Genomic DNA, 55,728 nt, shown 5'->3' on the forward strand with positions numbered 1-55,728 from the left:
CTACTTCGAGGATGGAGTCATTCAACACGCTGGCCACTTGCATCACATGGGCCAGTTCACGCACGCCTACCTCGGTGCGCCAAAGGGAACCTATGGGGATTTCTCGTCTCTGCTGATCAACCGAGAAGCATCCGGGTTGACGGCGGCATGTATCGCGATGCCAACATCCGTATTCGAGGATGTCGGAGGCTTCTCTGAGATCTTCCCAGGCAACTTCAACGACGTAGACCTGTCGAAGAAGGTGACTCAGGCCGGATACCGACTTGTCTGGCTTGCGGGAGTTGAATTGTTCCACTTCGAATCACGGTCACGCAACCCATTGGTGCATGCGTACGAAGAGAAGCAGATCATCGACCGTTGGGCGGGCCCACAGCGCGACCCGTATCTCGCGTAGATCTGCGATTATCTTCGTGTCGAGGGTGCCATTTCTATGAGTTCACCGTAGTCTCATCACGGGCTGTGTCTGGGATACATGGCAGTTATCGGAGACATAGAATGATCGCCAAAGCTTTTCGCGTGCTGGCCGCGGTCGTGGTTGCCAGCCTCATTAGTGTTCTGCTGGTAACGGCGCCCCAGCGCGCCGATGCCTTGAGCGGTTCGCAGTTCGATCCCGGTTACATCATTTCCGACTCGAACTTCTACACCAGAGACGCCATGTCGCAGGATCAGATCCAGGCGTTTTTGAATGCCCAGATCGGCACCTGCCGGAATTCGCTCTGCCTGAACGTCCTGAGGGTCGACACTCCCACGACAACGCTGAGCTTCGGTACCTGTGCCACCTATCCGGGTGAAGCGAACGAGTCGGCCGCGAGGATCATCTTCAAGGTGCAGCAAGCATGCGCCATCAGTGCCAAGGTGCTGCTGGTAACCCTTCAGAAGGAACAGGGGCTGGTTACCGACAGCGCGCCATTGGCTTCGGAACTCCGCAATGCTCTCGGGCAGGGTTGCCCGGACACCGCGCCCTGCGACTCGACCTATTACGGCTTCTTCAACCAGGTGTATTCGGCCGCTCGGCAATTTGCCTGGTACGGCAATCCACAGGGATCTCACACTTCCATCCGAGTCGGAAACTATAACAACGTCCTGTTCTCGCCGAATGCCTGTGGGTCATCGAGCGTTTTGATTAAGAATGGTGCGACGGCTGCCCTGTATTACTACACGCCCTACCAGCCCAACGCCGCAGCGCTGGCAAATCTCGGTGGCACTGGCGACGCTTGCTCGTCGTACGGAAACCGCAACTTCTGGGTCTACTACACCAATTGGTTCGGCTCACCGACAGGCACTGGCAATCCGTTCGGTGTTGTTGAAGGCCGTGCCGGAGGAATTGGTGGCGTACGAATCGGAGGATGGGCAATTGACCCAGACACGAGCGAGTCGATTGAAGTGCACGTCTACGTCGATGGCGTCGGAACTCGGACAGTGGCGAACGCGACGCGAACCGACGTCGGTCGCGCCTATCCAGGCGCCGGGGACGCCCACGGGTTCAACGCGACCATCCCCGTGTCCTCGAGCGGAAACCACACGGTATGCGTTTATGCGATCAACGCCGGTCGTGGCTCGAATGTCCTGCTTGACTGCATGAATATCGTTGCCCAAGGTGGCTCGCCGGCGGGTGTGCTTGAGGGGGTGTCCACGTCGGATGGCGCAGTTCAGGTCAGCGGATGGGCGATCGACCCGGACACCGCAAGTTCCATCCCAGTGCACGTCTACGTGGATTCGGTCGGGACTGCCGTAGTCGCGTCCGGTTCGCGACCCGATGTAGGCGTGTCAAACCCTGGATACGGCGATCTACACGGTTTCGCGGCAAACCTGCCGGCTGGGCCCGGGAAGCACTCGATCTGCGCCTACGCCATCAACACCGGGGGAGGAGTGAACGCTCTACTCGGGTGCTCCACCGTCACCGTATTTGGAGAACAGGGTCGTGCGCCGTTTGGGGTGTTGGAGGGTGTCCGTGGTGTGACGGGTGGTATCGAGATGTCGGGTTGGGCGATTGACCCTGATACGGCGTCGTCGATTGCCGTTCATCTTTATGTTGATGGTGCGAGTGCGGCCTATCGGGCGGACAAGTCTCGGACGGATGTCGGCGCTGCCTATCCCGGTTACGGTGACAACCACGGGTATGCGGAGACGGTCGTCGCAACTCCTGGTTCTCACCAGGTTTGTGCGTACGGGATCAACGCTGGACCCGGCGTGCATACACTTTTGGGCTGTTCCACGGTGACTGTGCCTGGGGCGTCAGGGATCGTCGAGAAGGGTCGTGCGCCGTTTGGGGTGTTGGAGGGTGCCCGTGGTGTGACCGGTGGTATCGAGATGTCGGGTTGGGCGATTGACCCTGACACGGCGGCGCCGGTTGCCGTTCATCTCTATGTCGATAGTGCGGGCGCGGCCTATCTTGCGGATAAGTCTCGGGTGGATGTCGGCGGCGCGTATCCTGGGTATGGAGACAACCACGGATTCGCCGAACTCGTCCCAGCGAGCCCCGGTGCACACAGAGTATGTGCGTACGGGATCAACTCCGGTCCGGGCGTGAATACCCTGTTGGGCTGCTCTACCGTTTCGGTCCCGTAACCGGAACCGCGAATCGAATTGCCGACCTGATGGGGTCGCGCGGCCGCGGCAGAAACCAAATGGACTCAATCGAATCGTTAGAGTGATACATGCAGTGACGGAGTGGAATAGCTTGGAGTGATGTGTGCCTGACCTGAATGATCGAGATGATCGGGTGGCACTGTCGATTGTGATTCCCAGTTACAATTCTGCGGCATGGCTGCCCTCGACCCTCCGCGAACTGGATCGATCGATCCAGCGCTCGAACTTGGATGTAGAAGTCATCGTCGTCGACGACGGATCGACCGACGACACTCTGAGTGTGCTAGAGGCGGCCAGGTCCGGCTTTCCGTACCCGCTCCGTGTCCTGAAGCAGGAAAACAAGGGGCGATTCTTGGCCCGATGGGCAGGCGTCGGCGCGGCCCGCTATGAGTGGGTATTCATCTTGGACTCGCGAGTCCTCGTGCATGAGGGGGCTCTCGAGTATCTCGGGTCTGCGCTCCCATCGGACACGGTAGTCGAGGCCTGGAACGGGCATGTCATCACCGATCCGACGGCACCGCTCGTGGGAAGATTCTGGGAGGTGCCCACATTCATGTTTTGGGCAAGTTACCTCGGCAATCCCCGCCCGATGCTGATCACACCGGAGAATTTCGATAGGATTCCAAAAGGGACGGGTTGCTTCGTCGTTCGAAAGAAGCTCTACGTTGATGCCTGTTTGGCGGCTTGGCCGACCGAGAACGCCCACCTTGTTTCTGACGACACCAAAATACTCCGCTATATCGTCGGGAAAGCGCCGATTCGAATAGACCCTGGTTTCTCCGCAACCTACCGCCCCAGATTGACCTACAAGGCCTTCCTCACCCACAGCCGGATGCGAGGCACGCTCTTTGTTGACAGTTACGCTGGCACAAGCGTTACCCGAGACATCGTTCTTATCCTTCTGGTGGCCCTCCCGCCGTTGTTGGCTAGTGCAATGCTCATGTTGGTCATCCTGAACCTTTGGGCGACCTTGATTTTGGTGGTTGGTGCTGCATCGGTCTGTCTGCTTGTCCCGCCGGCAATCGCATCTGTTCGCGGTTGTCCCAGAAGGGCCAGCCTTTCTTATCTGCTCTTCGTAGTCCCTTTCGGTGTCACGTTTTGGGCAGGTCTCCTGAGAGGCCTCGCTGTGCACCGAAAGTCTTTTCAGTTTCGCAAGCAATCCACAAATGGGGCACAACCTTGATCATCTTCATATATGGCACAACCGCGGAGGCAATCAAGATTGCTCCAATCGCTCGTCGGCTTGCAGAGCGAGGAATCGCCTATCAGCAGTGGCTCACCCTTCAACACACGACAGCGCTCCTGCAAGTCCTGCCGACACTCGGATTGGAGGAGCCCGATCTTCTCATCGCGAACGGGAACAACGGTGAGCCTCTGAGAAGTTCTAAGGACGTCATTCGCTGGCTATTCCAGATCTGGAAGTGGTTGCGCAAAAACGCCAAGTCGCTGCGGAGTACATTGCCGTCAGATACGGTCATTGTGGTCCATGGCGATACACTCACGACGGTCGTCGGGGCCTACATCGCCAAGCGTCTCAAAGTCGATTGCGCACACGTGGAGGCTGGGTTGAGATCGGGCAATTGGCGGCACCCGTTTCCGGAGGAGTTGGACCGCAGGATCGTCGGCACCATGGCCACGATCCATTACACGCCTTCGCTCGAATCGACGGAGAATCTCAGCTCAAAGCCCAACGTCGTGTTCACCCATGGGAACACAGTGATTGACGCGGTACTGGACCAGGGTGACTTCATTTCAGAGGAGTCGGAGAAATTCGGAGTCGTTTTGTTGCATCGATTCGAATTGATATCCAATCAGCAATTGCTTGAGCAAACGATCTCGACTCTCGCAACTGAGAGTCCGTACCCCATCAAACTCATGGTGGACGCGTACTCTGAGCACGCACTCACCGGAGCAGTTGCCAAGTTCGGCCTAGGTACGTTGACCGCCCAGCCCAAACTGCGACACCAGGAGTTCATCGGTATGATCCGGAGAGCTCAGTTCATCGTCACCGACTCAGGCGGGATACAAGCCGAGGCTGCCTTGATCGGAGTCCCGACTCTCATCCATCGAAAGACCACCGAGCAGGCCGAAGGCTTGGGAAGAAACATCGTGCTTTCCGAGTGGAAGACGGAGAGACTCACCGAATTCCTAAAGAACTCCGAAGGCTTCCGGAAGCATCTTCAACGGCCTGCGCACTCCCCTTCTGACGTCATCGTGGACGATCTCATTGCACGTGGCTACGCGGAGAACGGAGCCGAGCGGAAACGGTGATCGGTACCCAAAGGTTCAACATGACGGGAAAGAAACTCGGCGGTCTCGCCTCACAGCATGGCAAGGCGATCCTTGAAATCGGCGTAGTCAGTGTCGCTGGCATCCTCGCGTCCGCGGGCTTTCAAGTGCTGGCAATCCGCGGCTTGGGGCCGCAAGGGTACGGGTTGCTTGCCTCGTTCTTGGCGCTCATCAACGTGGCAGCCATCGGGAGTTCAGCGCTGAGGAATTCGGTAGCTGTCATAACGGCCCAAAGTGGCTTGACGCAGGACCGTCCTGGTTCGCGTCGGCGTTGGCTGGACAGCTCTCTTGTAGAGGCGCTTGTACTCGGGACCGTCTGTACGGCGGGGATTCTGGTCGTTTCGCTCTTGCTCGCGAGCTCGCTGGACACGAACGTACCGGCGCTCATCGTGACAGCGAGTGTGATCATTCCGTACTTCCTGTTCTCCCGCGCACAGGGACTCCTGCAGGGCGCCGGAGATTCGCGCTCCGTGGTCTGGTGGTCGACCGGTGCGCAGATCATGCAGCTGTTGCTGAGCCTCGTAGCCCTCGCGCTTGGTTTCGGTGCGATAGGAATCTTGGCTGTCCTTCTGGCTACGGCCCTTCTGGGCACGGCTGGATCGACGTACCAGGCCCGACACCACTCTTTGCGTTCGCATAAGAAGCCCTTTTCGGTCGACAGTTCCGTTGTGTTGCTGCTCACGATCGCGCTGGCCTGGCTGACAAATGTCGATGTCATTCTCGTGCGGGCTGGGGCTTCTGGCGAAGTCGCGGGTGCTTATGCTGCTGCCGCTGTACTCGTCAAAACGATTCTGATCGTTCCTGCGACTCTCTCCCTGTACCTTCTGCCCCGGTTCGTCACGCGCCGAAAAGACTCCTCGATGACAAAGTTCGGAGTAAATGTGACGCTTGCGATCACAGGCGCGAGCGGACTCGCGATGTTTCTCATCGTCTGGCTGTTCGGTGGCGTGATTGTTCCCGTGCTCTTTGGTGCTGGATATGAAGTCAGCATCCAGGTCCTGCCATGGCTCGCACTCGCTTGGCTCCCATGGGCCATGGTGGGTGGAATCCTCATTCGTCTGACGGCGTCGAGTTCGAAGTTCGGGCTCTCCATCTTGCTTTGCGCAGCTCTCATCCAATGGGTCGGAGCAGTGGCACTTCTTCCGGATGTCATGGCAATGATCGCGATGAATGGCTGCCTCGGGCTTTTCGTCTTCATCGGTCTCTTCGCCATCCATCTCGTGTCTGCTCGATCGGGTGGCCCTGCCGAGTAGGCGGAGTTCCGTCTCGGAGTCCATTGTTAGAATGTCACCTATGAACTCCCGTATTGAACGAACGCTCATTGTCATGCCTGCGTTCAATGAAGCGGAATCCGTAGGAGACGTCATTCGTGAAGTGCATTCGAAGATCCCGGGCGCACAATGCCTTGTGGTCGACGATGGATCGGGCGATGACACGACTTCCGTAGCTCGAGCAGCCGGCGCTGAAGTGGCAGTGTTGCCCTTCAATCTCGGAGTCGGGGGAGCCATGCGCCTGGGGTTCAAATACGCCCTCGAGCGCGGCTTTGACAACGTGGTGCAGATCGATTCAGACGGTCAGCATGATCCGGGCAACGTTCCGAATCTGATCGCTCAGCTTGAGAAGGCGGACTTGGTGATTGGTGCGCGATTCGCGGGCGAAGGCGAGTACGCGGTCCACGGCCTCCGGAAAGCGGCAATGCGCCTACTTGCAACGATCTTGAGCCGCACGGCGGGAACGGCACTGACCGACACGACGTCCGGTTTCAAGGCCTGTGGCCCGCGGGCGGTCAAGCTGTTCGCAGAACACTACCCAGCCGAGTACCTGGGCGACACTATCGAGGCACTCGTCATTGCATCCCGCGCGGGATGTGTGATCGTACAAGTGCCCGTTTCCATGCGCCCCCGGGCCGGGGGCAAACCGTCCCACAATCCGTTTGAGGCGGCAACATATCTGGGTCGAGCCTTTCTTGCACTCGGCTTCGCGCTTGTGCGACCGGCATCGACTCTCGCAACGAAGGCCTGACGCAACATGAGTTTGACTTCCTACATATTTGGAATCCTTGCGGCGTTGTCCACGCTCGTCGTAGTCATCGAGATGCTCCGTCGACGACGGCTTCGTGAACGCCACGCGATTTGGTGGCTGATCGCGGGATCGCTCGCCCTCATCGTCGGGGTGTTTCCGGATGCGCTTGTTTGGAGCGCAAGAATTGTGGGGGTTGAAATCCCAACGAACCTCGTGTTCTTCGTGAGCATTGCCGTCCTGGTGCTGGTTTGCCTACAACACAGTGCCGAGCTCACGGACCTGGAAAACGAGACTCGGACGCTTGCAGAGATGTCGGCCCTCCAGGATCTTCGAATCCGACAACTGGAGGCGACTCTGCCGACACCGAGCGACACCAGCTCCTAGACGATCCGTGGCGCCGAGGCCACATGTGGAACGAGTCTGCGGCATGCATCTACGCCTTCCGACGACGAACTAGAGTGGGACGGGCCGCAAGTTGATGCGGCCTTCGTGCACATCGCTGCATCCTTGATGGGGAGATTTACAATGGCACGTCGAATACCCGCCAAGCTGATCGCAACGGCATTCGTGCCGATCATGCTGTTCGTGGCATTGGTGAGTTGGGCCCTTGCGTCCCCCATTGGGGCCAGTCCTGATGAGGACTATCACCTGGCGAGCATTTGGTGCGGAGGGGGAATCAAAGAAGGTCTCTGCGAAGCCGGCAAGTCTGCCGAATCGAGGCGAGTGCCTGCGATTCTCCTGGATTCGTCGAGGTGCTTTGCCTTCAAGCCCGAGCAGAGCGCCTCCTGCCCCCAGCAGCCGTCAAATGTGTTGGTGAACACTGTCCGCGGTAACTTCGATGGAGGGTATCCACCGCTTTTCTACGCGACCATGAGCGTCTTTGCGAGTGACAATGTCTCCGCGTCGATTGTCATGATGAGGGTATTCAATGCCTTCCTTTTCGTGTCGGTGACGACCGCCCTGTTTCTTCTACTTCCGCGTTCTCGCCGGGGACCACTTCTTTGGGGTGCGGCCGTGACACTTGTGCCATTGGGGATGTTTCTCATTCCTAGTGTCAATCCCAGCAGTTGGTCCGTCATTTCTGCCGTGACACTCTGGATTTCATTGGTTGCATTCTTCCGGGAAGGAGACGGTCAGCGAAAGACCGCGTTTGGCGTGATTGCCTTCCTGATGACCCTGGTGGGAGCTGGCTCGCGAGGGGACTCGGCGGTCTACAGCGTTCTTGCCATGGTTGTGGCACTCGTTCTGACCTTCACGCGATCTCGTCGTTACGCGGTTCATGCACTGCTACCCGTCGCGTTGGCAGCAATCTGTGTCTTCTTCTTCTTCATCGCCGGCCAGTCATCGGTCGTGAACCCGGACGCGTTCAGCGGCGCGTCGGAGGGGAGCCTATCCACCCTCATCCAGACGAACCTGGCGATGCTGCCGCAGCTGTGGGCTGGCGCCTTGGGATATGCAGGCTTGGGCTGGTTGGATACCGGACTCCCAGGAATCGTCTGGGTTTCTGTACTCGTCGTGTTCGCCGCATTCCTCTTCTGGGGACTTCAGAAACTGGAACCCAGAAAGGCCGTTGCTCTTTCGATCGTCTTCACGAGCGTTGTCGTTGTTCCGATGTACATACTCGTTCACGACAAAGTCCTCGTCGGGGCCGGCGTGCAGCCTCGCTACATCTACCCGCTGATCATCATGTTGGCCGGTATCGCGCTAATCCAGCTGCAGCGAGATGACTTGCTGCTGTCCAGAGCGCAACTGGGTATTTCCGCCGTCATGCTTACAATCGCAAACGCAGATGCACTTCATGTGAATATCCGCCGGTATGTCACCGGAACTGACGTCGTGGGCGCCAATCTCAGCACAGCGGTCGAATGGTGGTGGAACATTCCCGTTTCTCCGACTTGGGTGTGGCTCCTGGGCTCAGCGGCGTTCGGGGCCGCTCTCCTCGGTGCAGTTGCATATTCTACGTCTCAGAGGAATGACCGTGTCAAGGATGACGTGTGGAACACTTTGCCCACCCTTTCTGGCCGGAGCGCACTATTACCTTAAAGTGACGCGCCCGCCGAAGTAGCCGGCGGGCGCGACGAGAAGTGCACCTCAGTTCGCTTCCAGCGTGGTGAAGGCCCCGCTATCACCGGGTCATCAGTGTGCTGCAGCGGTAGCCAGATGCGAGTCCGGACGCCGCGAAATGACCTCTTCGATCACGCGGTGCGGCGGGAGGATGGACTCGCGTTCAACGGCCGCATCTGCCGTTCCAGCCACAAGGGCCAAGAAATGCTCGAACTGTGCGGTGAGGGGTTCCTGACTCGTGGCCAGTTCGGGAATTTCAATCACTGTCTGTTGTTTGTAGCCGCGGCCCTCTCCATCCGCCGAGTTCTCAGAAATATGATGATAGACGGTGATATCGCGCCGGAGAAGGTCGAGCTCAATGAGCCTATCGTCCTCGTAGATGGAAAGCTGACGGATCTTTCGCTGGCCCAACCGGCTCGCGGAAATCTGAGCAATCCCGCCTCCCTCGAATTCAAGGAGTGTCTCGGCGACATCTTCAGCTCCAGGTTCTGAACTTGAATTGAAGAACCCCAACCGGGCATCGACGTGCACGGGGTCGGTGTTCATGAGCAAGATCGCTAGGTCGACGTCGTGAACAAGCAAGTCCCACGCCACACCCGTCTTTATCCTCTGCGCGTATGGTGAGTGACGAGTCGAGGTTATGTGAATAGGGGAACCGAGGAGAGTCCGAGCGGTCACCACTGCGGGATTGAACCGCTCGAGAAGACCGCACATGAAGGGGAGATTGCGGATTTCCGCTTCGTCCAGAATCTCTCGCGTGCGCAGGAGGCTGTCCGCCACAGGCTTTTCTATGAGGAGAGGGCGATTCTGAGAGAGCACTTGCATGGCGAGGGGGTAGTGGGCTTCCGTGGCGGCCGCAACGACGACCGCGTCGATCCCAGTGAGCTCCGGAAGTTCAGGGAGCCAGGTTGCGTCATAGCGGGCAGCCACCGCTCGGCCAACATCCTCGCGTGGGTCGATGAGATACGTGAGGTCGGCGCGATCGGACTGCGCTATCACCCTCGCGTGGTGACTGCCCATGCTTCCAGCGCCGACCAAGGCCACTCGTGTTCTAGCGGTCATTTCAAGCACCTACCACGGCACGCACGGCCGACACGATCTCGGTGATATCAGCATCCGAAAGTGCTGTGTGGACCGGAAGCGAAACCACTTCCCGAACGATTTGCGCAGCAACTGGCACCTCGCTCTGCTTCACACGAGTGTGTGATCGGAAGGCGTCATAGTCAAAGACGAGTTTCGGGTAGTAAACGCCGGAGCCCACGCCACGTTCGGCAAGCCCCTGAACAAACTCGTCGCGTCCGACGTGCGCATCCTCGGTAACGCGGATAGTGAACTGGTGCCACACGTGCTCGCGTTGGTCAAGTTGGCGGGGCGTAATGATTCCCGGAATGTCTGCGAGGCCCTCGATGAGTCGTTCCGCATTGTGCTGCCGCGCTTTCACGATCGTCGCATAGCGCTCCAACTGGGGTATTCCCAGCGCTGCCTGGAGGTCAGTCAGCCGATAGTTGTTGCCGGCCATCTCGTAGGCGTAACGAGCACGCATGCCTTGGTTGCGGAGAACGCGAAGCCGGTCGGCAAGGACAGCGTCATTGGTGGTGATCATTCCGCCTTCACCCGTGGTGATGTTCTTCGTGGCGTAAAACGAGAAAGTACCGAGGCCATAGCTGCCGGCGTAGCGACCTCTGTAGGTCGCACCATGCGACTGAGCTGCGTCTTCGACAATGCGCAAGTCATTATCTGCAGCGAGAGTCTCAAGGGGGCCCATATCCGCCATCTGCCCGTACAGGTGCACGGGGAGGAGGACTTTGGTTCTATCTGTGATCCGTGCCGCCACCGATGCGGAGTCGACATTGAAATCATCAGCATGGATGTCGGCGAAAGTGGCTGTCGCGCCAGTCTGAAGTATCGCGTTCAGCGTTGCAACGAAAGTGAAGGGTGATGTGATTACTTCATCACCGGGCTGAAGATCGAGCACCTGGAGAGCGGCGACCAATGCAGTCGTCCCGTTGTTGACGGCAACCGCGTGGGACACGCCAAAGAGTTCCGCGAAGCGATTCTCAAACTGCGCAACCTTCGGACCTTGCGCGATAGATCCAGATCTCAAGACTTCCAAGACCAGGTCTTCTTCTGCTTTTCCGAAATGGACGGTGGTGATGGGAATCATGTGGCCTCGTGGGTTAGATTTCAATGAAACTGTGTTCAGAGCGCGAGTCTTCGGATTACCGGATCGTGTCCCAGCAACCGGTCGCGTATATCCAGCTTAGTTAGGTCGTAATGAACTCAATACATCCGTCCGCGCAGCTCAGCGGTGAAGTCTCCATAGGAACTGGGAATGTGATCGGGCCATTGGCGGTCATTGTGGGACCCGTAACCATTGGTGATAACAATTGGATTGGAATCGGCGCAGTGATTGGCGGTCCACCCGAAGTCAGAGATTGGGCGCATCCCCAGGACGCCCTGGAGCTGAGCGCTGGAAACGGCATCGCGATTGGAAATGGAAACACCATTCGTGAATACGTGCAGATCCATCAGGGCTGGGAGGGTGTCACGCGTATCGAAGATGACGTATTCCTGATGAACCAGTCGTATGTAGCTCACGACTGCACAGTTGAGAAACGGTCAACGCTTGCGGCTGGTGTCCTCCTCGGTGGGCATGTGCGTGTCGGTGCTGACGCGAATCTGGGGCTAGGCGCGATTGTCCACCAGCGTAGATACATTGGTGCAGGGGTGATGGTTGGGATGGGTTCGGTTGTCACCCGCGACCTTCCGCCCTTCGCGAAGGCGTATGGCAATCCGGCCAGAGTACGTGGCGCAAACACTGTGGGTATGAAACGCGCAGGGATCCCCGAGGACGCGATTGCACTTGCCGTCTCCATTTACGGACGGACCTATGATCGAGCGCTTTCTGCGCTCAACGGCCAGCCGGGACTCGACCAGGCGCTCGTCGCATGGCGACTTCACGCAGCGTCGTGATCTCGGACATCGGAAAGCGGTCGGTATTCGCTTTTGCGTTCGGGATCGTGTTCGCATTGGCAGCCCTGTGGGCGCTGGCGAGCCCGATATTCTCCGTACCTGATGAGAGTGCCCATGCGACGAAAGCCATCGCCCAGGTGCGTGGGCAGGTCATCGGGCATGAGGTTCCCGGCATCAAGCATCTGGTCGTGGATCTTCCGGAGGAATACCGGTACTCGCCGCAAATCGTGTGTTTCGCTTTCCACCCGGAGACACCAGCGAACTGCGGTGTCGAACTGGGGGACCCGTCAGGGACCACCTGGTTCAACACATGGGTGGGGGCCTACAATCCCCTCTATTACTACGCCGTAGGTTGGCCCAGTCTCTTGCTCGATGGCAGCGCCGGCATCTACGGCATGCGGATCGCGAGTGCCCTGATCGGCTCGATGTTCATCGCGTTCGCCTTTCAGATTGCTGTTGCGGGTCGCCGTTCGCGGTGGATGCCTCTCGGCGTGGCGTTTGCCGCCATGCCGATGTGCGTCTATCTCTTCGGATCGGTCAACCCGAACGGCATTGAGGTCGCCTCCGCCGTGGCACTGTGGGTGGCCCTGCCGCGCCTCCTTGAATCACTCGACGACCGCGGCCCAACATTCTCGCCCACACCCCCTCCGTGGTACCTCTGGTTCGTCGTCACGCTCGCGTCGGTTGCGCTTACGACGGCCCGAGCGCTCGGGCCCCTGTGGCTCGTGGTCGTCGTCTTACTGTGCTTCGTGGTGAGTGGTTGGCGACCCGTCAGCGTTCTCTTCACCAGAGCCAAGAGTTACTGGTGGCTCAGTGTGATTGCCGCAGCCAGTCTGTTCTCCATCTTCTGGACGCTCGGCGGAGGGAGTCTGTCCAGCCAGGCTGAAAAGTCCGATGCGCCAATGGTCGGAGCGACTTTCATTCAGGGTTTTACCTATGTCGTGCGGGCCACCCCGGATTTCCTTCAGCAGGCTCTGGGTATCTTCGGTTGGGCTGACTCGCCCCTTCCCAGCTGGACGTACTGGAGCGCGGTGGCGGCCTCGGCGATTCTTCTGATGCTGGCTTTCACCGCCGTGCGCCGGCGCGGCGTCGTGTCCCTGACCGTGGTCGTCGCAGCATCGCTGCTGATTCCAGCTCTCGTGCAGGGCTACAGCGTCTCGCAGACGGGAATCATCTGGCAGGGACGTTATGGACTCTTCCTGTACCTCGGCGTCACTATCGTGGCAAGCTGGCTTCTCTCCCGCGCCGAGGCCGCTGGGATCGCTCATATGTCCGTGCGCGTGACCTGGGTCGTGGCTTCACTCGTGGGGACCTTCGGGATTTTGGCGTTCGTGTTCGTCATGCAGCGCTACGTGATCGGCAACACGGTTCCGGTCAGTGCTATGTGGAAGAACCCCGCCTGGCAGCCGCCTCTCGGCTGGCCCACACTCGTCTGCCTCTACGTGCTCGCGACAGTTGCCTTCGTGGCGGTCGTCGGTCTGATGGCTATGCGGACTGCCCGGGCTGATCATCCAGTCGTGCGCGAAAGCCCGACGGTGCCCCCATCCCCAAGAGCCTGAGGAACGAGACCGGGCGGGCTGGTCCTTGCTGACCAGATCGCGGGAGACAGGGCGACGAGAGCAGCGGCGAAGAACAACGTCCCCAAAGCCCATACAGTCATCGGCGAGAGGGGAATTGCCCACCACCATTCGACGCCGGCGTCCAAGTTCAAACTGGCGAAGTCCGTCCCCGTTACATAGCGCCGGATATTGAAGTGCAGCGCGACCGAATTCGCGACGGTGAGAGCGCCAACAATTGTTATTGTCTGACCACGCCTCAATTCAAGCGTTCCCCTGTTCGACTGAACAAGCGCGACACCCGCCAAGAGGATCATTAGCGGCAGGATATATCGAGGCTGAACTTGCACCCCGACAAGTGCTTTGGACTGCACCAGAACGTAGGTCGGAATGAGCCACAGCGCGCCAAGGATTCCTGCCAGGCCAAGCGCTTTTCGAACGGGAAGCGTCCGAACCCCGGTGAACGTCACCGCACAGAAAACGGCAATTCCGATGACCCCGACGATCGCGGGGAGATTGGTATCAAGCCAACCAAGCGGCCCTGAGCCCAGCGCGCCCGCCCACAGTGCGGGGACATTCATGAAGTCCGTGAAGGCGAGGAACTGCCAGCTCAGGTGCGACGTCGCCTTGTCGCCGGACGGGAGACCCGTGGCGGCAAAAGATGACTGGCTCGCAGCGAAGAAGAAGAACGCCGAGACCAATACGAGACAGACCGGCAGAAACATCGACAGAAGGAAGTTCTTCTGTCGTTTCGCTGCGATCAGGACGACCGCCACAATTGCCACGATTGCATAGATCGCGGCATCCGCACGAGCGGTAGCGCCGAGCAAGGTCGCGATCACTGCGATAGAACCAAGTCCCAGTTTTCGGAGGCCGGAAGACTCGAAGTACCCCAGGAGTGCAATCCAAAGCGTGCCTGCCGAAATGATCGCCCAACTGCTCGGATTCGTCGAAGGAATCAGGAACATGCCAAGAGGAACGAGGGTGACGGCGAATCCCCACACGAGCGCGGATCGTCTATGCCGGGGAAGAAGCAGATAGAGCGTCATCGAAAGTCCAACGAAGAGTAACGCGTTGAATGCCCGCATCAGAGCGATGGAGGCCGTGACGTTATTGCTGGCGAAGACTCCCATCACGGAGTAGAAGACCGGCGGGTAAGCACCCGTCCAGTTGCCGTGCGACGACGCGGCGAGCACGCTGGACGCAGATGAGACAGCCTCTGTCTGGCATGCCGCGCTCCTATCCCCGTTGAACGCGAAGCAGTACGAGTCACGGAGCGCCTGGGGAACCATCCGCCAGTCCGCGTTGACTCCGCTTTCGCAGAGCCCTGCGCGAATGCCGTCTCCGCACCAGATACTCGCCAAGTGGAAGTCGTCGTCCGGGCTCGCGCCTGGAGGCGACGCCAACGACCAACTCAGCAGCGCCACGAGCACGAGTACGGGGGTAAGAATCGTCGCCAGAAGCCTCATTCGAACTCTGGGAAGGCTTGTCTGAGTCACGTGGCGATCATACCGGGCGCCGAATCCCTCTCCCCGGCGGGCGAACGTGCCGCACTCGCCGCATGCCCATCGCAATGACGAGCGCGGCACTGACCAAAGTGCCTGACGCGTAGCCTATGACCGCAGCCCACGCCCCCAACATGGGGCCGAGCGACACGATAGTGACCAGGGTGATGCCAAATCCGATCGCCGCGGCAGCGGCATACCGACGGTCCCTGCCGGTCGCGATAAGCGACGCCGCAGGAACCAAAGACACGGAGTAAAGGTACACGCCCACCAGCATCCACTGCATGAATGGCGCCGCAGCCACGAAACCGGGGCCGTAGAACAACTTCAGGAGGAGCGGTGCGAGCGCGATGAGCAGGGCGAAGATGATTCCGAATCCGGCAGTTGCCAGCAGCGTCATGCGCAGGTTCGAACGGTGCGACTCTTCACGACCGACGGTGTGGAGGCGGGCGATGTGTGGAATGAGCACTTGGTTGATCGACAGGGCCAGCATGGAGGCGGGCGTCGCCAGGGAAAACGCCGCTGCAAACAGGCCGGCGTTCGCGGGAGCGTCGTAGACCTTCGCGGCGACCATGGCGACCTGAAGTGCGCCGCCCGTCGCCAGCTGCGCGAGCGAGTTGAAGAAAATGAACTTGGTGATTTCTCGGTCGGTCTGGCGTGTCGGCCTTCCTCCGCGCGGCCAACACACCCAAGCGAAAACCGCGTACCCGGTCGCGAGTGGCAGCAGGGTTGCCCAGGACAGGTCGCCCAGAACCACGGCAAGCAGCAAGGCAATCGACAAGGCGGAAGTCGCCGCATCCGTAATCGCAATCCGCAGAAAGCGAGCCTGCCCCAGCGCCGCGCCGCGGGTGAAGGCATACGCGGAAAAGGTAACGGCGAGCGCCGCCGCTGACAGCGCCGCCGCGAGGTCAGGAACGACCAGGAGAGCAGCAATAACCGTTCCGGCAGCCAGTAACGGAAGTGAGACCAGGAACTCTCGCAGGAGGAAGGGCAGCGATGTAGCCTTGCCGGCGTGACCAGACGCATCTCGCGGAAGGAACCTGGAGGCGGCGACGCCGGCGCCCGTCGGCCAGAACAGGGAGACAAAAACAGACAATGCGATCAATCCGCTGACTTGTCCGAGCGTCTCTGCGCCGAGTGCCCGCCCTACGACGATCGTGTATCCAAAGCGGGCGAGTCCCTGGACAAGGGTGCCGAGAGTCGCCAGTCCCGCACTCCTGATCAGTTTCGACGCCATCCGAGAATGCTAACCCTGTGGACCCCAGGTCGGTGCGCTCCTGATCCCCGGTTAGACTCGGGGCCGGGGAGAATCGGTCGTACCAGGGAGCGGGTTGAGAGCAGTGTCTGAAGACGCGGATCACGATGCCGTTCGCGTAGCCATGATCGTCAACAGTTACCCGCCACGGCTGGGCGGCCTCGAAAGCCATGTGCATCAACTCGCGAATGAGCTCAAGAACGCCGGCGTATCCGTCACCGTGGTGTGTCTCGCAACCGAGGATTCAGACACTCTCGAAGAGGGTGTGCGTGTCATTCGTCTGAGGCTGCACCTGCCGATTGCCTCCGTCATCTCCTTCCCCTCGTGGGGGACAACCCGACGGTTGAGCAGACTCCTCGCAGACGAAGGCATCACCGTCGTTTCGACTCACACGCGATTCTTTCCCATGTCCTATGTGGGACTGCGCGCTGCGCGTCGGCGGAAGATTCCCGTGGTTCACACGGAACACGGTGCCGGCTTCGTGAAGTCGCCATCAAAGGTGATCCAGTTCTTCTCCCGGGTCGTCGACCTGACCATGGGACGCACGGTACTTCGCAAGGCAACTCAGGTGCTGGCCGTGTCGGACCCCGCTGCCAGGTTCGTGGCCAGGCTTGCAGGCGTCGACGCTCTGATCTTCCCCAACGCGCTGAGGCTGGAAGACTGGCCACCGAGCGGTGGAGACCACACACCCGAGGGGATTGCGTTTCTTGGCCGCATTGTCGGCGGTAAGGGGTGGGAGATGTTTGTCGACGTCGCAGCCGAGCTGATCCAGCGGCGCGGTTTTGACAATCTCGTGGTGCACGTGCTGGGCGACGGGCCGGACACAGACGCATTGCGCGCGAGAATCAAGTCGAAGGGGATAGAAGAATCCGTGCAGCTCCACGGCCATGCGGGGGTGGAGGCCATTCGGACCGCCCTGCACCGCTCGGTGCTCGTGAATCCGAGCCAACTGGCCGAGGGATTTCAAGTCACTCTCCTCGAGGCCGCGGCAGCGGGGGCGCAGATCGTGTCGTATCCTGTGCCATCGATCCGTCCGCTGCTCGCTGATGGGGCCCCCGTTCGCGAGGTGACGGACCCGTCCTTCGAAGCCCTGGTTAATTGCGTTGTGGATGCACTGAGGAATCCGCTTCCGATCATGAGTCGAGGAATCCTGGAGTCTCGATGGTCGTGGCGCACGCGTTCCCGGGAATACTTGAACATCGTTGATGCCGTGGTGGCGTCGAACGGTGATGTGAACCTACGGCGTGCCTAAACCTCGCGTCGCCATCGCCTACGACTGCCTGTTCCCGATCAACACGGGCGGCGGAGAGCGGGTGTACCGGCGGATGGCCGAGGTGCTCGTCGAACGCGGCTGCACTGTCGACTACGTCACCCGGGGCCAGTGGGCGCCGGGTGAGGCACCGCAGGCCGGCTTCACCGTCACGCCGGTGTGGCGTGGCCCCATCTACGACGCCTCCGGCACGCGCACCCCGGCGAGTGCGCTTGCCTTCGCCGGGGCACTGTTCGCTCACTTCCGGCGACACCGCGGCGATTATGACCTCGCGGTCGTCAGCGCACTGCCGGTGCTCAACGTCTTCGCAGCGCGGCTGGCCCTGGCGGGGAGCGGCACCTTCCTGGTGACCGACTGGCTCGAGGTGTGGAGCTGGCCCAAGTGGCGCCGCTACTCCGGCGCGCTGGTCGGCACCGTGGCATCCGTTCTGCAGTTCATCGCGCTGCGGGTCGGAGACCTGCACACCGTCAACAGCAGGTTCACCCGGGCCCGGGTGAGAGGGTACCGTCACGCCGCAGATCCGGTCGTGCTGGGACTGGTCGACCTGGTCGACCTGGTCGAGCCCGTCGGCCACTCCACGGATGCCGCCACCTCCCCTCCGCCAGTGCCCACCGTGCTCTTCGTCGGGCGGCACATCGCGGACAAGCGGCTCGCGGCGCTGCCGGCGGCGCTCGCCGTGGCCCGGCGCACCCTGCCGGGACTGCGCGCGATCATCGTTGGGTCCGGCCCGGAAACCGCCGTTGTGCGCGACCGGGTCGCGCAGCTCGGACTGGACGATGCCGTGCACTTTGCCGGGCGCGTGAGCGAGGCAGAACTGCTCGAGCGTTTCGCCGGCGCCAGCGTGCTCGTCAACCCGTCCGCCCGGGAAGGCTTCGGACTCGTCATCGCCGAGGCGGCGGCATGCGCCACGCCCAGCGTGGTCGTCGCCGGCGAAGACAACGCGGCGGCGGAGTTGGTCGAGAACGGCGTCAACGGGTTCGTCGCCTCGTCGGTGCAGGCCGACGTGCTCGGCGCCGCCATCGTTGCTGCCGTTGAGGCCGGGGAGCCTCTGAGGCGCTCCACCCTGGGCTGGTTCCTGCGGGAGCGGGAACGGAACGCGCTGAGCGCCTCCGTCGACGAGATCCTGGCCCGCTACCGCTCGGCCAGGGCCCGCTGAAGCGACGCCACGGTGTCCCGGGCGGTCGTCGCCCAGGAATACGTGCGGGCCCGGTCACGGCCCAGATTCGACCTGCGGGCCAGCTCGGCCGGATCGTCGAGCAGACGGCCAATGGTGGCCGCGAGGGCGCCGGCGTCGTGCGGCGACACGTAGACGGCCGCGTCCCCGGCGACCTCATGCAGCACGGGAATGTCGGCGCAGACGACGGGGCAGCCGCGGGACATCGCCTCCAACACCGGTAGTCCAAAGCCTTCGAACAGGGTCGGGAACACGATCAGGCTCGATTCGGCGTAGAGCCGGTCGAGTTCGTCGGGGTGCAGCCAGCCGCGCAGGGACACCCACGGTTTCAAGCCGAGCGTGGCCACGACCGGGGCGAGCGGGTCATCGCCGTGGCTTCCGGTGACGACCAGCTGCGGTCGGGTGCCTTCGGGGACCAGCGCGAGGGCCGCCAGCAGCATCGGGAAGTTCTTGTGCGGCATCCGGTTGCCCACGGCCAGCAGCTGCCGGGGCAGCCGGGGGAGCGGCGCGGGGCTCGCGCCCGGGCCGTGGCCGGCCAGGGGCACCACGTCGATTCGGGACTCCGGAACGCGCAGGTATCGCACGATGTCCCCCTGCGACGCGGCACTGACCGTGAGGATGCGCCGGGCTCCGCGGGCGGCGAGCCGGATCATCGCGCGCAGCACCCGCGAATACGCACCGGGCACGTACTCCGGATGCCGGAACGGCAGCAGGTCGTGCACGGTGAGCACGACCGGAACCGGCGACCAGGCCGGGCCGAGGTTCGCCGGGCAGTGGATCAGGTCGGCGCCCAGCCGGCGGGCGAACCGGGCGACGCAGAACAGCTCGCCACGGGCCCAGGCGATGCGGTTCTCGCCGCTGATGCCCGAGTCGACGATTTCGCCGGGGAACCAGCCGGTGTCGCCGGCCAGTTCGGCGGCCAGCTCACGCGACGCGAGGCCGAGGAATTCGAGGCCGTCGGCGCCCGGTTCGATCCGGCTGTAGACCTCGCGCACATACGACTCCATCCCGCCTTTGCGGCCGGTGAAGAACAGCAGGTCGACCAGAACCCGGCTCATCGGCCGGCCACGGCGAGCTGCTCGGCGGCCCGCACGCGCCGGCGCCGGGCGAGTTCGTAGACCACCGCCGAGGCCAGCTCGGCGAGGAGCAGGCCGAGGAACACGGCCGGCAGGCTGTGCAGCCAGAGGCCGACCGCGGCGAGGGCGAACGCCATTGCCGACACGACCGCGCGCAACCCGGTCAGCAGGCGCACCTCGCCCATCCGGCGCAGCGCGGCGAACGGGATGGTCGTCGGGAGCGACGCGGCCCGCCAGCAGCAGGCGAGCACAAGCGGCAGGATGGCCGCCGAACTCGTCCAGACGCCGCCGAAGATGAAGCCGAGCACTCCGGTGCGTTCGAGGACCACGAGCACCACCACGGCGGCCAGCACCGCGCCGGCCGAGACGGCGATGTCCAATTGGGAATGCGCCTTCAACAGGCGCAGGCGCATGAAGTTCAGGGGGATCGCGAGCAGCCCGGAGACCGTGGCGATCGCGGTGAACAGCACCGCGTCGCCCGGGCCGAGCAGAGCCAGGATCATGGTGTTCAGGAGCGGGTAGATCACTCCGGTGATCGCGGTGTCGGCGACCACCCAGCCCATCACGGCCGGCTCCGGCCGACTCGCCTTGTGCGCCACCGGCAGGCAGCGGAGGAGCGTCGCCGCGGCGATGCCCGCCACGAGCGGGATCAGCGCCCAGTTCTGGCCGGTGAACGCGGCCACGACGCCGCCGAGCGCGCCGAGACCGACCATGACAGATGCCCAGATCTCGCGCACGTCGAGACGTTCGGCCACCGACACGCCCCGCCCTACCTCGAGGGCGGCGATCAACAGCGGAAGTCCGATACACAGCACGACGGGGTTGGTCGGGTTGAGGGCGATGACCAGGGCGGCGACGAGGGCGAGCCCGGCCAGCCAGACCGGGAAGACCACCCGGCGTTCCGTGGCGGCGGAGCTCAACCGCGACTCGAGCACGACCGCGAAGGTGAGTTGGCCGGCGAAGGTGGCGACCATCACGGCCACGGCGATGACGCCCTGCTCCGGGCGGCTGAACAGCCGGGATGAGATGGCGACCGTGGCCGCGGGGATGACGGCCAGGGAGATCCCGCCGAGCAGGGTGATCAGGCTCAGGGTTGCCCGGCGGAGTCGCAGCGGGGAGGGCAGGTCGGCGGTCACCGGGTCACCGCGGTGAACGACTGCTGGTCGTTCAGGGTGCGCCCGAGCATCCCCTCGAGCCGACCGAGAAAAACCCACCAGCCGTCGGCCAGGGCGTTCGTGCCGCGGTGGCGCAGACCGAAGAACAGGCCGCCGCCGAGGAACGCGAAGCGCCACCAGAGCGGGTAACGCCACCGGGTCACCAGCCGGCCGAGCCCGCGGCCGTAGCCGCGCAGCTTGCGGCGACGCTCGGCGACGGTGAGGCCGCTCGGATCGGAGATGCCGCCGACGAAGACGTCGGCGGGCTGCCAGGCGAAGTCGATATACGGCTCGGCGCGGAGGAGTTTCAGCAGCATGTCGGTCGCTTCGCCGGCCTGCCACGGCGTGGGGGCGCCGGTGCCGATCTCCGGGTCGAAGCCGCCGAGCTCGTCGAACAGGCTGCGCCGGATGAGGAGGCCCATTTCGATGACGGTCCACGCGGTGTGCCGGTCCAGGGCGGTGCCGGGCGGGGGCAGCACGAACTTCGGGCCGTTCTCGTCGACGACGGTGAGCGCTCCCGCCCGGAAGCCGTCGGGGAGGCTGCGGAGCCGATCCAGGGTATGAGAGGGAAACCAGGTCGTGTCGTTCGGGAAATTGAGCAGCAGGTCCCGGCCGACGGGCAGGGCCGCGACGCCGGCGTTGCGGCCGCGGGAAGCCCCGGGCGGGGAGGTGACGACCGTGATGGTCAGGCCGGCCGACCGGTGGGAGGCGGCCAGGGCCTCGACCTCGGCAAGGTTTCGCTGGGCGACGATGACGAGGTGATCATCCGCCGTCAGCTGGTCTAAAAGTGACTCGAGGAGACGCCGCAGGCTCTCGACACGGCCGAGAGTTGACACTACGAGTCCAAGGTTCACAAATCACATTCTGTACGATGAGGGGGCCGCACCAACAATGACGGGACTCGCTGCACGCATGTCACTCACCGAAACGCTCGAACTTTCGATCCTGATGCCCTGTCTGAACGAGGCCGAAACACTGGCCGTCTGCATCGACAAGGCGCAGGACTACCTGCGGCGAAGCGGCATCGCCGGCGAGGTGCTGATCGCCGACAACGGCAGCACCGACGGGTCGCAGGAGATCGCCGAGGAGCACGGCGCGCGCGTCGTCGCCGTGGCGGAGAAGGGCTACGGCAGCGCGCTGATCGGCGGCATCGAAGCGGCCAGAGGCAGCTATGTGATCATGGGCGACGCCGACGACAGCTACGACTTCAGCGCCCTCGACGGATTCGTCGAACGTCTCCGCGCCGGCGACGAACTCGTGATGGGCAACCGGTTCCGCGGCGGCATCGAGCCAGGCGCCATGCCGCCGCTGCACAAGTACCTCGGCAACCCCGTACTGTCCTGGATCGGCCGCACGCTGTTCCGCTCGCCGATCAAGGACTTCCACTGCGGCCTGCGCGGATTCAACCGGCAGTCGATGCTCGCCCTGCACCTGCAGACCACCGGGATGGAGTTCGCCAGCGAGATGGTCGTGAAGTCCACCCTCGGCGGATCCCGGGTCAGCGAAGTGCCGACGACCTTGAAGAAAGACGGCCGCAGCCGACCGCCGCACCTTCGCAGCTGGCGTGACGGATGGCGGCACCTCCGTTTCCTGCTCATCTTCAGCCCGCGCTGGCTCTTCCTGATCCCCGGCAGCCTCGCCTTCCTGATCGGTTTCCTCGGTACCGTGCTGCTGGCCTTCGGGCCCGTCGTCGTCGGAGAGGTGGGGTTCACCTACTCCAGCCAGATCTACCTGGCCGCGCTCGCCGTGGTGGGCTACCAGGCCTTTCTCTTCGCGCTGCTCACCAAGATCTACGCCCAGCACGAGGGCTTCCGGATTCCGCGCAGCCGCAACTTCGAACGGCTCGAGCGGCGGATCAGCCTCGAGAGCGGGGCCATCGTCGGCGTGGTTCTGTTTCTGATCGGGCTCGGCATCGCACTGTCGCAGCTGATCGGCTGGGCGGCCGGCGGCTACGGCGCGCTGGAGGCGGGTGCGACCATCCGGGTCGCGATACCCTCGGCCCTGCTGATGATGCTGGGAGCACAGACCGTGATGGGCGGGATGTTCCTCGGGGTCTTGTCGGTCGGTCTGAAACGGCGCTAATCATGGGCCCGAGCGTCTCCGTCGCCCTGTGCACCTACAACGGGGCGGCCTTCCTCGAAGAGCAGCTCCGCAGCATCCTCGACCAGTCCCTGCGGCCGACCGAGATCGTGGTCTCCGACGACGGTTCGACCGACGGTTCCGCGGACCTCGCTCTGCGCGTCTTCGGCGCGTGGCAGGGGCAACACCCGGAAGCGGTGGTGCGCCTGCGAGTTCTCCGCAACGAGGCGCCGCTGGGGGTCACCGCCAACTTCGAGCAGGCGCTGTCGGCGTGCACGGGCGACCTCATCGCGCTCAGCGACCAGGACGACGTCTGGCACCCCGATCGGCTGGACCGGGTCGTTTCGGCATTCCAGGGCCGGCCGAGCCTGCAACTGCTGCACACGGATGCCCGACTCGTCGGCGCCGACGGCCTCCCGCTCGGAGCCAACCTCCTGGACACGCTGGGAGTGTCGGCGGAGGATCGTCGTGCGGTGCGCAGCGGCCGGGGGATCGACGCGCTGCTGCGTCGCAACGTCGTCACGGGCGCGACCATGGTCGTGCGCCGCGAGCTCGTCGGGCGAGCCCGCCCGTTCCCGGCATCGTGGGTGCACGATGAGTGGCTGGCCATGGTCGCCGCCGCCAGCGGGGAGATGGACCTGCTCGACGAGGCGCTCGTGGACTACCGCCAGCACGCGGGCAACCAGATCGGCGCGTCGAGTCTGGACGCTTCCGGCCGGCTGGGCCGGCTGACGGCATCCCGCCGGGCGCGGAATGCGCGGCTGCTCGCGCGGGCCGTTGACCTGCGGGAACGCGCCGGAGCCTTCGTGCCGGCGCCGACGGCGGAGACCCTGCGGAGGATCGACGCCAAGCTGGCCCATGAGCGGATGCGCAGCGGGTTGCCGGCGGCGCGAGCCGGGCGGGTGCGGCCGGTGCTGCGGGCGCTGCGCGCCGGGGACTACGCCCGGTTCGGGCTCGGCCTGCAGGATGTGCTCCGGGACCTCGTCCAGCCGGTCTGACGGTGTCGCCGGCTGCGGTGATCGGGCCGTGTAGTGATCGAGCCGCCCGGTGATCGAGCGTGTCGAGATCAGAGGTCTCGACCGGCTCGACCACCGTTCCGGTCAGCCGATCCGGTTGCGCGGGCTGGGCCGGAGCAGGCTGCGCCAGCTCTTGCCCTGGGCGGCCTTGAGGGCGCAGATCAGCAGCAGCAGCCAGCCGAACTCGATCAGCGCCGTGCTCTCCGCGGCCGAGGTGACGATGAGGATCACCAGCACCAGCGGTGACCAGACGTAAACGAGGGTGCGCTTGTTGGACGCCAGCAGCCAGGAGCGCCAGAACGCCAGCCCGACCAGGGCCAGGAACGAGAGGAAACCGATCAGGCCGACCTGGAAGTACACGTCGAGGAACGCGTTGAGCCCGGACGTCTGGTTGCGCCTGGTGACGAAGTTCAACCAGCCGTACGGCGTGACGCCGGTGGGCCAGAGTCCGGCCCAGCCCCAGCCCTCGAGCGGGTGCAGGCTGACCAGGCGCCACATCTCGCTCCAGAGCGAGTACCGGACGCCGAACTCGCTGCCGGCGTTGAGTACGTTGATGATCTGGGCTCGGCCGATGAAGGCGGCGATGCCGCCGACGACCGTGGTGCCGAGCAGGCCGACCTGCAACATCCAGCGAGCCTCGACCGGTGTTCGCCGGAGCCAGTAGAGCGCGAACGCCGCCAGCCCGACGAAGAGGGCGACGACCAGGATGACGGGGGAGCGGGTGAGCAGCAGGCCGAAGCCGGCGAGCGCGATCGACCCGATCCCGACGCCGCGGCGCACCGACCGCGCGCGGACCTCGACGATGAAGGTGACCCCGGCGATCAGGGAGACCAGGCCGAACACGTTGCGGGAGCCGAAGATGCCCTGCACCGGCCCGAGGTGGGCGATGTTGCCCTGAATGCCGAGGAACACGATCGGCAGGTCGAGCAGCAGGCCGGACAGCACCTCGAGGGCGAGGGACAGCCCGAGGAGCACTCGCAGTACGTCGCCGGTGGCCCGCACGATCTGGATCGTGTCGCGGGCCAGGGCCACGTAGATGGCCAGGAAGGTGAAGGCGAGCTGGTAGAGCACCCCGCGCACGGTGTCGGACGCATAGCCCGACCAGAGCAGCGAGAGCGCACACCAGCCGACGAAGACCATGATCGAGATGGGCAGGAGCCCGTGCCAGTCTGTTCGTTCCCGGCGGGCGACCAGGGACGCCACCGCCAGCGCCACCAGGGTGACCAGTGCGCCAACCAGCCCGGGCCAGCCCATGACACCCCGGATCAGGTGGGTGGAGAAAGCGGTCCCGATGATCGCCAGGGTGAGGGAGGCGGCGAACCGGGGCGCCCCGAGAAAGCGCACGAGCCGGGGAGAGACCGGGCGGCCGGGGATGTTCGGGATCATGGGCTTCCCACGCTACCGTCTACGGCATCGGCAGGGCGGAGGCCTGCTGACGCTTGGTGACGATGGCGAGCAGTACCAGGAGCACCCAGCCCGACTCGATCAGCATCCGGCTCTCCGCCACGCTCTGGGCAAGGAGGGCGGCGAGCAGCAGAAGCGGCAGCAGGGCGGACGCCGTGTACGGTTCCGTGTCGGCGATCCCGCGGCGAGGCCGGTCGACGGCCAGGAACCAGGACCGCCACAGCGTCGACAGCACGAGCGCCGCGAATACGATCAGGCCGACGACGCCGAGCTGCAGCCAGACATCGAGCCACGCGTCGTGCGCCTGCAGGTAGACGACTCCCTTGCGCACGGCCAGGCCCTTGAACGGCTCCGCCCAGGGTGCCCAGTAGCTGACCCAGCCCCAGCCGAAGACGGGCCGCTGGCTCGCTGCCTCGATCACGCCGCGCCAGATGTCGATCCGGCCGGTGACGTCGGGGCTCTTGCCGAACACGGCGAGCAACTGCGGAGTCAACGTGACCACGGCGGCGACGGTGGCGACGACGGATGCCGCAGCCACCAGGTAGACCGGGCGACGCCGGTGCGGTCCGCGGCGTCTCGTCCACAGCGCGAAGACGAGCACGACCAGGGCGACCCCGGCCGCCAGCGACACGGTCGCCGACCGCGTGAGCGCGAGCATGAGCACCGCGAGCACCAGCCAGGCGACACCCCAGCCGCGGCGCACCGTGCCCGCCGCGACTTGCACGGCGAAGACGATCACGGCGAGCAGGGCGACGAAGCCGAGCAGGTTTCGATTCGCGACGATTCCCTCGATCGGGCCGCCGTGCAGGAGCAGCGCGCGAGACCAGTAGAACGCCTGCGGCACCTTCTCGGTGCCGTAGTCGACCCAGAACGGGAGCACGGGATGCCTGACGAACACGGCCACGACAGCCTCGAAAACGAGGGACAGGGCCAGAACCCAGCGCAGGGCGCCGCCGAGGGCGCGCAGCAGCTCGGCCCAGCTGAGGCAGAGCGCGAGGAACACGGCGGAGATCGTGGTGGCCCACTGCAGGGTCACTCCGATCAGGGAGGCGCCCAGGTAGTTCGACCAGGCCAGGGACAGGGTCGCCAGCAGAAGGAAGGCGCCGACGGACTTCGGGAAGCGGCTCCAGTTCCAGTCCGGCTTCAGTCGAACGAGCCCCACGATGCAGCCGGCGAGCACGACGATCGCGATCGCACCGAAGCCCCACCAGCCGAACAGGCTGCGCCAGAACTGGCCGGCCAGGAGCGTGAAGAAGACCAGGGTCGCGAAGCTGCGAACGACGAATCGGCTCTGGACGGCGGGCATATGTCTAAGGTTAGTGGGGAGCCGGGCGCACTCACAGTCAGTTCCCATACCCCAGGGGGTATGATGCCACTCGGAGGTCCTAGTGAAGACAGTTATCATAGGCGGAGTCGCGGGTGGAATGTCGGCGGCGACCAGGTTGCGCCGGCTGGACGAAACGGCAGAGATTATCGTATTCGAACGGGGACACTACGTCTCCTTCGCGAACTGCGGGCTGCCGTACTACGTGGGTGGCGTCATCCGGGACCGTGCGAACCTGCTGCTTCAGACCCCGGAATCACTCGCCAGCAGGTTCCGCCTCGACGTCCGGATCGACCACGAGGTGACCCGGATCGATTCGCGGTCGAAGACCGTCTTCGTGCGGGACACCCTCACCGGGGAGGAGACCTCCGAGAGCTATGACCGGCTGATCCTCGCGGCCGGGGCCACGACGCAGAGCGTGCTGGCCCACTCCGACATTCCCCTGCACACACTGCGCACGGTCGACGACGTCGACCGGATCACCGCGATCCTGGGCGCGGCCGCCCTGCCGGTCTCCGCCGTCGTCATCGGAGCCGGGTTCATCGGGCTCGAGGCCGTTGAAAACCTCGTGCTGCGCGGCGTTGCCGTGACAGCGGTCGAGTTCGGACCTCAGATCCTCGGCCCCCTCGACTCGGAAATGGCGGCCCCCGTGCTCGACGCCCTCCGGTCCCGTGGCGTGGACGTGCGCCTGGGAACGGTCGTGACCGGGACCTTGGCCGGCCGGGTGCAACTCAGCGATGACACGGATGTCGCGGCCGACTTCCTGATCGAGGCCACCGGCGTGCGGCCGGACACTTCCCTGGCCGAGCGTGCCGGACTGCGGATCGGTGAAAGCGGCGGGATCTGGGTCGACGACACCCAGCAGACCAGCGACCCGTCGATCTACGCGGTCGGCGACGGGGTGGAAAAGATCGACGCGATCAACTCCCAGCCCACCCGGATCACGATGGCCGGGCTGGCCAACCGCCACGGCCGGGCATCCGCCGACAGCATCGCCGGAACGCCCGCGCCCGCCGCCCCCGCATTCGGCGCCGCCATCGTCGGCGTATTCGGCATCACCGTGGCCATGGTCGGCTGGAGCGAGAAGCGCCTCGTCGCCGAGGCACGACCGCACCGGATCGTACACACCCACCCGGCCAGCCACGCCAGCTATTACCCGGGTGCCGAGACCATGTCGATCAAACTGCTCATCGACGCCGAGACCGACGCGATTCTCGGCGCCCAGATCGTCGGCGGCAGCGGCGTGGACAAGCGGATCGACATCCTGGCGACCGCGATGGCCGGCGGGCTCACGGCATCCGCCCTGACCCGCCTCGAACTGGCCTACGCGCCGCAGTACGCGTCGGCCAAGGACCCGATCAACCAGCTCGGCTACGTCGCCGACAACCTCGCCGCCGGGACGACCCGGAGCCTGCAATGGCACGAATTGGCGTCGGCGCTCGAGGATGGGGCCGTTCTCATCGACGTGCGCACGAGCGGAGAATTCGCCGCCGGCGCCATCCCGGGCGCCGTGAACCTGCCCCTGGACGACCTCAGGGAACGCCTGGCCGAGTTGCCGGATGCCCCGCTCGTCGTGCACTGCCAGGTCGGGCAGCGCGGTCACACCGCCGCCCGTATCCTGAGCCAGAACGGTTTCGATGTTCGGAACCTCGACGGCGGCTTCCGCACCTGGACCGCCGGCGTGTCCACCCTCACCCCCGCTCCCGCTCCCGAAAGGATCCCGGCATGAACGAGATCACCGTCGCAGACCTGTCCGCGCTCACCGCTCCCGTCGTGATCGACGTGCGCGAGCCGTTTGAATACGCCGACGGCCACATGGCCGGCGTCACCCACATCCCGCTCGGCGAACTGGTTCAGCGCCAGGGCGAGGTTCCCCACCAGGGACCGGTCTACCTGGTCTGTGCGGTCGGCGGTCGCAGCGCCCAAGCCGCTGCGTTCCTGGCGGAACAGGGCGTTGACGCCGTCAACGTCACCGGCGGCATGACCTCCTGGCGGCAGGCCGGACTCCCCATCGAACGAAAGGCGTGACCATGACGACCGACGACACGGCCCAGCAGAAGAAGATCATCAATCGCCTCCGCAGGGCCCAGGGCCAGCTCGCGGCGGTCATCACGGCCGTCGAGGCAGGCGGCAGCTGTAAGGATGTCGTCACCCAGCTCGCCGCGGTGTCCAGCGCCCTCGACCGCGCAGGCTTCGTGATCGTCTCGACGGCCATGCGCGAGTGCCTCGACAACCCGGCCGCGGAGAACTCCCTCACCGTGGACGAGCTCGAGAAGCTTTTCCTGACCCTCGCCTAGCGTCAGCCCGGCTGGTCGGCCCCCGGCCTCGACGGGCTCGACCACCGGGGGGCTCGAGCACCGGGTGGCTCGAGCACCGGGTGGCTCGCGCACCGGGTGGCTCGGCCCCCGGGTGGCGCTAGACGAAGGCCGCCTGCCCGGTGATCGTGCGACCGACGATCAGGGTATTCATCTCCTGGGTGCCCTCGTACGAATAGATCGCCTCCGCGTCCGAGAAGAAGCGGGCAACGTCGTAGGAGAGCACGATCCCATTGCCGCCGAAGAGTTCCCGGCACCAGGCGACACTCTCGCGCATCCTCGCGGTCGTGTAGAGCTTGGCAAGAGCGGAGTGCTCGTCGCGCTGGCTGCCCTCGTCGAGCATCTGCGACACGCGCACCACCATGGCCAGGCTCGCCGTGATGTTGCCCAGCGACTTCACGAGCAGGTCCTGCACCAGCTGGTGCCCGCCGATGGGCTTACCGAACTGCATGCGTTCCTTCGAATACGCCACAGCCGCCTCGTAGGCTCCCATCGCCGTTCCCACGGCCGCCCAGGACACTTCGGCGCGGGTCAGGCGCAGCACCGTGGCCGCGTCCTTGAACGAGTTGGCGTTCTGCAACCGGTTGCGTTCGGCTACCACGACGTTGTCGAGCATGATGTCGGCATTCTGCACGGCGCGCAGGCTGATCTTGCCCTCGATCTTGGTGGCCGTGTATCCGGGAGCGTCTGTGTGCACGATGAAGCCCTTGACCTGCCCGTCCGCCGTGTCCTTCGCCCAGATGATTGCGATGTCCGAGAAGGTCGCGTTGCCGATCCAGCGCTTGGCCCCATTCAGCCGCCAGACGTCGCCGTCGCGGGTGGCCGTGGTGCGGAGCCCCTGCGCCGCGTCGGAGCCGGAGAGCGGCTCCGTCAGTCCGAACGCGCCGACGATCTCGCCTGAAGCCAGCCGCGGCAGCCATTCGTCGCGCTGCTCCTGCGATCCCGTTGCCGAAATTGTGCCGCAGGCCAGCCCGTTCTGCACGCCGACGAAGGTGGCAACGGATGCGTCCACCCGGGCGATCTCGAGTGCCACGAAGCCGCGGAACACCGCCGAGTTCTCAAACGGCCGCGTCTCCGGCCAGCCGAAGGAGTACGCCCCGAGTTCCGCCAGCGGCCGGACGACCTCCTCGGGGAACTCGGCGCGCTCCCAGCATCCGTTCACGATCGGCCGGACGTCCGACTCGAGGTAGGCGCGCAGCTTGGTCAGGGCGGCCTTCTCCTGGTCGCTGAGCAGGTTCTCATAGCCGTAGACGTCACTGGGGAGTAGCTCGAAAGTCATCTGGGTGCTCCATTGCAGGGTGCGACGGCCTCGCGTGCGGCGATCGGCGAATTCTGGCCAGCCTAGATGGCGGGTCGGGCAGGCCGAAAGCGCTTGGTAGTTTGGTCTAAACCGAGCAGTTCAGGAGCCAGCATGTTTGTGGGCATCGCCAATTCACCCCGGAACTACGCCTGGGGATCCACGACCGCGATCGCGGCCCTGCTCGGGCATGCCCCGACCGGGAGACCGGAGGCCGAATTGTGGCTGGGCGCCCACCCCGGCTCGCCGTCGATCATCTCCGATCCGGGGCAGGTAGGCGGCTACGCCACACTCACCGAGTGGATCGCGGCCGCCCCGGAGGTCGCCCTGGGCGCGGCCCTGGCCCGGGACTCCGGCGGAGCGCCTCGGCTTCCGTTCCTGATGAAGATCCTGGCCGCGGCGAGTCCCCTCTCCCTGCAGGCGCACCCCACGATGAAACGCGCCCGTTCGGGCTTCGACCTGGAGAATGAGGCCGGAATCCCGGTTGACGCCGCGGACCGTAACTATCGTGACCCCTTCCACAAACCCGAGGTCATCTTCGCCCTGAGTGAGAGCTTCGAGGCGCTCTGCGGGTTCCGCGAGCCGGTCGAGATTCGGCGCATCCTTGGTGAGCTCCGCGCCCTCGACGTGGCGTCCGACGACCCGCAGCCCGGCGCCCTGGACGCCCTCGAGCAGCGTTTGCTCGGCCCGGCGGCCCTGCGCGACACCGTCGACTGGCTGCTGCGCGACGGTCGCGGGGAAGACAGCGGTGAGGTCGCCTGGCTGGTCGAACGGGTGGTTACCCTCGCCCGGAGTGCGGTCGGTCTCGTCGCCGGCGGCGCCATCCTCGAGTTCCCGCAGGAACTGGACACCGTGCGCACGCTGGCCCTCGCCTACCCGGGCGACCCCGGCATCGTCATCTCGTTGCTCACCAATCGGGTGTCACTGCGTCGCGGAGAGGCGCTCTACCTGCCGGCCGGCAACATCCACGCCTACCTCTCCGGCCTCGGCGTCGAACTGATGGCGGCCTCGGACAACGTGCTGCGCGGCGGGCTCACCCCCAAGCACATCGACGTCGACGAACTGCTCGACGTGCTCGAGTTCACGTCGGTTCCCGTGCCCTACCTCGCCCCGGTGTCCCACACGCCCGGCATCGCGGAGTACCGCCCGGCGGTGGACGATTTCGCCCTGGTGCACATCACGGCACAGAAGGGAACGGATGCTGTTGCCGCCGACGCTGCTGCCTCCGGGGTGCCGATGCGCCAGTTCACGCTCACGGGACCGGGAATTGCCATCTGCACGACCGGCGGATTCCTCGTGGCGGGTGCGACGTCATCCGTGACTTTGAAGCGGGGCGAGTCTGTGTTCATCACGCCCGACGAGGAGACCCTGACCTTCGCCGGTGCCGGTGACGTCTTCCTGGCCACGACTCCCTGACCTGGCCTGCCGGCCTCGTCTCGTCTCTTCTCGTCGAATTCGACGGACTTATTGCCGTTCGGGTTCGGAAATGGTGATTTTCGGGCCATTTTCGGAAGAATCTCCGTCGAATTCGACGCGCCCGACGCGCCCGACGCGCCCGACGCGCCCGACGCGCCCGACGCGCCCGACGCGCCCGACGCGCCCGACGCGAACGAGGGAGCAGCGGGTGCGCGCGTAACCCTTCCTCCACAGGCGGGGCTGCCGCGGGACCATTCACCCTGGGCTGGATGTCGTCGGTCGACCGCCTCATCGGTGCGATGCTGCCGGCATGCGCTCGTTGCCGATGGACATCGCCGAACTCGGGCTGTTCGTCAAACGTGCCGTCCTGCTGTCGAACGGTTGGTCAGATCGGGGCCTCCGCCGCGCGGTGAATGACGGGACCATTGTGCGGGTTCGCAAGGGGTGGTACTCGGTCCCCACTGCGCCACGGTTCGCTGCGGAGGCATTCAGAATCGGTGGCCGCCTGGCCGGGTTGAGTTGTCTGCGCAGCTGGGGAATCTGGACCCCGGAGACCAGGAAGATCCACGTCACGGTGCCTGACGCCGCCCGCGGACTGAGAAGACCCCACGACATGCGGGCACCGTTTGACCGAGTCGACGGTTACCGATATCGCGTGACCTGGAATGATGCAGCGCCGAATCGGCACGCGTCATTCCGGTGGCGCACGAGCGTCATCGATGCTCTCGTACATGTGCTGGGAAACCACGACAGGGTCACGTCGATCGTTTGTCTTGATGCGGCGCTGCACGGCAGGCGAGAGGGCGGCGCCGGGATCATCGAGTCGGATCTCGACGAAATATTCGCCCGTGCCCCTCACCGTGTCCAACCCTGGCGCTCGCAGGTCGACGGGCGCGCGGGGTCGGGCGGCGAGACGGAATTCCGCCTTCTTGCGCTCGAAGCCGGTATTCCTTTCGTTCCCCAACCCTTCGTCGAGGGCGTCGGTTTTCTGGACGGTCAAATCGGGCCGACGGTTTTCGTTGAGGTCGATGGAGCGAATTGGCATGACAATCCGGAGGCCTTCGCCGTCGATCACGAGCGCGACATCCTCATCGCGTGCAAGAACGGACGTGTCCTCCGGTTCACCTACCCGCTCTTCCGCGGCAAATGGCAGTTCTGTGTGCTTGCCATGTCCAATGCCCTCGTCGACGACTACCGTCTTGCGAAGCAGACGGAATTTCCGGTCTTTCCCTGGCGGATGCAACCGCGCTCGGCCTCATGCAAGCCCCGCGTGGGCGTCCTCGACGGGCGCTGACGAGTGCCGGGCAGTCGTCATCGGCAGTCCCGACCGGTCAAATTCGACGGACTTTTTGTCTGCAGGCGCTCAGATCAGGGGCCCTGGGCAGGTTTTGTGGAAAATCACCGTCGAATTCGGCAGGAGTGGCGGGCGGGAGCGGATGCCGGGGCTGGACCGGGCAACGAGGGGAGCGGATGTCGGCGACGGGCGGTCAGCGGACCCGGCTGCCGCCGAACGTGCGACGGTACGCCGTCGGGGTGGTCTGGAGCACCTTGACGAAGTGGTGCCGCATCACCGCCGCGGCCCCGAAACCGGTGTCCGCGGCCACCTCCTCGAGGCTGCGCGAGGTCTCCTCGAGCAGCTGCTGGGCGCGGAGCAGACGCTGCCGGTTCAGCCACGCGGTCGGCGTTGTGCCCAACTCGGCGCGGAAGCGGCGGGCGAAGGTGCGTGGAGACATGAGCGACTGGCGGGCCAGGCTGTCGACGGTGAGTTCCTGGTCGAGGTTGTGCAGCATCCACTCGGTGACCGCGGCGAACGAGTCGCTCCGGCAATCGGTGACCGGAGCCTGGATGAACTGTGACTGACCGCCGTCGCGCTGGGGTGGCACGACCATGCGACGGGCGATGATGTTCGCGGCCGCCGCGCCCAGCTCTTTGCGCACGATGTGCAGGGCGGCGTCGATTCCGGCGGCGGTTCCGGCTCCGGTGACGACCCTCCGGTCCTCCACGAACAACACGTCGGGGTCGACCTCGGTCTTCGGATAGGCCAGGGCCAGGGCCTCCGTGTACATCCAATGGGTGGTGCTGCGTCTGCCGTCGAGGATGCCCGCCGCGCCGAGCACGAACGCGCCGCTGCAGACGCTGAGCACCCACGCTCCGCGAGCCTCGGCCTCGCGCACGACCCGAAGGATCTCGGGGTGGATGCTGGTGCCCTCCTGGTAGGCGGGAATGGCGACCAGGTCGGCGTCGGCGGCCGCGCTGAGGTCTTCGGTCACGACGATGTCGAAGCCGAGCTTGGTGCGCACCGGTCCGGGCTCGGCGGCGGTGACGTGGAAGTCGAAGGCGGGGCCGCCGTGGGCCCCCCGATCGATTCCGAAGACCTCGCAAATGACGCCGAACTCGAACGGCGCCATTCCCGGCATGGTGACGCACACGACTTTGCTGAGCATGACGGTTCCTTCAGGACGAGTGACAGGCGATAGTGCGAAATGGCAGGAATCCAACGTTTCGTGGCGATCCTGCCACTCGCGGCAGGAAAACGCAATACGTAGAATTTCTGCCATGATCATCATCAGTGTGGCAATTGTGTTGCTCGTGGTCTGGGGCGTCGTCGCGACCATTCTCGTCCTCGGCAACGACGGGTTGGGCCGGCCCGAGCTCGCGGAGCGGAACCGGCGACCGGAGACACGGCAGGGCTGAAGCTAGGCTGGACGCGCGGCAATGCAGGGTTGCCGCATGATCTTGCGAGGTTCAGATGGCTTGGCTAGTCACCGGCGGCGCCGGCTACATCGGTTCGCACATCGTCCGGGCATTCCTCACCGAGGGGATCGACGTCGTCGTCGTCGACGACCTCTCCAGCGGCCACGCCGACTTCGTTCCTGACTCGGTTCCGTTCGTCCACGGCGACATCCTGGACGGCGATCTCCTGATGCGCACCTTCAGCGAACACGACGTGACCGGTGTCGTGCACGTGGCCGGGTTCAAGTACGCCGGCGTCTCGGTTCAACGACCGTTACACACCTATCAGCAGAATGTGACCGCGACGGTCACCCTTCTTGCGGCGATGCAGGAATCCGGAGTCAGCCGGATGGTGTTCTCCTCGAGTGCCGCCGTCTACGGCACCCCGCACGCCGACCTCGTCACCGACGACACGCCGAAGAGCCCCGAGTCGCCCTACGGCGAGTCCAAGCTGATCGGCGAGTGGCTGCTGCGAGACCAGGGTATCGCGGCGGGGCTCACGCATACCTCCCTGCGCTACTTCAACGTGGTCGGATCCGGAGCGCTCGAGCTGCGCGACACCAGCCCCCACAATCTCTTCCCCCTTGTCTTCGACGCGCTGATCGACGGACGCACCCCGAGCATCAACGGCAACGACTACGCCACGCCGGACGGCACCTGCGTTCGGGACTACATCCACGTGGCCGACCTCGCCGTGTCGCATGTCGCCGCCGCCAGACGGCTTGATGCCGGTGAGCCGATCCTTCCGGTTTACAACCTCGGCAGCGGCGATGGCGTGTCGGTCGGCCAGATCATGTCGACCGTCTCCGCCGTGACCGGAATCGAGTTCACGCCGACGATCGGTCCGCGCCGGCCCGGTGACCCGGACCGGATCGTGGCGTCGGGCGAGCTTGCTGCGCGGGACCTCGACTGGGAGATGCGGCACAGCCTCGAAGATATGGTGGACAGCGCCTGGGCGTCCCGGCAGGCGGCATCCGCTCAGCACATCTGACCCAATATTGCGAATCGGCGAGTCGAAACTCTCCAGCCAATATTGAGGGTTTAGGATCTGCGACTTGACGGCAGGGAATTACACCGCTGTAATTAGTGCTGACGGGTAATTCGGGCACATTTTTGCAGTGGGGTGGGAGACGATATGTCGCAGTCTGAGTATCGTTCCGGGGTTCCTGAGGACTGGTTCATTGATCCGGTTCGTTTGGGTGTCCCCGGAGTTCGCAAGGAAACAGGCGACGGCGATCCGTTGTCATGGCAGTCGGATTCGCTCTGCGCGCAGACCGACCCCGAGGCGTTCTTCCCCGAGAAGGGGGGCTCCACTCGCGATGCGAAGAAGATCTGCGCCTCCTGCGAGGTGAAGACCCAATGCCTGCAGTACGCGCTCGCGAACGACGAACGCTTCGGCATCTGGGGCGGTCTCTCCGAACGCGAACGCCGCAAGCTCCGCAAACGCGTCGGCTGAACCGGTCCACGGCGAGACTGCCTCTGACGCGCCCTGGCGCCGTCGTTTCCCGCTGCGCACCCTCTTTGCCGTCGGCCCATCCGGGCGGCGGATTTCAGGCGCGCCCCCTCGCTTCCACGGCGTACGCCGTGACCCAACCTAGGCTGTGACCGATATGCATGCCAGAGTCACCGCCATCCTTGTTGCCCGAAACGGCGCGAAGCACCTCGAGAGAACCCTCGCGGCGCTGAACGGCCAGACACGCCAGCCCGACGTCGTCATCACCGTTGACTGCGGATCCACGGACGCCACCGCGGCGCTTCTGGCCGCTTACGGCCCCACCCACTTCATCTCGGCCGACTCCGACCTCACATTCGGGGAGGCCATTGCCGCAGCCGTGCGGGTCACAGCGCCCCCCGAATCCGATGGGGAGATGCTCTGGCTCCTGGCCCAGGACAGCGCCCCCGAGCCGGGGGCCCTGGGCGCGCTGCTCGGTGAGCTCGAAATCGCGCCATCGGTGGCTGTGGCCGGACCGAAGGTGATGGACTGGCACGCCCGCGACTACATCCACCAATTCGGGCAGTCGATGACGCCGGGCGGCGCGACCGTTACCCTCGTCGAGAGCGAACTGGACCAGGGCCAGCACGACGGGATGAGCGACGTGCTCGCCGTCAGCGCCGGCGGGATGCTCGTACGCCACAGCGTCTGGCAACGCCTCGGCGGTTTCGACCCGGCACTGCCCTCCGCGGACGACTCCCTCGACTTCTGCGTGCGCGTGCGGATGGCCGGGTACCGCGTCTCCGTTGTCGCCGCTTCACGCATCGCGTCCGCCGGCGACGGCGTGGCAGGCCCCAGCGGGTCGTCACGCGGCCGGGCACGCCGCAAGCGCGTCCGTGCCGTGCGTGCCGCCCAGCTTCACCGCCGCCTGGTCTACTCCCCGCGCTGGATGATCCCGGTGCACTGGCTCGGCCTGGTTCCCCTGGCCGTGTTCCGGTCCGTGGGCCAGTTGCTGCAGAAGGAGCCCGGTGCCGTGGTCGGCGAGTTCTCGGCCGCGTTCGCCGCCGCCTTCAGCGGGATCCGGGTCTCGGCCGCGCGGCGCCGTTTCGCCGCGACACGCACGCTGGGCTGGGGCTCGATCGCCAGCCTGCGAGTGTCCTCGGGGGAGGTGCGCCGCCGGCACGCGCTCAAACGCGAGGCCAGCCTCACCGGGGCCAGGGGGGATCGGCCCGAGATCCGGTTCTTCTCCGGCGGCGGAGCCTGGACGGTGATCGCCGCGGCAGTCGCCGGAGTCGCCATCCTGGCGCCCCTGCTCGGTGCTCGCACCCTGACCGGCGGCGGGCTGCTTCCCTTGTCGGGAACCCCTGCCGAGTTATGGGCCGGCGTCGGCTACGGCTGGCGGGACATCGGACTCGGCTTCGTCGGCGCGGCAGACCCCTTCGCCGCCGTGCTGGCAATTCTCGGCTCGCTCACCTTCTGGTCCCCCTCCTTCGCCCTGGTCCTGCTCTACTTCCTTGCCCTTCCGCTGTCGGCACTCGGTGCCTGGCTCGCGGCAAGCCGCTTGTCGCACCGCGCATCGATCCGCGCCGTCGCGGCAGCCCTGTGGCTCCTCGCGCCGACGTTCCTCAGCGCCCTTGCAGCGGGCCGCCCGGCCGCGATCCTCGTACATCTGCTTCTCCCGTGGCTGTTCTTCGCCGGCTACGCTGCCGCTCGGTCCTGGTCCGCGTCCGCCTCGGCTGCGCTGTTGTTCGCCGCGATCGTCGCCTGCGCGCCGTCGCTGGCCCCCGCGCTCCTGGTGGCCTGGCTGGTCTCCATCCTGGCCAGCGGTCGAGCGGTCATGCGCTACCTGGGTATCCCGCTGCCCGCGGTCGCCCTCGCCGCCCCCCTGGTCTGGGACCAGGGGCTGCGCGGAAACTGGCTCGCCCTGCTCGCCGACCCTGGGGCACCGGTGCCGAGCGCCGGCGTCTCGGTCTGGCAGCTCATGCTGGGCTTCCCAACCGGTGAGCTCGGCGGCTGGACCCCCCTGCTCGAGATGCTCGGATTGCCCGGTGTCCACGCGTCCATCCTCGTCCCGGTGCTGCTCATCCCCCTGGCTCTGCTCGCGGTCGCCTCGCTGTTCCTCCCCGGTGCCCGCGGTGCCAGTTTCTCGTTCCTGGCCGTGTTGCTCGGCCTCGGCACCGCCGTCGCCTCGACTCACCTGCTTCTGGCGTCGATCGGATCCCAGTCGGTGAGCATCTGGCCGGGAGCCGGGCTCAGCGTGGCCTGGATCGGTCTCGTCGGTGCGGTCGTGTTCGCGCTTCGCAGCATGCGGCGGTTCTCGATCGCGCCTGCAGTCAGCACGGTCATCGCCCTGGTGATCGTGGCGGCCCCCCTGGTCGCGGCGCTGCCGCTCGGCACGAGTGTCGTGCAGGAAGGCACCGACCGAACCCAGCCGGCATTCGTCGCGGCCGCGGCCCGAACGGATGCCCGCGTCGGCACCCTGCAGATCGTGCCGCAGCCGGACGGCGGCATCCTGGCCACGATCGTTCGCGGTGACGGCGCCACCCTGGACGACCAATCGACCCTGAGCAGCACCGGAGGGGCGATCTCCGCCTCCGAACGGGACCTGGCGACCCTGGCCGGCAACCTCGCCTCGCGCAGCGGGCTGGACGCCGCCTCCGGTCTGGCCGACTTCGGCATCCGATTCGTGCTCCTGCGCCCGGCGGCTGTCGTCCCCACCGGCCCGGGGAGCGCGGCCTCGGTGAGCTCCGCCGCGCTTGAAACGGCGGGGCGTTCGACCACTGCGCTCGACGGTGACGCCGCACTGGTTGCGGTCGGTGACACCGCCTTCGGTAGGCTCTGGCGGCATGACGCCCAGCCCGTTGCCGGTGCGATCGGCGAGATCCCCCGACACGCCGCCGGTCCTCTCGGCCTGATCTTCGCGCTGGTCACGGCCATCGTGATCGGGGCGACCGTGCTGCTCTCGATCCCGGCCGGTGCGGGCCCGGAGGCCGTGCGGCAGGCGAACCGGGACGCGATCCGGCACAGCGTGCGGGCCGGTGCGCGGACGAAGAAGGCAGACGCCAGAGAACTGAAACGGGCCGCGAGAGCGAAGGTGTCCGTCGTGGCTGACGCCGAGCCTGACGCCGGACCTGACCCGGCAACAGGTTCCCGCCCCGATGCCGCCGACGATGAGGGATCGGAACCCGACGCTGGAGCCTCGGCCGAGGAAAGCCCGGCCGAGCGCCCGGCCGAGGAAAGCCCGGCCGAGCGCCCGGCCGAGGAAGGCCCGGCCGAGGAAGGCCCGGCCGACAGCGCTGCCGAACCAACGACCCCCCAGGAGGAGGATGACGGTGCCAAGTAGACGCGGAATCGCCCTCTTCGGGGCCAGGGCCCTTGCCGGCACGGTGGTCCTCGCCGTCGCCGTCCTCGCCGTCGGCGCTGCGGCGGTCGTGCCCTGGCCGACGCTCGAGAAGGCGCCGGCATCCGTGCTGGTCTCGCCCGTACCCACTGAGCAGCAGCGGGTGTGCCCTGGACCGCTCCTGACCCTCGCCGAGGATTCGAGCCGGGCCCAGGCCGCCACCTCCGTCGGGCCCGCGGATGCCGCCTTCGGCGCGCACGCGACCTCGGCGGGGTCAGACTGGATCCGTCCGTCGTCCACGGAGCTCACGGCACCCGACAACGCGAAGAGCGCCGCGGACGGCGCACCGCGCCTGCTCCGGGTAGCCGTGCAGGGCGGCGCGACCACGGCCCCGCTCGTCGCCGCGAGTCAGTCCCAGACCGCCACGGCCGAGTCGCTCGCCGGCCTCGCCGTGGCGGCCTGCGCCGAGGCCGTCAGCGACGCGTGGCTTGTCGGAGGGTCCACCGATGTGGGCCGCACCAGCCTCGTGCTACTCAGCAATCCCAGCACAGTCGTCGCGACCGTCGACCTGACGGTCTATGGCGAGGCCGGCCAGGTCATCGCGCCCGGGTCGACCGGAATCCTGGTCCAGCCAGGCTCCCAGCGGATCGTATCCCTCGCGGGCCTGGCCCCGAACCTCCGCACGCCGGTCGTGCACGTCGCTTCCCACGGAGGCCAGGTCGCCGCGTCCCTTCAACAAAGCATCGTCCGGGGCATTGAACCGGGTGGCGTCGACATATTGGGGCCGTCCGCCGGGCCGGGGCGCACCCAGCGCATCGCCGGGCTGCTTGTCACTAATCAGGCGGCCGCTGCGGCGACGGATAGCAGCGGGATCGCCGACGACATCCCGTCGGTGCGGATTCTCGTTCCCGGCGACACCGCGGCGACCGTGCAGCTCGGTGTCGTAAGCGAAAGCGGACAACAAGTCGGTATCGAAAGCGATAAGGGCAAGCCTGCCGGTTCCTCGGTGCAGGTGGAGATCCAGCCGGGAATCGGCACGGACGTGCCGCTGGCCGGACTCGCGCCTGGGGCCTACTCGGTCGAACTCAGGTCGGACCAGCCGATCGTGGCCGCAGCCCAGGCCCCCTCGGTCGGAACCGCCGGCAAGGACTTCGCCTTGTTCGCGGCATCCGGAACCCTCGCCGATGACTTCCTCGTCGCCGTCGCCCCCGGACCTGGACCAGCGCTCCACCTCGTGAACACCGGCGATGCGGACGCGACCTACACCGCGACCCCCGAGACGGGACCGCCGGTCATGGTGACCGTGCCGGCCGGCGGGTCCGGGACGCTGCCGCTTGCGGCATCCGCTCGCTATCGCGTGTCCGGCGGTCGAACCACGCTCGCCTCGGTCGGCTACTCCGGTGCCGGGTTGGTGTCATCCTTCACGCTTAGTCAGGCCGGGCCCCTGGCCGCTCCGATCCAGGTCTACCCCCACTGAACGGTTGTTCGCACTGATCGACAACCCGCACTGTCCGCCCACTCTCACGGCAACGTGGCCCCACGCAGGGCCCCGCGACCGCGGTCGGTGCTGGCAGACTGGTCGGACGTGTCCCTCGAACCTCTGGAGCCAGCAGTGACCACCACCACCGACTCCCCAATCCGACCTCCGCTGATCGAGTCGGTCGCCATCGCCGTGATCGGAGGCTCCGGCCTCTACCGGCTGTTCGACGCCGGAACGTCCACGTCGGTCGAGGTCGACACGCCGTACGGCCCTCCCTCGGCTCCGATCACCATTGGTGAGCGCGCCGGCCGACGGGTCGCGTTCCTGCCCCGGCACGGCGGCGGGCACACCGAGGCCCCGCACCTGATCAACTATCGGGCGAATATCTGGGCCCTCGCCTCACTCGGCGTCACCGGGATCATCTCGTCCTCGGCCGTCGGCGGCGTCAGCCCCGAGTACCCGCCGGGCCTCCTCGTTGTGACCGACCAGTTCATCGACCGCACGTCCGGCCGCGCAGACACGTTCTTCGACCGGGGGAGCGTGGCCCACCTTGCCGCGGCCGACCCGTTCGACCCGATCCTGCGCCGCACCGCAATCGCAGCCCTCGGCAGCCTCGCGGAAGACTTCGTGCCGTCCGGCACCGTCGTCGTGATCCAGGGTCCCCGGTTCTCCACCCGGGCCGAGTCTCTCTGGTTCCGGGCCGCCGGGGCGCACATCGTCAACATGACCCAGTACCCCGAGGTGGTGCTCGCCTCCGAGTTGAACATCGGAACGGTCAACCTGTCCTTCGTCACCGACGCCGACGCGGGGCTGTCACCGGAAGAGGGGGCTGACGCGGATGCCGTCTCCGCCACGCTCGTCTTCGCCCGGCTCGCCGACGCCCAGCCGCGAATCCTCGCCGCCATTGACGCGATCCTGGGCGCAATCCCCGGCGACTTCGCTCCCCGTCGGCTGGTCGACCCCGAGCAGGTCGCCGCCGTGCTCGCCAGGCCGGCGTCCACGGGACACGGGCTGCCGCTGTGAACGCCCCGCGCCTTCTCGTCACCGGCGGTGCCGGTTTCATCGGCGGCGCCGTCGTCACCGCGGCGCTCGAACGCGGGTGGAGCGTACGAGTGCTCGACTCCCTCCGCAGCGACGTGCACGGGGCGCTGCCCGACGTCGACCCGCGGGTCGACGTCATCGTCGGCGATGTGACCGATCCCGGCGTCGTCGCCATCGCGCTGCGGGACATCGACCTCGTCTGCCACCAGGCCGCGAAGGTCGGGCTTGGCGTGGACTTCTCCGACGCCCCCGACTACGTCAGGAGCAACGAGGTGGGCACGGCCGTGCTCCTTGCAGAGATGACGGCGGCCGGAATCGACCGGTTGGTGCTGGCCTCGTCGATGGTCGTCTACGGTGAGGGCAGCTTCCGCGGTTCTCGCGGCCCGGCGAGGCCGGGGCCGCGCCGGGCCGCGGACCTGGCGGCCGGCGTCTTCGATCCGGTCGACGAGGTCACCGGCGAACGGCTCGAACCCGTACTCACCACCGAACGGGACCCGCTCGACCCGCGCAACGTCTACGCTGCCACCAAGCTCGCCCAGGAATACCTGGCATCCGCATGGGCGCGAGCGACCGGTGGCCGGGTCGCCGCCCTTCGCTACCACAACGTCTACGGCCCCGGGATGCCGCAGAACACGCCGTACGCCGGTGTCGCCTCGCTGTTCCGTTCGGCCCTGGAGCGCGGCGAGGCTCCCCGCGTCTTCGAAGACGGGGCCCAGCGCCGTGACTTCGTGCACGTCGCGGACATCGCCTCGGCCAACCTGGCCGCACTCGACTGGACCGGCGACAGCCCGGCGTCCACCTTCCGTGCCTTCAACGTCGGCAGCGGCACGGTGCACACCATCGGTGACATGGCCGAGGCACTCAGCCGCGCCTCCGGCGGGCCTGATCCGGTGGTCACCGGGGAGTTCCGGCTCGGCGACGTACGACACATCACCGCGTCGTCCGAACGCATCCGCACCGAACTCCGCTGGTCCCCGACGGTCAGCTTCGAGCACGGTGTGGAGGAATTCGCCACCGCACCGTTGCGCGCCGCCGTGCGGCGCTGAGCCGGCCGGCCCGGGCGGGTCACCGGGCCAGGCCCAGGGCGGTCAGCCCGCCGCGACCGGATGCCGGGGCAGCAGCACGTCGAAACGGCATCCGCCCGGCACGTTCCGCACCACGACCTCGCCGCGATGGGCCCGCACGATTCCCTGCACGATTGCCAGCCCGAGTCCCGCCCCGCCGGACCTGGTCGGCTCCGACGCCGGGGTGCGCGGTTCGCTTGCGCGCCAGCCGGCCTCGAAGACCCGGCCGAGGTCCTGCTCCGGGATGCCGCCGGCGGAGTCCTGCACGGAGATGACGGCGCGTCCGTCGTCGTTCTCGGTGACGGACACCACGATCGCCAGGCCGGCCGGGGAATGTTGGATCGCATTCATGACCAGGTTCCCGACCACCCGTGACAGCTCGCGTGGGTCGGCGAGGATGGTCAGACCGGTCTCGCCTTCGAACCGGAGGTCGAGGGACTTCGCCTGGGCGACCGGCCAGAACCCGGCAACGGTGTCGCTGATCAGATCGTAGAGGGAGACCGGTTCCACGGCCAGCCGCAGCGTGCCGGAGTGGATCCTGGACAGCTCGAACAGGTCGTCGACCATCCCGGAGAGCCGGTCGACCTGGCCGCGCATCTGCGCGTAATACCGGTGGGGGTCCTCCGCCATGCCGTCCTCGAGGGCCTCGGCCATCGCCCGGATGCCCGCCAACGGCGTACGCAGGTCGTGCGAGATCCAGGCGATGAGTTCCCGGCGGGACTCCTCCACCCGGTTCTCCCTCGCCCGGGACTCGGCCAGGCGCTCGCCCGTCGCCGCCAGCTCGCCGGCCAGCGCCGCGAACTCCGTGTTGCTGTGCCGTTCCGCCGCAACGACCCGTTCACCGCGGCCGATGCTCGCCGCGGCCGAGCGCAGCGCACGGCCCTCTCGCACCAGGCTGCGGCCGAGCACCGCGGCCATGGCCAGCGACACGAGGCCGGCCACCCCGGCGACCCCGTAGAAAACCGTGACGTCGTGTTTGGAGACGTACATCTGCGAGGCGACCGCAGCCATCCCGCCGACCACGGAGACCACGGCGGCCAGGGCGACGACCATCAGCTGCAGCACGAGGGAGGCGCGGGACAGCATCCGCAGGGCCAGCAGGCCCAGCGCGCCGACGACGACCGCACTGGCGAGCGCGAAGAGGGCCACGGTGGGCAACACGTCCAGGGACATCAAGATCTCCTTTCCTCCGGCGCCGCGTCCGGGCGGCCGAGAGGCACCGGGTCGAACCGGTAGCCGACCCCCCAGACCGTGTTCAGCAGCAGCGGATGCGCCGAGTCAGCCTCGATCTTCTCCCGCAGTCGGCGCACGTGCACGGTGACCGTGGACAGGTCGCCGAATTCCCAGCCCCAGACCGAACGCAGCAGGTCCTCCCGGCTCAGTACCTTGTGCGGCCGCCAGATCAGGTAGGCGAGCAGGTCGAATTCGCGGGCGGTGAGCACCAGGGGCTGGCCGTTCAGTCGCACTTCATGAGCGGAGGAGTCCAGCGCGAAATCACCGATGGTGACCAGCCCCTCCGGCACGAACCCCGCGGCGCTGCGGCGCAGCACCGACTGCACGCGAAGCACCAGTTCGCGCGGCGAGAACGGTTTGGCCAGATAATCGTCGGCGCCCGCCTCCAGGCCATCGATCCGGTCCTCCTCCTGGTTGAGCGCCGTGAGCATGATCACCGGGATCGACCAGTTGGCCCGGATCCTCCGGCAGACCTCGATGCCGTCCAGCAGGGGCAGCATTCGGTCGAGCACGACCAGGTCGGGTCGCAGCTCTTCCGCCTTGCGGAGCCCGTCCGGTCCGTCCGGGGCCTCGTCAACGATGAAACCGGCGGTACGCAGGTAACGGCTGACGATCTCGGAGACCGTGGGATCGTCATCGATGACGAGAACGCGCCGGTCCTGGAGTCCTGCTGAAGAAGTCACGATCTCAGGATAGAGCCGCGCTGCCCCAAGCCCGATTCTTCCTCAGCCTGTAATCTTCCTGGGCCGATCGGGGCTCTCCGCCGCCATAGTGTCAAATCATGACTCTGATCCAGGTGGACCTCGTGCTGCCGTGCCTGAACGAAGCCGGCGCCCTGCCGTGGGTGCTTTCCCGACTGCCGGAGGGATACCGCGCAATCGTGGTCGACAACGGCTCCACCGACGGATCTGCTGCGATCGCGGCCGCCGCCGGGGCCCTGGTGGTGCACGAGGAGCGGCGCGGATTCGGGGCTGCTGCCCATGCCGGCCTGCTGGCGGCGACCGCGCCGATCGTCGCGTTCTGCGATGCCGACGCGTCGATGGATCCCCGGGAGCTCCCTCTGGTCGTGGACCCGGTACGGGCGAGCGAAGCCGACCTGGTGCTCGGTCGGCGCCGGGCAAGCACGCAGAAGGCCTGGCCTTGGCACAACCGGATTGCGAATACCAGTCTGTCTTGGCGACTGCGCCGAATAACCGGTGTGAACATCCATGATCTCGGCCCCATGCGCGCCGCGCGCCGCGAAGACCTGCTCTCCCTCGACCTCAGGGACCGCCGCAGCGGCTACCCCCTGGAGATGTTCCTGCGTGCAGCGGATGCCGGCTGGCGCATCCGCGAAGTGGACACCACCTATTCGCCGAGGGTCGGTCGCAGCAAGGTGACCGGCACAGTGCGGGGAACGCTGACCGCGATCCGGGACATGTCAGCCCTCCTGAGGGAGACGCGCCGATGACGATCCTGGTCGTCATCGCCAAGGAATGCCTGCCCGGCAAGGTCAAGACCAGGCTGCACCCGCCGCTCAGCCTCGCCCAGGCGGCCGAGCTCGCCGCCGCGAGCCTCGACGACACGCTGCGGGCCGGGTCGAAACTGCCGGCCACGCGGCGCATCCTGGCATTCGACGGCATCGTGCCGCCTCGGGCGGCCGCGGGCTACGAGATCCTGCCCCAGGTCGCAGGGGGCCTAGACGAACGCCTGGCCGCGATCTTCGACCACTGCGACGAACCGACCGTTCTGATCGGGATGGACACGCCGCAGGTCACCACTGCGCTCCTCGAACCGGTCTTCACCGACTGGACCGACGATGTGGACGCCTGGTTCGGCTTGGCCGACGACGGCGGATTCTGGGCGCTCGCGCTCGCCGAGCCGGACGGGGACCTGATTCGCGGCATCCCGATGTCACGTGAGGACACCGGTGCCCGCCAGCTGGACCGGTTGCGCACGGCGGGCCTGCACGTGGTGTTCCTCCCCACCCTCACCGATGTCGACACCATCGACGACGCTCACACCGTCGCGGGGATCGCGCCCGGCGGCGGTTTCGCCCGGGCGCTGGCCGCGATGCTCGCGCCGAGCGAGAAAGGCACGACTCGATGACGTTCCTGGCACAGACCGAGCCCCGGCACGATCTGTTCGAACCGTCGACCTTCGGCGCCGGCGGGGCCGAGCCATATGCAGCGGCGCTGGAGAACGCCGAGAACGTGCTCTACCTGCGCCGTACCCGTGCAGAACCGCACGCCGAGCCGTTCGTGATCGATGCCGGACGGTGGAGCGCGGATGCCGACGCCACCGACCTCCGCCTGCTCGCCGGAATCACCGGTCCGGTGCTCGATATCGGCTGCGGGCCCGGTCGGATGGTGCGCGCGGCCATGGGCCTCGGACTCTCCGCCCTCGGCATCGATGTGTCGGCGGCCGCCGTGCGAATGGCCGTGGATTCAGGGCTGAGCGTGCTCCGTCGGAGCGTCTTCGACCCGATGCCGCTCGAGGGCGCGTGGGCGGCTGCGCTGCTCGTTGACGGCAACATCGGGATCGGCGGCGACCCGTCTGCACTGCTGGCCCGCTGCGCAGCCCTGCTCGCCCCGGACGGCGCGCTGCTGGTGGAGCTGAGCCACGACCCGGACACGGACGACCGCTACGACGGCACGATCGAGGATGCCTACGGTGGCAGTAGCGCGGTCTTTCCCTGGGCCGAGCTGGGCCTGGCGGGCCTGCGGGACCGCGCCGGCGACGCCGGACTGGTCGTGGCTGAGGACTGGCGACTCGACGGCCGCTGGTTCGCCCGGCTGCTGCGCGCTTAGAGCGACAACCGACGATCGGCCCGGCTGTTGCGCGCGTAGAGCGCGGCCGACACCGCCGTGGCCACCCCCGCGATCACGACCCAGAAAACGGCCAGGTTGGTGCCGTAGTCCAGGGGAAGCACGGTGGGGTTCTTCGGGTCCAGCCCCTGGGCCACGATCTCGGGAACAACGATCAGCGTCATGATCGAACCCAGCACGATCGTGCCCTGAAGGACGGTGACGACCGTGCCGGCGAGACGCCGGCCGGCACGTCGCAGCAGCACCCCGGCGAAGAGCACCAGGGGGGCGATGACGGCGTCGTGCACGACGATCGCCGCCCCGACCCAGAGGGCCAGGCCGGGAAGCCGGGCGATCCGCACGGTGTCGACCAGAACCCAGGCACCCCAGGCGAGGCCGGCGACGCCGAGCAGGATGAGGATGGCCCGCGCCACGCGCATGCCCGGGCGGGGCGCTGCCTGCTCCGCCGTCAGGGCGTTTGATGGTGTGCTGGCCTGGTTCATGCGGTGATCGCCTCGATTCGACTCAGCCATTTCGTCTGCAGGACTCCGGGCCGGCCGGGCGCGATCATCCGTGCCGGGTAGCCGTGCTCGAGATCGAGGGTTTCACCATTGAGCTCGAGGGCCACCAGGGTGAGCGGGTCCCGCACGTACTCCGGGCCCATCTGGGTCTGCCGAAAACTGCCGCGCTCCTCGAGGCTGACCAGCGTGAACGAGGTCTCCTCGCCGGCGCCCACCAGGTCTGCCAGGTCGCGCAGCCGAACGCCGCGCCAGGTGGCCATCTGGCTCCAGCCCTCGACGCAGGCGATCGGGAGCGTGACCTCTGTCTGGGGCATCCGTTCCAGCTCGGCCCTGGTGAAACTGCGTTCCAGGCCGCCGTGGACGACCGTGAGCGTCCAGCCGGCGATGACCGCCTCGGTCACATTCGCTTGCTTCGAGGTGCGGTTGACCGGAACACCCTGCTGGCCGACCCCTTTCTTGCGGGGGCCGAAGACGTTCACAGCATCGAGCGGGGCAAACGTCTGGCCGGCGGTCAGTCCGACAACGGTGGCGACGGCGACGCCGACCGTGGCGAGAAAACCCCGACGGCTCACCTTCTCGTCGGCCGGCGGGGTGGCGTCCAGGTAAGCAATGAGCCGACCGGTCAGGCCGGTCGGCCGGCTGCTGCCCCACAGGCGCTCGGCCTCGCTGCCCGCGACACGTTCGACCGGCACCGCATCGGTGAGGTGGTCGGTGCCCGGTCCGTAGTCGGCGCGTTTGCGCCAGAACCGTGCGATGATCGGCAGCTTGATGCCGATGTGCAGGGCCAGCGAACCGATCAGCACCCAGGCCAGCGCGAAGTGCACCTGCCGGAACGGGAACGGCCACGGGTACCAGTGATACGTGTTGATCAGCCCGATCGTGATCTGCAGGAGCGACGCACCCACGAACAGGGCGGTCGACGCCCGTTCGAGAAGGTGCACGAAGGAACGCACCGGCGGGTAGGCGAAGAGGTCGGGAAACACGATGTAGAGCTTGGCCAGCAGCAACGGGAAGCACGCGATCCCGGCGATGATGTGGGTACCCTCGGTGAACTGGTAGAGGAATTCGGGCCGGGTGGGCAAGCGCATCCCCGGCAGCGGCTGCTGGAGGAAATGGCTGTACAGCCCGGTACCGAAACAGACCAGGAACGCGGCGCCGAGCAGACGGCCGATGACCGTCGCCATCCGCGGGTTGCGCACCGGCGACGCCAGGGATCGCTGGGCTTCGTACAGTAAACGGCGCATGTTCCATTGCACCAGTTTCGAGCGGATGAGGCGGGCCGGAATCCTTACGGTTCGATGACGCGCGCACGCCCGCGTCCGGTGACCGGCCCGGGAGTCCGACAGGATGGCAGTGTGCGAATCACCGTGGTCTCCCTGCTCCTTGCCGCCCTCGCGGTCCTCACCGGGTTTGTGGTGCGCAGCGTCGATCTCTTCTCGCCCGGCCGGGGCACGGTGCCGCTGGTCGTCTCCCTCGCTGCCGCCTGGCTGCTGTTCGCCGCCGCGGTGATCGCGCTCCGGGGAGTCCGCGGGCGGGCCGTCGTGGTGCTCATCCTGGCCGGTTCGCTCGGCATCGGCGCCGCCGCCATGATCGGGCCGCCCAACACCAGCACCGACTCGGCCCGGTATGCCTGGGACGGCATCGTGTCGAACGCCGGAATCTCGCCGTACGCGTACGTGCCCTCCGACCCTCGCCTCGACTCGCTTCGGCCGGACTGGTTGTTCCCGGCGCCGCAGGTCGGTGCGAACGGAACCGCCCGCTGCGTCGGCGAACGCATCCAGACTGTGCACCGGAGCGGGCCGGGCGATGTGCTCTGCTCGGCGCTGAACCGCACAGGCGTCCCCACCATCTATCCGCCCGCCGCCGAACTGTTCTTCGCCGGAGTGCGGGCGGTCACCGGGCCGGGTCCTGCCTATTGGCCGTTACAGCTGACCGGGCTGCTGCTCAGCATCGGCACCACCGTGATGCTCCTGTTCGGGATGCGCCGCCGCGGCATCGACCTGCGCCACGCGGCGCTGTGGGCGTGGTGCCCTCTCGTCGCATCCGAGGCTGTCACCAACTCCCACGTCGACATGCTCGGTGTCGTCTTCACCCTCGCCGCCGCCTTCCTGGTCACCCGGGAACGCTATTGGCGGGGCGGCATCGCTCTCGGCGCGGCGATCGCAACCAAGTTGATCCCGGTGATCGCGGCCCCGGCGCTGCTCCGAAAACAGGGCTGGAAGGTGATCACCGCCGCCCTGGTCACCTTCCTCCTGTTATACGTCCCCTACGTTCTGGCGACCGGAATCGGCGTCCTCGGCTACCTGCCCGGCTACCTCACCGAGGAGGGGTACCAGGATGGCACCCGGTTCGCGCTCGTCTCGCTGGTCGCGCCCGGCGGTGCCGCGATCATCGTTGTGGGCATCCTGCTGGTCGTCGTCGCCGCACTCACCCTGTGGAAGACCGACCCGGCCAGGCCCTGGCTCGGCCAGCTCGTGATGATCGGCAGCACGTTGGTCATCCTGAGCCCCCGCTACCCGTGGTACGCCCTGCTGCTCGTGCCGTTCATCGCCCTGAGCGGCCGGTGGGAGTGGCTCGCCGTGCCGCTCGCTCTCAGTATCCGGATGCTGTTCCCGTCCGTGCAACTGACCCGCGTGACCCTCGCCGCGGCAGTCATCCTCATCGTCGCTGTGTCGCTTCGTCGGGCCGGTCCAGGTGCGGTCAAACGCCTGTTCCGCAGGCGGCCGCTCCGGGGGAGTCCCGCCGGTGAAGGCACTCGGGCCGAGTCGGTCGCGGTCGGAGCCGCCCGATCGGTCGGAGCCGCCCGATCGGTCGGAGGCGCGCAAAAGGCGTCTTCGTCGAGGGGACGAAGACGCCATTTGTTGCGCGACGTGGGTCGCAGCCGGGTTACTTGGTCGCGACGGTGATCTTCGCGATGCCCACGAGGAGCTGGTCTGCGACGGCCTCCGTCTTGAACGTGCTGTTCAGCAGGCCGGCGGCCTCGGCGGAGATGTGCACGGTGGTGCCCTCGAGGATGGCGTTGTCGCCGTCCATCTGCAGCGGCTTGAGCGTGCCACCGTAGAGGTTGAAGAGCAGCACCTGGGTGGCCGCGGAGGTTCCGTTGACGCTGACGTCACCGAACAGCTTCGACGAACCCGGGTCGATGGTGAAATTGGTCAGTTCGACCTTCGTGTCGCCCGCGGTCAGCGAGAAGCCGGAACCCTCGTGCTTGATCGAACCCTGGACGAACGGACGGTAGCTCTCTTTCGGGTTGTAGTAGTCCACGTTTCCGCCGGTGATCGGGAAGTGCAGGCTGCCGTCGACCAGGGTGGCGGTTCCGACGGTGCCGGGGGTCAGGCCCAGGCTGGTCAGCGCCGTGGCGAAGCCCGCGTCGAGGAGAACGGCGGTGTCGACGCCCTTGAGCGAGGGGATCGAGGCGACGGGCTTCGGGGTGGCCTCTGCGGAGGAGGAGGCGGACGGCTTTGCGGCTGACCCGTTGGCCTCGGCGCTGCTGGAGCATGCTGCGAGGCCGGCGATGAGCAGTCCGGCAGTGGCGAGGCTGATGGTGGCCTTGGAGAATGAACGCATGGTGTGATCCTTTGTCTGTGTGGTTGGTCTGTGGGGTGTTGCTGTGAAGGTGGAGCAGCTTTTGGTGCTGACAGGGGTTCGGTTCGAACGTCGAATCGGTTTGGAAAAAAACCAAATTGATTCAGATATTTCTATTCGGCCGCATGAATTCGCCGTGATTCAGCCGTGATGGCGGTGGCATCCGGGCGCCGGGACACGAAAAAGCGGCCGAGGAATCCTCGGCCGCCGGGCAAGGCAGGGGCTGCGCGCGCGTTCGCCCAGGGCGCGCATTTCTCCTAGAAGTGGCGGAACCGGTCCGGTGCAAGGTCCCAGGGGTCCTTGCCGAGCAGTTCGGCGATCGCGCGGAACACGCAGCTCTCGATGACCATCCTGCGGTGGAGGTCGTCGTTGCGGTGCAGCCGGGTGAGGCGCTGGATCGGCAGCCGGTAGAACACGATCCGGCGTTCTGCCGCGGTCACTGTCCAGCGCTCGACCCCGACGCCGGGGATCACCGAGTACGGTCCGGCCGCAACCTCGAAGGTCACGTCGCTGAGTTCGTCCGGCCAGACCGAGCGCAGATAGTCGATGGTCGACGCCACCGTCATGTCGAACTGGGTGATCCGGGTCTGCAGCGGTGGCAGAAATGGGCCGGTGACCGAGCTGCGGATGCCGCGGCCGTGCCGGTCACGGCCCTGGCTGCGCTGCGTCGGCGCGGGCGTCGGTGCGGCGGCGCGGCGGATTCGGGACATGGTCACATCCTAGTTCCGGCGCGGTGGCGGTAGCCTGAGAGCAATGTCTCTCAGGCCCTGTTCCCGCGTCGCCTGCCCGGACGAGTCCGTGGCGACCCTCACCTTCGACTACGGCGATTCGATGGCCGTGCTCGGGCCGCTCTCCCTGGTCCGGGAGCCGCACAGTTTCGACCTGTGCGAGCGGCATGCGCGCCTCACCTCGGCCCCGCAGGGCTGGCAGCTCGTGCGCCTGCGCACGATGGGGGCCCAGCCTCGCGAGTAGGCGCTAACGGCGTCCGCGCCCATCGCGTTGGGTTCCGGTCAGGTTTCGGCCCGCGTGTGTGGCGCGGGCTGCCGTGGCGCTGACGTATATTGACTGGACGCATCCCCACCCGAACGGCCGCCGGGCGCACCATCGCCGCGCGCTGTTCATAATGACTACGGAGTCAGATGGCATTCCTGCCGAAAATCGACCATTCGCCGGCGACGACGGGAGGGAGCGACCGCCAGCTTGCCCGCACGCTCAAGCCTCGCCATCTCTCGATGATCGCGATCGCCGGGGTGATCGGCGCGGGCCTGTTCGTCGGCTCAGGCGCGGCCATCCAACAGGCCGGACCGGGCATCCTCGTCGCCTACGCCGCGGCCGGCCTCGTCGTGATCCTGGTCATGCGGATGCTGGGGGAGATGGCAGCCGCCCATCCGGAGACCGGCTCCTTCTCCAGCTACGCCGACAAAGCGCTCGGGCGCTGGGCCGGCCTGAGCATCGGCTGGTTGTACGCATGGTTCTGGATCATCGTGCTCGGCATCGAGGCCACGGCGGGCGCCGCGATCGTCCACCGCTGGATCCCGGCGGTCGACCAATGGGTGTGGGCCCTGGTGCTGATGGTGCTGCTGACCCTCACCAATGTTGCCTCCGTGAAGATGTTCGGTGAATTCGAGTTCTGGTTCGCGTCGATCAAGGTTGCCGCCATCGCGATCTTCCTGCTGCTCGGCGTCGTCGCCATCCTCGGCCTGATGCCCGGTCTCGACGCGCCGGGTCTCCGCAACCTCACCGGACGCGGGGGTTTCTTCCCCAGCGGCAGCGGCGCGGTCCTCGGCGGCGTTCTCGTGGTCGTGTTCTCCTTCTTCGGCGCCGAGATCGCCACGATCGCGGCCGGCGAGTCCGAGAATCCCGTCGACGCCGTGAAGAAAGCGGTCAAGTCCACCGTCTGGCGCATCCTCATCTTCTACATCGGCTCCATCGCCATCGTCGTCACCCTGTTGCCCTGGGACAGCGCGTCGGTTGCCAAGAGCCCCTATGTCGCGGTGATCGAGCTCTACGGCATCCCGGGCGCCGGCGCGATCATGGACGTCATCGTGCTGACCAGCGTGCTCTCCTGCCTGAACTCCGGGCTGTACACGGCCAGCCGGATGCTGTTCTCCCTCTCCGTGCGCGGCGACGCGCCGGCCGCCTGGTCCCGGGTGTCAACCAGAGGCGTGCCCCGTACCGCAGTCCTGGCCTCGACCGTGGTCGGCTTCATCACGGTGGGGCTCAACTACCTCGCCCCTGACACCGTCTTCCTGTTCCTCGTGAACACGTCGGGTGCGATCGCCCTGCTGGTCTGGCTGGTCATCGCCGTTTCCCAGCTCATTCTCCGCCGCCGGATGGGCGCAGAGGCCGCCGGCCGGCTTTCCCTGAAGATGTGGGCCTTCCCCTACCTCACCTGGTTCGCCATCATCAGCATCGTCGCCCTGCTGGTCGGGATGGCCGTTCTCGAGAAGACCAGGCAGGAACTTCTGATGTCGCTTCTCCTGGCTGCCGTCGTGGCCGGGATCGGCCTGTGGCGGTACCGCGGCGACACCCGTCCTGGGACGGCCGCCGGCGAAACGGCTGCCGTGGCCGGCAATGACGCGGAACCCGCCCTTGGCACCGGCACCGGCACCAGCACCGGCACCGGCACCGGCACCGGCACCGGCACCGGAGCCGGAGCCGGAACGGACTCCGTCGACGAGCCGGAACCGGTGGGCTCCAACCGCTGACCGCTGTTCCAGGTCGAATTCGACGGAGATTCTGGCTGATTCCGCCCCAGAGAGCCTTCTCGGGAGCGTTCTCGCGAAAATCTCCGTCGAATTCGCACAGGCAGGGGATGGCAGGATAGTCACATGACTGTCGTCGCATCCCCTTCGTCCACTGTGCCCGCCTTCCGGATCGCCAATCCGGAGCTCGCCGAGGCCGGCCGCCACCAACTCCGCCTCGCCGAGAACGAGATGCCCGGGCTGATGGCCCTCCGAGCCGAATTCGGCGAATCGAAGCCACTCGCCGGCGCCCGCATCGCGGGCTCCCTGCACATGACGGTGCAGACCGCCGTGCTGATCGAGACGCTCGTCGCCCTCGGCGCGCAGGTTCGCTGGGCCAGCTGCAACATCTTCTCCACCCAGGACGACGCGGCCGCGGCCATTGCGGTCGGACCCACGGGCACCCCCGAGGCTCCGGCCGGCGTTCCTGTCTTCGCCTGGAAGGGCGAAACGCTGGAGGACTACTGGTGGTGCACCGAGCAGATCTTCGACTGGAGTACCGAAGCGGCTGCCGCAGGGGAGACCTGGACCGGCCCGAACATGATCCTCGATGACGGCGGCGACGCGACCATGCTCGTGCACAAGGGCCGCGAATTCGAGCAGGCCGGAGCGGTGCCCGCGACGAGTGAGTCCGACAGCCACGAGTACCGGGTTGTCCTCGACGTCCTCCGTCGGTCACTGGCCACGTCCCCGTACCGCTGGACGGTCATCTCCGCAGCGATTGCCGGGGTCACCGAGGAAACCACGACCGGTGTGCACCGACTTTACGAACTCGCCGGTGCCGGCAGCCTCATCTTCCCGGCGATCAACGTCAATGACTCGGTCACCAAGTCGAAGTTCGACAACAAGTACGGCATCCGCCACTCGCTGCCTGACGGACTCAACCGGGCCACCGACGTGCTCATCGGCGGAAAGGTGGTTTTTGTTGCCGGGTATGGTGACGTCGGCAAGGGTGCCGCAGAGGCGCTCCGTGGCCAGGGTGCCCGGGTGATCGTGAGCGAGATCGACCCGATCAATGCCCTGCAGGCCGCCATGGACGGATTCCAGGTTGCTCGGATCGTATCCGTCGTCGATCAGGTCGACATCTTCGTCAGCGGCACCGGCAACTTCAACGTCATCGGGGTCGATCACATGCTCCGGATGAAGCATCTCGCGATCATCGCGAACGTGGGCCATTTCGACAACGAAATCGACATGGCAGCGCTGGAGACCCTGCCCGGCGCGGTGAGGGTCGAGATCAAGCCTCAGGTGGACGAGTGGCGCCTGCCGAGCGGACGCAGCGTTCTCGTGCTCTCTGAGGGACGCCTGATGAACCTGGGCAACGCCACCGGGCACCCCTCCTTCGTGATGAGCAACTCGTTCACCAACCAGGTGCTCGCCCAGATCGAGCTGTATTGCTACCCGGAGAAGTACCCGGTCGGCGTCTACGTGTTGCCGAAGCACCTCGACGAGAAGGTCGCCCGGCTGCACCTTGACGCCCTCGGCGTCGAGCTGACCGTGCTCACTCCCGAGCAGTCCGCCTACATCGGCGTGCCGATCGAAGGCCCGTACAAGGTCGACCACTACCGCTACTGAGCCCGTTTCGTCCCTGTAGATGCGCGCCCGCATCCGCTTTTCCTGAGTGGTTGCGGGCGTGTTCTGGTTCCGCTGTTTGTCCGTCGGCGTGTGTGTGTGATTCGCGAGGGTGCAGTTTTGGCCCCTCCCGTGGGGTTGTGGGGGCGGATTGTGCACTTTCGGGGGTGGGGGTGCGGGGTGGGGGTGGGGGTGGGGTGACACGCCCGGGCGGGGCGGGGTTTTGACGGGTTGGGGTGGGGGCCGTAGTGTCTTCACGTACCCCAAAGGTGCGGAAAGTCGCAGTGCTTCCCGGCCTCAGGTGGGACCGTGGTTTTATGGTTTTTCGGTGTGCTGCTCCGGTTGGAGTTTGGTGTGCTGGAGGCCTAGGCTAGTTATTCTCTCCGGTTGGTTTCGTTCGGTTGAGGTTGTGGGTTGTT

The 55,728-nt window shown here is 66.1% G+C and carries 50 protein-coding genes (1 of these 50 only partly in view); 33 read left to right on the forward strand and 17 right to left on the reverse strand.

Annotated elements, in window-relative coordinates; all coding sequences use genetic code 11:
* From E3O19_RS03405 to E3O19_RS03440, 8 genes are all read left to right on the forward strand, one after another.
* Positions 1-394: the 3' portion of a glycosyltransferase family 2 protein gene (locus E3O19_RS03405; protein ID WP_241981164.1), read on the forward strand. The gene continues 1,235 nt to the left of window position 1, outside the view; the window shows 394 of its 1,629 coding nt (coding positions 1,236-1,629); its start codon lies beyond the left edge, outside the window; the stop codon is at positions 392-394.
* 101 nt (positions 395-495) lie between these two features.
* Positions 496-2,568: a hypothetical protein gene (locus tag E3O19_RS03410; RefSeq protein ID WP_134565253.1), complete on the forward strand. Its 2,073-nt coding sequence runs from the start codon at positions 496-498 to the stop codon at positions 2,566-2,568.
* A 124-nt stretch (positions 2,569-2,692) separates the two neighbouring features.
* On the forward strand, positions 2,693-3,772 hold the full coding sequence (locus tag E3O19_RS03415) for a glycosyltransferase family 2 protein (RefSeq protein WP_241981165.1): 1,080 nt from the start codon (positions 2,693-2,695) through the stop codon (positions 3,770-3,772).
* Positions 3,769-4,860: a UDP-N-acetylglucosamine 2-epimerase gene (locus E3O19_RS03420; RefSeq protein ID WP_134565255.1), complete on the forward strand. Its 1,092-nt coding sequence runs from the start codon at positions 3,769-3,771 to the stop codon at positions 4,858-4,860. Before E3O19_RS03415 ends, E3O19_RS03420 begins: the two co-directional genes overlap by 4 nt.
* A gap of 20 nt (positions 4,861-4,880) precedes the next feature.
* On the forward strand, positions 4,881-6,131 hold the full coding sequence (locus E3O19_RS03425; RefSeq protein ID WP_134565257.1) for a lipopolysaccharide biosynthesis protein: 1,251 nt from the start codon (positions 4,881-4,883) through the stop codon (positions 6,129-6,131).
* Between the two features lie 40 nt (positions 6,132-6,171).
* The gene (locus E3O19_RS03430; RefSeq protein ID WP_134565259.1) at positions 6,172-6,900 is read left to right on the forward strand and encodes a glycosyltransferase family 2 protein; all 729 of its coding nucleotides are present in this window, start codon (positions 6,172-6,174) and stop codon (positions 6,898-6,900) included.
* A gap of 6 nt (positions 6,901-6,906) precedes the next feature.
* The gene (locus E3O19_RS03435; RefSeq protein ID WP_134565261.1) at positions 6,907-7,284 is read left to right on the forward strand and encodes a DUF2304 domain-containing protein; all 378 of its coding nucleotides are present in this window, start codon (positions 6,907-6,909) and stop codon (positions 7,282-7,284) included.
* Positions 7,285-7,389: 105 nt separating this feature from the next.
* Positions 7,390-8,943 carry a DUF2142 domain-containing protein gene (locus E3O19_RS03440; RefSeq protein WP_134565263.1) on the forward strand — a complete coding sequence of 518 codons (1,554 nt, stop codon included), beginning with the start codon at positions 7,390-7,392 and terminating at the stop codon, positions 8,941-8,943.
* Positions 8,944-9,036: 93 nt separating this feature from the next.
* Here the strand turns inward: E3O19_RS03440 and E3O19_RS03445 are convergent, their stop codons facing one another.
* Both E3O19_RS03445 and E3O19_RS03450 read right to left on the reverse strand, forming a co-directional pair.
* Entirely contained in the window at positions 9,037-10,026 is a 990-nt protein-coding gene (locus tag E3O19_RS03445) for a Gfo/Idh/MocA family protein (protein WP_134565264.1), read from the reverse strand.
* A 1-nt stretch (position 10,027) separates the two neighbouring features.
* Complete coding sequence (locus E3O19_RS03450) at positions 10,028-11,128, reverse strand: DegT/DnrJ/EryC1/StrS family aminotransferase (RefSeq protein ID WP_134565265.1); 1,101 nt, start codon at positions 11,126-11,128, stop codon at positions 10,028-10,030.
* A gap of 110 nt (positions 11,129-11,238) precedes the next feature.
* On the opposite strand from E3O19_RS03450, the gene E3O19_RS03455 reads away from it, so the two are divergent.
* Together E3O19_RS03455 and E3O19_RS03460 are read left to right on the forward strand one after the other, a co-directional pair.
* Positions 11,239-11,937: an LbetaH domain-containing protein gene (locus tag E3O19_RS03455; protein ID WP_134565266.1), complete on the forward strand. Its 699-nt coding sequence runs from the start codon at positions 11,239-11,241 to the stop codon at positions 11,935-11,937.
* Positions 11,934-13,496, forward strand: a complete 1,563-nt coding sequence (locus E3O19_RS03460; protein ID WP_166804442.1) for a DUF2142 domain-containing protein — start codon at positions 11,934-11,936, stop codon at positions 13,494-13,496. Before E3O19_RS03455 ends, E3O19_RS03460 begins: the two co-directional genes overlap by 4 nt.
* Here E3O19_RS03460 and E3O19_RS03465 read toward each other — a convergent pair.
* Positions 13,445-14,992, reverse strand: coding sequence for a DUF2142 domain-containing protein (locus E3O19_RS03465; RefSeq protein WP_134565268.1), 1,548 nt, complete (start codon positions 14,990-14,992; stop codon positions 13,445-13,447). The genes E3O19_RS03460 and E3O19_RS03465 overlap by 52 nt on opposite strands.
* 7 nt (positions 14,993-14,999) lie before the next feature.
* Positions 15,000-16,235 carry a lipopolysaccharide biosynthesis protein gene (locus E3O19_RS03470; protein WP_134565269.1) on the reverse strand — a complete coding sequence of 412 codons (1,236 nt, stop codon included), beginning with the start codon at positions 16,233-16,235 and terminating at the stop codon, positions 15,000-15,002.
* 142 nt (positions 16,236-16,377) lie between these two features.
* On the opposite strand from E3O19_RS03470, the gene E3O19_RS03475 reads away from it, so the two are divergent.
* Positions 16,378-17,505: a glycosyltransferase family 4 protein gene (locus tag E3O19_RS03475; RefSeq protein WP_241981170.1), complete on the forward strand. Its 1,128-nt coding sequence runs from the start codon at positions 16,378-16,380 to the stop codon at positions 17,503-17,505.
* Complete coding sequence (locus E3O19_RS03480) at positions 17,498-18,679, forward strand: glycosyltransferase family 4 protein (protein ID WP_134565271.1); 1,182 nt, start codon at positions 17,498-17,500, stop codon at positions 18,677-18,679. Before E3O19_RS03475 ends, E3O19_RS03480 begins: the two co-directional genes overlap by 8 nt.
* Here the strand turns inward: E3O19_RS03480 and E3O19_RS03485 are convergent.
* The 3 genes from E3O19_RS03485 to E3O19_RS03495 are packed head-to-tail and all read right to left on the reverse strand — an operon-like array spanning position 18,655 to position 21,781.
* Positions 18,655-19,755: a glycosyltransferase family 4 protein gene (locus E3O19_RS03485; protein ID WP_134565273.1), complete on the reverse strand. Its 1,101-nt coding sequence runs from the start codon at positions 19,753-19,755 to the stop codon at positions 18,655-18,657. The two genes, E3O19_RS03480 and E3O19_RS03485, sit on opposite strands and share 25 nt — an antisense overlap.
* Entirely contained in the window at positions 19,752-20,909 is a 1,158-nt protein-coding gene (locus E3O19_RS03490) for a hypothetical protein (RefSeq protein WP_134565275.1), read from the reverse strand. The genes E3O19_RS03485 and E3O19_RS03490 overlap by 4 nt, the downstream gene beginning before the upstream one ends.
* Positions 20,906-21,781: a glycosyltransferase family 2 protein gene (locus E3O19_RS03495; protein ID WP_134565277.1), complete on the reverse strand. Its 876-nt coding sequence runs from the start codon at positions 21,779-21,781 to the stop codon at positions 20,906-20,908. Before E3O19_RS03495 ends, E3O19_RS03490 begins: the two co-directional genes overlap by 4 nt.
* A gap of 58 nt (positions 21,782-21,839) precedes the next feature.
* Here E3O19_RS03495 and E3O19_RS03500 point away from each other — a divergent pair, with 58 nt between their 5' ends.
* A complete protein-coding gene (locus tag E3O19_RS03500) occupies positions 21,840-23,009 on the forward strand; it encodes a glycosyltransferase family 2 protein (RefSeq protein ID WP_241981166.1) in 1,170 nt (389 codons plus the stop codon).
* A 2-nt stretch (positions 23,010-23,011) separates the two neighbouring features.
* Positions 23,012-24,004 (forward strand): glycosyltransferase family 2 protein, encoded by a 993-nt coding sequence (locus E3O19_RS03505; protein WP_134565280.1) that lies wholly within the window; start codon positions 23,012-23,014, stop codon positions 24,002-24,004.
* Between the two features lie 102 nt (positions 24,005-24,106).
* Here the strand turns inward: E3O19_RS03505 and E3O19_RS03510 are convergent, their stop codons facing one another.
* Both E3O19_RS03510 and E3O19_RS03515 read right to left on the reverse strand, forming a co-directional pair.
* Positions 24,107-25,408, reverse strand: coding sequence for an O-antigen ligase family protein (locus tag E3O19_RS03510; RefSeq protein WP_134565282.1), 1,302 nt, complete (start codon positions 25,406-25,408; stop codon positions 24,107-24,109).
* A gap of 19 nt (positions 25,409-25,427) precedes the next feature.
* Positions 25,428-26,732: an O-antigen ligase family protein gene (locus tag E3O19_RS03515; protein WP_134565284.1), complete on the reverse strand. Its 1,305-nt coding sequence runs from the start codon at positions 26,730-26,732 to the stop codon at positions 25,428-25,430.
* Between the two features lie 82 nt (positions 26,733-26,814).
* Between E3O19_RS03515 and E3O19_RS03520 the strand changes: the two genes are divergently transcribed.
* The 3 genes from E3O19_RS03520 to E3O19_RS03530 are packed head-to-tail and all read left to right on the forward strand — an operon-like array spanning position 26,815 to position 29,047.
* A complete protein-coding gene (locus tag E3O19_RS03520) occupies positions 26,815-28,479 on the forward strand; it encodes an FAD-dependent oxidoreductase (RefSeq protein ID WP_134565285.1) in 1,665 nt (554 codons plus the stop codon).
* The gene (locus tag E3O19_RS03525; RefSeq protein ID WP_134565287.1) at positions 28,476-28,778 is read left to right on the forward strand and encodes a rhodanese-like domain-containing protein; all 303 of its coding nucleotides are present in this window, start codon (positions 28,476-28,478) and stop codon (positions 28,776-28,778) included. The genes E3O19_RS03520 and E3O19_RS03525 overlap by 4 nt, the downstream gene beginning before the upstream one ends.
* Before the next feature lie 2 nt (positions 28,779-28,780).
* A complete protein-coding gene (locus E3O19_RS03530) occupies positions 28,781-29,047 on the forward strand; it encodes a metal-sensitive transcriptional regulator (RefSeq protein ID WP_134565289.1) in 267 nt (88 codons plus the stop codon).
* 118 nt (positions 29,048-29,165) lie between these two features.
* On the opposite strand, the gene E3O19_RS03535 is transcribed toward E3O19_RS03530, so the two are convergent.
* Positions 29,166-30,344, reverse strand: coding sequence for an acyl-CoA dehydrogenase family protein (locus tag E3O19_RS03535; protein WP_134565291.1), 1,179 nt, complete (start codon positions 30,342-30,344; stop codon positions 29,166-29,168).
* 132 nt (positions 30,345-30,476) lie between these two features.
* Here E3O19_RS03535 and manA point away from each other — a divergent pair, with 132 nt between their 5' ends.
* Both manA and E3O19_RS03550 read left to right on the forward strand, forming a co-directional pair.
* Entirely contained in the window at positions 30,477-31,778 is a 1,302-nt protein-coding gene (gene manA / locus E3O19_RS03540) for a mannose-6-phosphate isomerase, class I (RefSeq protein WP_134565293.1), read from the forward strand.
* 325 nt (positions 31,779-32,103) lie between these two features.
* A complete protein-coding gene (locus tag E3O19_RS03550; RefSeq protein ID WP_134565294.1) occupies positions 32,104-33,072 on the forward strand; it encodes a hypothetical protein in 969 nt (322 codons plus the stop codon).
* Positions 33,073-33,265: 193 nt separating this feature from the next.
* Here the strand turns inward: E3O19_RS03550 and E3O19_RS03555 are convergent, their stop codons facing one another.
* Positions 33,266-34,222, reverse strand: coding sequence for a GlxA family transcriptional regulator (locus tag E3O19_RS03555; protein ID WP_134565296.1), 957 nt, complete (start codon positions 34,220-34,222; stop codon positions 33,266-33,268).
* A 112-nt stretch (positions 34,223-34,334) separates the two neighbouring features.
* Between E3O19_RS03555 and E3O19_RS17635 the strand changes: the two genes are divergently transcribed.
* The 7 genes from E3O19_RS17635 (at position 34,335) to E3O19_RS03585 (ending at position 42,850) form a co-directional block, all read left to right on the forward strand.
* A complete protein-coding gene (locus E3O19_RS17635; RefSeq protein WP_166804444.1) occupies positions 34,335-34,472 on the forward strand; it encodes a hypothetical protein in 138 nt (45 codons plus the stop codon).
* Between the two features lie 55 nt (positions 34,473-34,527).
* Entirely contained in the window at positions 34,528-35,502 is a 975-nt protein-coding gene (galE, locus tag E3O19_RS03560; protein WP_134565298.1) for a UDP-glucose 4-epimerase GalE, read from the forward strand.
* Between the two features lie 144 nt (positions 35,503-35,646).
* Entirely contained in the window at positions 35,647-35,967 is a 321-nt protein-coding gene (locus E3O19_RS03565) for a WhiB family transcriptional regulator (RefSeq protein WP_134565300.1), read from the forward strand.
* Between the two features lie 154 nt (positions 35,968-36,121).
* On the forward strand, positions 36,122-39,286 hold the full coding sequence (locus E3O19_RS03570; protein WP_134565302.1) for a glycosyltransferase: 3,165 nt from the start codon (positions 36,122-36,124) through the stop codon (positions 39,284-39,286).
* Entirely contained in the window at positions 39,276-40,760 is a 1,485-nt protein-coding gene (locus E3O19_RS03575) for a DUF5719 family protein (protein WP_134565303.1), read from the forward strand. Before E3O19_RS03570 ends, E3O19_RS03575 begins: the two co-directional genes overlap by 11 nt.
* Before the next feature lie 135 nt (positions 40,761-40,895).
* Positions 40,896-41,786: an MTAP family purine nucleoside phosphorylase gene (locus E3O19_RS03580; RefSeq protein ID WP_241981167.1), complete on the forward strand. Its 891-nt coding sequence runs from the start codon at positions 40,896-40,898 to the stop codon at positions 41,784-41,786.
* A complete protein-coding gene (locus E3O19_RS03585; RefSeq protein ID WP_134565305.1) occupies positions 41,783-42,850 on the forward strand; it encodes an NAD-dependent epimerase/dehydratase family protein in 1,068 nt (355 codons plus the stop codon). The genes E3O19_RS03580 and E3O19_RS03585 overlap by 4 nt, the downstream gene beginning before the upstream one ends.
* A 42-nt stretch (positions 42,851-42,892) precedes the next feature.
* On the opposite strand, the gene E3O19_RS03590 is transcribed toward E3O19_RS03585, so the two are convergent.
* Together E3O19_RS03590 and E3O19_RS03595 are read right to left on the reverse strand one after the other, a co-directional pair.
* Complete coding sequence (locus E3O19_RS03590; RefSeq protein ID WP_134565307.1) at positions 42,893-44,041, reverse strand: sensor histidine kinase; 1,149 nt, start codon at positions 44,039-44,041, stop codon at positions 42,893-42,895.
* Complete coding sequence (locus E3O19_RS03595; RefSeq protein WP_338145063.1) at positions 44,041-44,784, reverse strand: response regulator transcription factor; 744 nt, start codon at positions 44,782-44,784, stop codon at positions 44,041-44,043. Before E3O19_RS03595 ends, E3O19_RS03590 begins: the two co-directional genes overlap by 1 nt.
* Positions 44,785-44,882: 98 nt before the next feature.
* Between E3O19_RS03595 and E3O19_RS03600 the strand changes: the two genes are divergently transcribed.
* From E3O19_RS03600 to E3O19_RS03610, 3 genes are read left to right on the forward strand one after another with little or no spacing between them, the layout of a single operon-like run.
* A complete protein-coding gene (locus E3O19_RS03600) occupies positions 44,883-45,551 on the forward strand; it encodes a glycosyltransferase family 2 protein (protein ID WP_134565311.1) in 669 nt (222 codons plus the stop codon).
* On the forward strand, positions 45,548-46,189 hold the full coding sequence (locus E3O19_RS03605) for a TIGR04282 family arsenosugar biosynthesis glycosyltransferase (protein WP_134565313.1): 642 nt from the start codon (positions 45,548-45,550) through the stop codon (positions 46,187-46,189). Before E3O19_RS03600 ends, E3O19_RS03605 begins: the two co-directional genes overlap by 4 nt.
* Positions 46,186-46,890, forward strand: a complete 705-nt coding sequence (locus E3O19_RS03610; protein WP_134565314.1) for a class I SAM-dependent methyltransferase — start codon at positions 46,186-46,188, stop codon at positions 46,888-46,890. The genes E3O19_RS03605 and E3O19_RS03610 overlap by 4 nt, the downstream gene beginning before the upstream one ends.
* Here E3O19_RS03610 and E3O19_RS03615 read toward each other — a convergent pair.
* Positions 46,887-47,390 carry a hypothetical protein gene (locus E3O19_RS03615; RefSeq protein ID WP_134565316.1) on the reverse strand — a complete coding sequence of 168 codons (504 nt, stop codon included), beginning with the start codon at positions 47,388-47,390 and terminating at the stop codon, positions 46,887-46,889. The genes E3O19_RS03610 and E3O19_RS03615 overlap by 4 nt on opposite strands.
* Positions 47,387-48,652 carry a molybdopterin-dependent oxidoreductase gene (locus E3O19_RS03620; RefSeq protein WP_134565318.1) on the reverse strand — a complete coding sequence of 422 codons (1,266 nt, stop codon included), beginning with the start codon at positions 48,650-48,652 and terminating at the stop codon, positions 47,387-47,389. The genes E3O19_RS03615 and E3O19_RS03620 overlap by 4 nt, the downstream gene beginning before the upstream one ends.
* Before the next feature lie 111 nt (positions 48,653-48,763).
* On the opposite strand from E3O19_RS03620, the gene E3O19_RS03625 reads away from it, so the two are divergent.
* Positions 48,764-50,314, forward strand: a complete 1,551-nt coding sequence (locus E3O19_RS03625) for a glycosyltransferase family 87 protein (protein ID WP_134565320.1) — start codon at positions 48,764-48,766, stop codon at positions 50,312-50,314.
* Here the strand turns inward: E3O19_RS03625 and E3O19_RS03630 are convergent.
* On the reverse strand, positions 50,295-50,975 hold the full coding sequence (locus E3O19_RS03630) for a hypothetical protein (protein ID WP_134565322.1): 681 nt from the start codon (positions 50,973-50,975) through the stop codon (positions 50,295-50,297). The genes E3O19_RS03625 and E3O19_RS03630 overlap by 20 nt on opposite strands.
* A gap of 275 nt (positions 50,976-51,250) precedes the next feature.
* The gene (locus tag E3O19_RS03635; protein ID WP_134565324.1) at positions 51,251-51,703 is read right to left on the reverse strand and encodes a metallopeptidase family protein; all 453 of its coding nucleotides are present in this window, start codon (positions 51,701-51,703) and stop codon (positions 51,251-51,253) included.
* 43 nt (positions 51,704-51,746) lie between these two features.
* On the opposite strand from E3O19_RS03635, the gene E3O19_RS03640 reads away from it, so the two are divergent.
* The 3 genes from E3O19_RS03640 to ahcY all read left to right on the forward strand — a co-directional run bounded on the left by E3O19_RS03640 (position 51,747) and on the right by ahcY (position 55,312).
* Positions 51,747-51,965: a DUF3499 family protein gene (locus E3O19_RS03640; RefSeq protein WP_134565326.1), complete on the forward strand. Its 219-nt coding sequence runs from the start codon at positions 51,747-51,749 to the stop codon at positions 51,963-51,965.
* A gap of 167 nt (positions 51,966-52,132) precedes the next feature.
* The gene (locus E3O19_RS03645) at positions 52,133-53,701 is read left to right on the forward strand and encodes an amino acid permease (protein ID WP_134565328.1); all 1,569 of its coding nucleotides are present in this window, start codon (positions 52,133-52,135) and stop codon (positions 53,699-53,701) included.
* 123 nt (positions 53,702-53,824) lie between these two features.
* Entirely contained in the window at positions 53,825-55,312 is a 1,488-nt protein-coding gene (ahcY, locus tag E3O19_RS03650) for an adenosylhomocysteinase (RefSeq protein WP_134565330.1), read from the forward strand.
* Positions 55,313-55,728 lie beyond the last annotated feature (416 nt).

The organism is Cryobacterium algoritolerans, assembly GCF_004402785.1.
GTDB lineage: Bacteria > Actinomycetota > Actinomycetes > Actinomycetales > Microbacteriaceae > Cryobacterium > Cryobacterium algoritolerans.

Bases quoted from the DNA above. Each gene is read 5' to 3' on its own strand.
- E3O19_RS03410 (WP_134565253.1), top strand. From the start codon at position 496: ATGATCGCCAAAGCTTTTCGCGTGCTGGCCGCGGTCGTGGTTGCCAGC.
- E3O19_RS03425 (WP_134565257.1), top strand. From the start codon at position 4,881: ATGACGGGAAAGAAACTCGGCGGTCTCGCCTCACAGCATGGCAAGGCG.
- E3O19_RS03430 (WP_134565259.1), top strand. From the start codon at position 6,172: ATGAACTCCCGTATTGAACGAACGCTCATTGTCATGCCTGCGTTCAAT.
- E3O19_RS03435 (WP_134565261.1), top strand. From the start codon at position 6,907: ATGAGTTTGACTTCCTACATATTTGGAATCCTTGCGGCGTTGTCCACG.
- E3O19_RS03445 (WP_134565264.1), bottom strand. From the start codon at position 10,026: ATGACCGCTAGAACACGAGTGGCCTTGGTCGGCGCTGGAAGCATGGGC.
- E3O19_RS03450 (WP_134565265.1), bottom strand. From the start codon at position 11,128: ATGATTCCCATCACCACCGTCCATTTCGGAAAAGCAGAAGAAGACCTG.
- E3O19_RS03455 (WP_134565266.1), top strand. From the start codon at position 11,239: ATGAACTCAATACATCCGTCCGCGCAGCTCAGCGGTGAAGTCTCCATA.
- E3O19_RS03470 (WP_134565269.1), bottom strand. From the start codon at position 16,235: ATGGCGTCGAAACTGATCAGGAGTGCGGGACTGGCGACTCTCGGCACC.
- E3O19_RS03475 (WP_241981170.1), top strand. From the start codon at position 16,378: ATGATCGTCAACAGTTACCCGCCACGGCTGGGCGGCCTCGAAAGCCAT.
- E3O19_RS03485 (WP_134565273.1), bottom strand. From the start codon at position 19,755: ATGAGCCGGGTTCTGGTCGACCTGCTGTTCTTCACCGGCCGCAAAGGC.
- E3O19_RS03500 (WP_241981166.1), top strand. From the start codon at position 21,840: ATGTCACTCACCGAAACGCTCGAACTTTCGATCCTGATGCCCTGTCTG.
- E3O19_RS03505 (WP_134565280.1), top strand. From the start codon at position 23,012: ATGGGCCCGAGCGTCTCCGTCGCCCTGTGCACCTACAACGGGGCGGCC.
- E3O19_RS03510 (WP_134565282.1), bottom strand. From the start codon at position 25,408: ATGATCCCGAACATCCCCGGCCGCCCGGTCTCTCCCCGGCTCGTGCGC.
- E3O19_RS03515 (WP_134565284.1), bottom strand. From the start codon at position 26,732: ATGCCCGCCGTCCAGAGCCGATTCGTCGTTCGCAGCTTCGCGACCCTG.
- E3O19_RS03525 (WP_134565287.1), top strand. From the start codon at position 28,476: ATGAACGAGATCACCGTCGCAGACCTGTCCGCGCTCACCGCTCCCGTC.
- E3O19_RS03530 (WP_134565289.1), top strand. From the start codon at position 28,781: ATGACGACCGACGACACGGCCCAGCAGAAGAAGATCATCAATCGCCTC.
- E3O19_RS03535 (WP_134565291.1), bottom strand. From the start codon at position 30,344: ATGACTTTCGAGCTACTCCCCAGTGACGTCTACGGCTATGAGAACCTG.
- manA (WP_134565293.1), top strand. From the start codon at position 30,477: ATGTTTGTGGGCATCGCCAATTCACCCCGGAACTACGCCTGGGGATCC.
- E3O19_RS03550 (WP_134565294.1), top strand. From the start codon at position 32,104: ATGGACATCGCCGAACTCGGGCTGTTCGTCAAACGTGCCGTCCTGCTG.
- E3O19_RS03555 (WP_134565296.1), bottom strand. From the start codon at position 34,222: ATGCTCAGCAAAGTCGTGTGCGTCACCATGCCGGGAATGGCGCCGTTC.
- E3O19_RS17635 (WP_166804444.1), top strand. From the start codon at position 34,335: ATGATCATCATCAGTGTGGCAATTGTGTTGCTCGTGGTCTGGGGCGTC.
- galE (WP_134565298.1), top strand. From the start codon at position 34,528: ATGGCTTGGCTAGTCACCGGCGGCGCCGGCTACATCGGTTCGCACATC.
- E3O19_RS03565 (WP_134565300.1), top strand. From the start codon at position 35,647: ATGTCGCAGTCTGAGTATCGTTCCGGGGTTCCTGAGGACTGGTTCATT.
- E3O19_RS03570 (WP_134565302.1), top strand. From the start codon at position 36,122: ATGCATGCCAGAGTCACCGCCATCCTTGTTGCCCGAAACGGCGCGAAG.
- E3O19_RS03590 (WP_134565307.1), bottom strand. From the start codon at position 44,041: ATGTCCCTGGACGTGTTGCCCACCGTGGCCCTCTTCGCGCTCGCCAGT.
- E3O19_RS03600 (WP_134565311.1), top strand. From the start codon at position 44,883: ATGACTCTGATCCAGGTGGACCTCGTGCTGCCGTGCCTGAACGAAGCC.
- E3O19_RS03605 (WP_134565313.1), top strand. From the start codon at position 45,548: ATGACGATCCTGGTCGTCATCGCCAAGGAATGCCTGCCCGGCAAGGTC.
- E3O19_RS03610 (WP_134565314.1), top strand. From the start codon at position 46,186: ATGACGTTCCTGGCACAGACCGAGCCCCGGCACGATCTGTTCGAACCG.
- E3O19_RS03615 (WP_134565316.1), bottom strand. From the start codon at position 47,390: ATGAACCAGGCCAGCACACCATCAAACGCCCTGACGGCGGAGCAGGCA.
- E3O19_RS03620 (WP_134565318.1), bottom strand. From the start codon at position 48,652: ATGCGCCGTTTACTGTACGAAGCCCAGCGATCCCTGGCGTCGCCGGTG.
- E3O19_RS03630 (WP_134565322.1), bottom strand. From the start codon at position 50,975: ATGCGTTCATTCTCCAAGGCCACCATCAGCCTCGCCACTGCCGGACTG.
- E3O19_RS03635 (WP_134565324.1), bottom strand. From the start codon at position 51,703: ATGTCCCGAATCCGCCGCGCCGCCGCACCGACGCCCGCGCCGACGCAG.
- E3O19_RS03640 (WP_134565326.1), top strand. From the start codon at position 51,747: ATGTCTCTCAGGCCCTGTTCCCGCGTCGCCTGCCCGGACGAGTCCGTG.
- E3O19_RS03645 (WP_134565328.1), top strand. From the start codon at position 52,133: ATGGCATTCCTGCCGAAAATCGACCATTCGCCGGCGACGACGGGAGGG.
- ahcY (WP_134565330.1), top strand. From the start codon at position 53,825: ATGACTGTCGTCGCATCCCCTTCGTCCACTGTGCCCGCCTTCCGGATC.